This is a genomic window from Streptomyces sp. NPDC055749 (genome assembly GCF_053617235.1).
The window spans coordinates 55199-111278 of sequence record NZ_JBSHFH010000023.1; the positions used below are offsets into that span (position 1 = coordinate 55199).

General features: G+C 70.9%; 54 protein-coding genes (2 of these 54 cut by a window edge). 33 read left to right on the forward strand and 21 right to left on the reverse strand.

The genetic code is table 11. The features are described from left to right. The 4 genes in view from ACWGO0_RS19175 to ACWGO0_RS19190 are tightly spaced (each overlapping or abutting the next) and all read right to left on the reverse strand, a layout consistent with a single transcriptional unit that may run on beyond the window. On the reverse strand, window positions 1-70 hold the start of the coding sequence (locus ACWGO0_RS19175) for a GTP-binding protein (RefSeq protein WP_453535899.1). Its footprint begins 563 nt before the window's first position; only the first 70 of its 633 coding nucleotides appear in the window; its start codon is at window positions 68-70; its stop codon lies off the left edge, out of view. Next, window positions 51-422 (reverse strand): DUF742 domain-containing protein, encoded by a 372-nt coding sequence (locus ACWGO0_RS19180; RefSeq protein ID WP_453535902.1) that lies wholly within the window; start codon window positions 420-422, stop codon window positions 51-53. Before ACWGO0_RS19180 ends, ACWGO0_RS19175 begins: the two co-directional genes overlap by 20 nt. Next, window positions 419-865 (reverse strand): roadblock/LC7 domain-containing protein, encoded by a 447-nt coding sequence (locus ACWGO0_RS19185; RefSeq protein ID WP_453535905.1) that lies wholly within the window; start codon window positions 863-865, stop codon window positions 419-421. The genes ACWGO0_RS19180 and ACWGO0_RS19185 overlap by 4 nt, the downstream gene beginning before the upstream one ends. Then, the gene (locus tag ACWGO0_RS19190) at window positions 862-2298 is read right to left on the reverse strand and encodes a sensor histidine kinase (protein ID WP_453535908.1); all 1437 of its coding nucleotides are present in this window, start codon (window positions 2296-2298) and stop codon (window positions 862-864) included. The genes ACWGO0_RS19185 and ACWGO0_RS19190 overlap by 4 nt, the downstream gene beginning before the upstream one ends. 269 nt (window positions 2299-2567) lie before the next feature. Here ACWGO0_RS19190 and ACWGO0_RS19195 point away from each other — a divergent pair, with 269 nt between their 5' ends. Next, a complete protein-coding gene (locus ACWGO0_RS19195) occupies window positions 2568-4289 on the forward strand; it encodes an LCP family protein (protein WP_453535911.1) in 1722 nt (573 codons plus the stop codon). A 16-nt stretch (window positions 4290-4305) separates the two neighbouring features. Here ACWGO0_RS19195 and ACWGO0_RS19200 read toward each other — a convergent pair whose 3' ends face one another. After that, window positions 4306-5211 carry a LysR family transcriptional regulator gene (locus ACWGO0_RS19200; protein ID WP_453535914.1) on the reverse strand — a complete coding sequence of 302 codons (906 nt, stop codon included), beginning with the start codon at window positions 5209-5211 and terminating at the stop codon, window positions 4306-4308. A 188-nt stretch (window positions 5212-5399) separates the two neighbouring features. On the opposite strand from ACWGO0_RS19200, the gene ACWGO0_RS19205 reads away from it, so the two are divergent. Beyond that, window positions 5400-6374, forward strand: a complete 975-nt coding sequence (locus tag ACWGO0_RS19205) for an EamA family transporter (RefSeq protein WP_453535917.1) — start codon at window positions 5400-5402, stop codon at window positions 6372-6374. An 81-nt stretch (window positions 6375-6455) separates the two neighbouring features. Then, a complete protein-coding gene (locus tag ACWGO0_RS19210; protein ID WP_453535920.1) occupies window positions 6456-6608 on the forward strand; it encodes a hypothetical protein in 153 nt (50 codons plus the stop codon). 15 nt (window positions 6609-6623) lie between these two features. On the opposite strand, the gene ACWGO0_RS19215 is transcribed toward ACWGO0_RS19210, so the two are convergent. The 4 genes from ACWGO0_RS19215 to ACWGO0_RS19230 form a co-directional block, all read right to left on the reverse strand. After that, window positions 6624-7058 (reverse strand): type II toxin-antitoxin system VapC family toxin, encoded by a 435-nt coding sequence (locus ACWGO0_RS19215; RefSeq protein ID WP_453535923.1) that lies wholly within the window; start codon window positions 7056-7058, stop codon window positions 6624-6626. Then, window positions 7055-7297 carry a ribbon-helix-helix domain-containing protein gene (locus ACWGO0_RS19220; protein ID WP_453535925.1) on the reverse strand — a complete coding sequence of 81 codons (243 nt, stop codon included), beginning with the start codon at window positions 7295-7297 and terminating at the stop codon, window positions 7055-7057. Before ACWGO0_RS19220 ends, ACWGO0_RS19215 begins: the two co-directional genes overlap by 4 nt. Window positions 7298-7359: 62 nt before the next feature. Continuing rightward, window positions 7360-7773 carry a hypothetical protein gene (locus ACWGO0_RS19225; RefSeq protein WP_453535928.1) on the reverse strand — a complete coding sequence of 138 codons (414 nt, stop codon included), beginning with the start codon at window positions 7771-7773 and terminating at the stop codon, window positions 7360-7362. A gap of 248 nt (window positions 7774-8021) precedes the next feature. After that, complete coding sequence (locus tag ACWGO0_RS19230; RefSeq protein ID WP_453535930.1) at window positions 8022-8732, reverse strand: NUDIX domain-containing protein; 711 nt, start codon at window positions 8730-8732, stop codon at window positions 8022-8024. Window positions 8733-8860: 128 nt separating this feature from the next. On the opposite strand from ACWGO0_RS19230, the gene ACWGO0_RS19235 reads away from it, so the two are divergent. From ACWGO0_RS19235 to ACWGO0_RS19270, 8 genes are all read left to right on the forward strand, one after another. Then, on the forward strand, window positions 8861-9661 hold the full coding sequence (locus tag ACWGO0_RS19235; RefSeq protein WP_453535933.1) for a TIGR03084 family metal-binding protein: 801 nt from the start codon (window positions 8861-8863) through the stop codon (window positions 9659-9661). Then, window positions 9661-11385: an acyclic terpene utilization AtuA family protein gene (locus ACWGO0_RS19240; protein ID WP_453535935.1), complete on the forward strand. Its 1725-nt coding sequence runs from the start codon at window positions 9661-9663 to the stop codon at window positions 11383-11385. The genes ACWGO0_RS19235 and ACWGO0_RS19240 overlap by 1 nt, the downstream gene beginning before the upstream one ends. After that, complete coding sequence (locus ACWGO0_RS19245) at window positions 11382-12989, forward strand: acyl-CoA carboxylase subunit beta (RefSeq protein ID WP_453535938.1); 1608 nt, start codon at window positions 11382-11384, stop codon at window positions 12987-12989. Before ACWGO0_RS19240 ends, ACWGO0_RS19245 begins: the two co-directional genes overlap by 4 nt. A gap of 8 nt (window positions 12990-12997) precedes the next feature. After that, window positions 12998-14932 carry an acetyl/propionyl/methylcrotonyl-CoA carboxylase subunit alpha gene (locus ACWGO0_RS19250; RefSeq protein WP_453535941.1) on the forward strand — a complete coding sequence of 645 codons (1935 nt, stop codon included), beginning with the start codon at window positions 12998-13000 and terminating at the stop codon, window positions 14930-14932. Next, window positions 14929-16101, forward strand: coding sequence for an acyl-CoA dehydrogenase family protein (locus tag ACWGO0_RS19255; RefSeq protein ID WP_453535944.1), 1173 nt, complete (start codon window positions 14929-14931; stop codon window positions 16099-16101). Before ACWGO0_RS19250 ends, ACWGO0_RS19255 begins: the two co-directional genes overlap by 4 nt. 93 nt (window positions 16102-16194) lie before the next feature. Continuing rightward, entirely contained in the window at window positions 16195-17778 is a 1584-nt protein-coding gene (locus tag ACWGO0_RS19260; protein ID WP_453535947.1) for a 4-coumarate--CoA ligase family protein, read from the forward strand. Further along, complete coding sequence (locus ACWGO0_RS19265; protein WP_453535950.1) at window positions 17775-18509, forward strand: enoyl-CoA hydratase family protein; 735 nt, start codon at window positions 17775-17777, stop codon at window positions 18507-18509. Before ACWGO0_RS19260 ends, ACWGO0_RS19265 begins: the two co-directional genes overlap by 4 nt. Next, window positions 18497-19099, forward strand: a complete 603-nt coding sequence (locus tag ACWGO0_RS19270; protein WP_453535953.1) for a TetR/AcrR family transcriptional regulator — start codon at window positions 18497-18499, stop codon at window positions 19097-19099. The genes ACWGO0_RS19265 and ACWGO0_RS19270 overlap by 13 nt, the downstream gene beginning before the upstream one ends. A gap of 15 nt (window positions 19100-19114) precedes the next feature. Here ACWGO0_RS19270 and ACWGO0_RS19275 read toward each other — a convergent pair whose 3' ends face one another. Continuing rightward, entirely contained in the window at window positions 19115-20224 is a 1110-nt protein-coding gene (locus tag ACWGO0_RS19275) for a citrate synthase 2 (RefSeq protein ID WP_453535956.1), read from the reverse strand. Window positions 20225-20512: 288 nt separating this feature from the next. Here ACWGO0_RS19275 and pdxH point away from each other — a divergent pair, with 288 nt between their 5' ends. Next, window positions 20513-21148 carry a pyridoxamine 5'-phosphate oxidase gene (gene pdxH / locus ACWGO0_RS19280; RefSeq protein WP_453536066.1) on the forward strand — a complete coding sequence of 212 codons (636 nt, stop codon included), beginning with the start codon at window positions 20513-20515 and terminating at the stop codon, window positions 21146-21148. 354 nt (window positions 21149-21502) lie between these two features. Then, window positions 21503-22894: a PAS domain S-box protein gene (locus ACWGO0_RS19285; protein WP_453535959.1), complete on the forward strand. Its 1392-nt coding sequence runs from the start codon at window positions 21503-21505 to the stop codon at window positions 22892-22894. Between the two features lie 32 nt (window positions 22895-22926). Here the strand turns inward: ACWGO0_RS19285 and ACWGO0_RS19290 are convergent, their stop codons facing one another. Next, complete coding sequence (locus tag ACWGO0_RS19290) at window positions 22927-23682, reverse strand: SIS domain-containing protein (RefSeq protein ID WP_453535962.1); 756 nt, start codon at window positions 23680-23682, stop codon at window positions 22927-22929. A 198-nt stretch (window positions 23683-23880) separates the two neighbouring features. On the opposite strand from ACWGO0_RS19290, the gene ACWGO0_RS19295 reads away from it, so the two are divergent. Both ACWGO0_RS19295 and ACWGO0_RS19300 read left to right on the forward strand, forming a co-directional pair. Continuing rightward, a complete protein-coding gene (locus ACWGO0_RS19295; protein ID WP_453535965.1) occupies window positions 23881-24573 on the forward strand; it encodes a metal-dependent transcriptional regulator in 693 nt (230 codons plus the stop codon). A 606-nt stretch (window positions 24574-25179) separates the two neighbouring features. After that, a complete protein-coding gene (locus ACWGO0_RS19300; RefSeq protein ID WP_453535968.1) occupies window positions 25180-26073 on the forward strand; it encodes an alpha/beta fold hydrolase in 894 nt (297 codons plus the stop codon). Between the two features lie 99 nt (window positions 26074-26172). On the opposite strand, the gene ACWGO0_RS19305 is transcribed toward ACWGO0_RS19300, so the two are convergent. The 3 genes from ACWGO0_RS19305 to ACWGO0_RS19315 are packed head-to-tail and all read right to left on the reverse strand — an operon-like array spanning window position 26173 to window position 29386. Continuing rightward, window positions 26173-27816, reverse strand: coding sequence for a transporter (locus ACWGO0_RS19305; protein ID WP_453535970.1), 1644 nt, complete (start codon window positions 27814-27816; stop codon window positions 26173-26175). Next, complete coding sequence (locus ACWGO0_RS19310; RefSeq protein WP_453535973.1) at window positions 27813-28661, reverse strand: ABC transporter ATP-binding protein; 849 nt, start codon at window positions 28659-28661, stop codon at window positions 27813-27815. Before ACWGO0_RS19310 ends, ACWGO0_RS19305 begins: the two co-directional genes overlap by 4 nt. 38 nt (window positions 28662-28699) lie before the next feature. Further along, window positions 28700-29386 carry a bifunctional DNA primase/polymerase gene (locus ACWGO0_RS19315; RefSeq protein WP_453535976.1) on the reverse strand — a complete coding sequence of 229 codons (687 nt, stop codon included), beginning with the start codon at window positions 29384-29386 and terminating at the stop codon, window positions 28700-28702. Window positions 29387-29653: 267 nt separating this feature from the next. Here ACWGO0_RS19315 and ACWGO0_RS19320 point away from each other — a divergent pair, with 267 nt between their 5' ends. Further along, a complete protein-coding gene (locus ACWGO0_RS19320; RefSeq protein ID WP_453535978.1) occupies window positions 29654-31036 on the forward strand; it encodes a transcriptional regulator in 1383 nt (460 codons plus the stop codon). A gap of 114 nt (window positions 31037-31150) precedes the next feature. Next, window positions 31151-32794, forward strand: a complete 1644-nt coding sequence (locus tag ACWGO0_RS19325) for a hypothetical protein (protein ID WP_453535981.1) — start codon at window positions 31151-31153, stop codon at window positions 32792-32794. Between the two features lie 93 nt (window positions 32795-32887). On the opposite strand, the gene ACWGO0_RS19330 is transcribed toward ACWGO0_RS19325, so the two are convergent. Further along, window positions 32888-34162: an ABC transporter substrate-binding protein gene (locus ACWGO0_RS19330; RefSeq protein ID WP_453535984.1), complete on the reverse strand. Its 1275-nt coding sequence runs from the start codon at window positions 34160-34162 to the stop codon at window positions 32888-32890. A 174-nt stretch (window positions 34163-34336) separates the two neighbouring features. Here ACWGO0_RS19330 and ACWGO0_RS19335 point away from each other — a divergent pair, with 174 nt between their 5' ends. Next, on the forward strand, window positions 34337-34783 hold the full coding sequence (locus tag ACWGO0_RS19335) for an SCO4402 family protein (protein WP_453536068.1): 447 nt from the start codon (window positions 34337-34339) through the stop codon (window positions 34781-34783). Between the two features lie 28 nt (window positions 34784-34811). Continuing rightward, a complete protein-coding gene (gene purU, locus ACWGO0_RS19340) occupies window positions 34812-35714 on the forward strand; it encodes a formyltetrahydrofolate deformylase (protein WP_453535987.1) in 903 nt (300 codons plus the stop codon). 8 nt (window positions 35715-35722) lie between these two features. Here the strand turns inward: purU and ACWGO0_RS19345 are convergent, their stop codons facing one another. Then, window positions 35723-37084, reverse strand: a complete 1362-nt coding sequence (locus tag ACWGO0_RS19345) for a zf-HC2 domain-containing protein (protein ID WP_453535990.1) — start codon at window positions 37082-37084, stop codon at window positions 35723-35725. Continuing rightward, window positions 37081-37680, reverse strand: coding sequence for an RNA polymerase sigma factor (locus ACWGO0_RS19350; protein WP_453535993.1), 600 nt, complete (start codon window positions 37678-37680; stop codon window positions 37081-37083). Before ACWGO0_RS19350 ends, ACWGO0_RS19345 begins: the two co-directional genes overlap by 4 nt. A 220-nt stretch (window positions 37681-37900) precedes the next feature. Here ACWGO0_RS19350 and ACWGO0_RS19355 point away from each other — a divergent pair, with 220 nt between their 5' ends. The 8 genes from ACWGO0_RS19355 (at window position 37901) to ACWGO0_RS19390 (ending at window position 44498) form a co-directional block, all read left to right on the forward strand. Continuing rightward, window positions 37901-38275 carry an STAS domain-containing protein gene (locus ACWGO0_RS19355; RefSeq protein ID WP_453535999.1) on the forward strand — a complete coding sequence of 125 codons (375 nt, stop codon included), beginning with the start codon at window positions 37901-37903 and terminating at the stop codon, window positions 38273-38275. 82 nt (window positions 38276-38357) lie between these two features. Next, window positions 38358-38879, forward strand: coding sequence for an EF-hand domain-containing protein (locus ACWGO0_RS19360; protein WP_453536001.1), 522 nt, complete (start codon window positions 38358-38360; stop codon window positions 38877-38879). A 275-nt stretch (window positions 38880-39154) separates the two neighbouring features. After that, complete coding sequence (locus ACWGO0_RS19365) at window positions 39155-39706, forward strand: RNA polymerase sigma factor (RefSeq protein ID WP_453536003.1); 552 nt, start codon at window positions 39155-39157, stop codon at window positions 39704-39706. A 48-nt stretch (window positions 39707-39754) separates the two neighbouring features. Then, on the forward strand, window positions 39755-40621 hold the full coding sequence (locus ACWGO0_RS19370) for a zf-HC2 domain-containing protein (RefSeq protein ID WP_453536006.1): 867 nt from the start codon (window positions 39755-39757) through the stop codon (window positions 40619-40621). A 62-nt stretch (window positions 40622-40683) separates the two neighbouring features. Beyond that, on the forward strand, window positions 40684-41535 hold the full coding sequence (locus tag ACWGO0_RS19375) for an ATP-binding cassette domain-containing protein (RefSeq protein WP_453536009.1): 852 nt from the start codon (window positions 40684-40686) through the stop codon (window positions 41533-41535). Further along, entirely contained in the window at window positions 41532-43157 is a 1626-nt protein-coding gene (locus tag ACWGO0_RS19380) for an ABC transporter permease (RefSeq protein ID WP_453536012.1), read from the forward strand. Before ACWGO0_RS19375 ends, ACWGO0_RS19380 begins: the two co-directional genes overlap by 4 nt. Then, entirely contained in the window at window positions 43157-43867 is a 711-nt protein-coding gene (locus tag ACWGO0_RS19385; protein WP_453536015.1) for a hypothetical protein, read from the forward strand. The genes ACWGO0_RS19380 and ACWGO0_RS19385 overlap by 1 nt, the downstream gene beginning before the upstream one ends. 328 nt (window positions 43868-44195) lie before the next feature. Then, window positions 44196-44498 carry a hypothetical protein gene (locus ACWGO0_RS19390; protein ID WP_453536018.1) on the forward strand — a complete coding sequence of 101 codons (303 nt, stop codon included), beginning with the start codon at window positions 44196-44198 and terminating at the stop codon, window positions 44496-44498. A gap of 106 nt (window positions 44499-44604) precedes the next feature. Here ACWGO0_RS19390 and ACWGO0_RS19395 read toward each other — a convergent pair whose 3' ends face one another. Together ACWGO0_RS19395 and ACWGO0_RS19400 are read right to left on the reverse strand one after the other, a co-directional pair. After that, window positions 44605-46164: a class I adenylate-forming enzyme family protein gene (locus ACWGO0_RS19395; protein ID WP_453536021.1), complete on the reverse strand. Its 1560-nt coding sequence runs from the start codon at window positions 46162-46164 to the stop codon at window positions 44605-44607. A gap of 108 nt (window positions 46165-46272) precedes the next feature. After that, on the reverse strand, window positions 46273-48300 hold the full coding sequence (locus ACWGO0_RS19400) for a zinc ribbon domain-containing protein (protein ID WP_453536024.1): 2028 nt from the start codon (window positions 48298-48300) through the stop codon (window positions 46273-46275). Between the two features lie 259 nt (window positions 48301-48559). Here ACWGO0_RS19400 and ACWGO0_RS19405 point away from each other — a divergent pair, with 259 nt between their 5' ends. The 4 genes from ACWGO0_RS19405 to ACWGO0_RS19420 all read left to right on the forward strand — a co-directional run bounded on the left by ACWGO0_RS19405 (window position 48560) and on the right by ACWGO0_RS19420 (window position 52912). After that, entirely contained in the window at window positions 48560-49753 is a 1194-nt protein-coding gene (locus ACWGO0_RS19405) for an amidohydrolase family protein (protein WP_453536027.1), read from the forward strand. Further along, window positions 49750-50907, forward strand: a complete 1158-nt coding sequence (locus tag ACWGO0_RS19410; protein ID WP_453536030.1) for an acyl-CoA dehydrogenase — start codon at window positions 49750-49752, stop codon at window positions 50905-50907. The genes ACWGO0_RS19405 and ACWGO0_RS19410 overlap by 4 nt, the downstream gene beginning before the upstream one ends. Window positions 50908-50913: 6 nt before the next feature. Next, window positions 50914-51894, forward strand: a complete 981-nt coding sequence (locus ACWGO0_RS19415; protein WP_453536033.1) for an acyl-CoA dehydrogenase family protein — start codon at window positions 50914-50916, stop codon at window positions 51892-51894. A gap of 469 nt (window positions 51895-52363) precedes the next feature. Next, a complete protein-coding gene (locus ACWGO0_RS19420) occupies window positions 52364-52912 on the forward strand; it encodes an ATP-binding protein (RefSeq protein ID WP_453536036.1) in 549 nt (182 codons plus the stop codon). Here the strand turns inward: ACWGO0_RS19420 and ACWGO0_RS19425 are convergent. Beyond that, entirely contained in the window at window positions 52831-53757 is a 927-nt protein-coding gene (locus tag ACWGO0_RS19425; protein ID WP_453536039.1) for a cyclase family protein, read from the reverse strand. The genes ACWGO0_RS19420 and ACWGO0_RS19425 overlap by 82 nt on opposite strands. 84 nt (window positions 53758-53841) lie before the next feature. Between ACWGO0_RS19425 and ACWGO0_RS19430 the strand changes: the two genes are divergently transcribed. Together ACWGO0_RS19430 and ACWGO0_RS19435 are read left to right on the forward strand one after the other, a co-directional pair. Next, the gene (locus ACWGO0_RS19430) at window positions 53842-54756 is read left to right on the forward strand and encodes an SDR family oxidoreductase (RefSeq protein WP_328905203.1); all 915 of its coding nucleotides are present in this window, start codon (window positions 53842-53844) and stop codon (window positions 54754-54756) included. Window positions 54757-54837: 81 nt separating this feature from the next. Then, window positions 54838-55887, forward strand: coding sequence for a Zn-dependent alcohol dehydrogenase (locus tag ACWGO0_RS19435; protein WP_453536042.1), 1050 nt, complete (start codon window positions 54838-54840; stop codon window positions 55885-55887). 15 nt (window positions 55888-55902) lie between these two features. On the opposite strand, the gene ACWGO0_RS19440 is transcribed toward ACWGO0_RS19435, so the two are convergent. Beyond that, window positions 55903-56080, reverse strand: partial view of a GlxA family transcriptional regulator gene (locus ACWGO0_RS19440; protein WP_453536045.1) — the 3' portion only. It continues 818 nt past the right edge of the window; only the last 178 of its 996 coding nucleotides appear in the window; its start codon lies beyond the right edge, outside the window — the gene reads right to left on this strand; the stop codon is at window positions 55903-55905.

Below are 56080 nucleotides of genomic sequence, written 5' to 3' on the forward strand. Positions count from 1 at the left end.
CAATGACGATCTTCAGTCCGTTGTCGGCCGTGGCCTGCAGGGCGGCACGGTCAGAGGTTGCGGAGTCCAACGAGCACCTGTTCCAGGATGTCGGGGTCGGGGAGCCGGTCCGCGACACGGGCAGTACGGGGGTGCCGGGCGCTGATCCGGCCGGTGTCGAGCAGATCGCACAGCATGATGCGCACGATGCTGACGGGCAGGTCCAGGCTCGCGGCGATCTCGACGACGGCGGACGGCCGCTCGCACATCCGCAGGATCGCGACGTGCTCCGACTGCATGCCGGCGGACGGCTCGCACTCGGAGACGACGAGCGTCACCAGGTCGAAGGCGGCCGAATCGGACCGGCTGCGGCCCCCGGTGAGGGTGTAGAGCCGGTCCGGGTCGTCGTCGCGGCCCGGGCGGCGACGGGGCGCCGCCGTCATACGTCCGCGGTTTCCGCGGCCTGCGCTCCGGCCGCCGTTTCCGCGTGGGTTCGGGGCGGGGCGACGAGGTGCTCGCCGAGCTGCTCGACGAGCTCGCTCATGTTGTGGCCGACGAGGCCGACGTCGGAGTCCTCCGACGCGACGACCGCGAGATGGGCACCCGCGCCCGCCTCCACGATGAACAGCACCCCGCCGTAGAACTCGGCCATCGCGGACCGTACGCCGCCGGTGCCGTCACCGAACTCGATGGACGCGCCGTGCGACAGGCTCTGGATGCCGGCGGAGATCGCGGCGAGCTGGTCGGCCTGGTCGACGGAGAGCTCCGGGGTGCGGCACAGCTTGAGGCCGTCCCGGGACAGGACGAGGGCGTGCCGGGTGCCGGGAGTGCGTTCGAGCAGCCCCTCCAGCAGCCAGTTGAGCTTCTCGTCGGTGGTCGCGGTCATCGGGTGTTGCCTTCCGGGTGCGGGGAGTTGGCTCGTACCGCCTTGCTGAAGGTGCTGAAGCGGGCTGCCTGGACCTTCGGGTCGGTGGTACGGGGCCGGGAGGTGTCGGCGTCGTCCGAACCGACGGTGCCGGTACGGGACTCGGCGGCGGCGAGGGTGCGTCCGCGGCGGCGCTTGGGGAGGCCGCTCTCGCCGAACCGGGGGAGTGCGCCCGCCGTTTCCGACGCGGAGGCGTGCTCCTCGCGGGGCTCGGGCAGCTCGGCTTCCGGTGCGGCTTCCGTGTCAGGAGCGGGTACGGGTACGGGTACGGGAGCCGGGATCTCCGGGGCCGCGGCCGGGGCCGCCGCACGGGAGATGAGTTCGTGCGGCAGCATCATCAGCGCGCCCGTACCGCCGCGCGCGGAGGGCCGGAACGAGACGGTGAGGCCGTGCTTACGGGCCAGCCGGCCGACGACGGCGAGGCCGAGGCGGGTGCCGGAGATGCCGGTGAGGTCCTGGTTCTCGGACGACACGGCACGCTCGGCGCGGCGCAGCTGCACATCGCTCATCACCAGGCCGCTGTCCTCGACGGTGATGACGATGCCCGCCGGTACCTCTTCGACGTACACATGCACTTCGGCGGTGGGCGGCGAGAAGTTCGCCGCGTTGTCGAGGAGTTCGGCGAGCGCGTGCATGATGCCCTCGGCCGCGTGCCCGGCGATCGCGACGTCACTGGTGGAGTGCAGCCGTACGCGCTGGTAGCTGCCGATACGGCCCATCGCGCCGCGCAGGATCGACTCCATCACGATCGGCTTCGCCCAGCGGCGGCCGGAGCGTGCGCCGGTCAGTACGGCGATGGAGTCGGCCAGCCGGCCCGCCTGGGCGGTGCGGTGGTCCAGGTGCAGGAGATCGCCGAGTACGTCCTCCGCGGTGTGCCGGTGCTCCATCTCGCGGAGGTCGGCCAGCATGCTCGTGGCCAGGGCCTGCATCCGGCCCGCGGCGTTGGCGCAGGCGGCCACGGCCGCGGAGCGCTCGGTCTCGCTGCGGGTGGCGCGGGTGGTCAGCTGCTTCACCTCGGCGGTGAGGCGGTCGGACTCCGCGGCGGCCTCGGAGGTGACCCGGGACGTCTCGGCCGCCGCCTGGGCGTTGACCCGGGCGGTCTCGGCGGTGAAGCGCTGCGCCTCGGCGGCGGAGGACGAGACGAGCCGTGAGGTCTCGGCGGTGAACCGCTGGGCGTCGGCGGCCCGCAGCGTGCGCAGGCCGCGTGCGGTGAGCAGGGAGTGGACGGCGACGGTCACGGCGGCGGTGAGCAGTACGGCGGCGGAGCCCGCCCCCCAGGCCAGCGGGGTCCGTACCGTTGCGGGAGCGACGGCGACGGCCCACAGGGACAGAGAACCGGTTACGGCTGCCGAGACCAGCAGGGCGAGTGCGGTCGGCCGGAATATAGGGCGCAATCGGAGTCCTTGGGGGCGGACGGTACGGGTCGGGGCAATCAGGGCGCTTCATTTCATGAAGGGCGGAACGTTATAACTGGAGCTGACTATTCCTGATCAAGTCTCGGCAACTATAGGAGAATTGACGACTTGTTTGGGGATTCTCTGTGGTCATTTCTGTTTGATTTCCCGGTGGGGCCCACCAGTGGCGGGGGTCGGACGCCGGACGCCGGACCGCCCGAGAAGCCGGGCGGATAGGCTGAGTGGCCCGATGGAGGAAGCAGGGAACCGTGGACGCGCAAGGCCGTGGTCGGGGCGAGGCTGTCGACCCCGCTGACCAGTGGGTACTCAACCCGGACACCGGCGATTACGAACTGCGACTGACTCCGTCCGCAGGGCAACCGTCCGCGCCCCCCGTACCCGGCCGCTCCGCGCGTCGCCGCTCCGGAAGCGGCGAACGCGGCGCGGCATCCGGCGAACGCGGCAAAGCGCCCGGCGAACGCGGCACCGTGCCCAGCCAGCGAGGACGCTCCTCCCGGCAGCCCGCCGCACAGCAGACCGGGCGCCGCAGGCCCAAGCAGAAGGCCAAGAAGAAGAAGGCCCTGATCTGGACCGGCGGGGTCATGGCGTTCCTGCTGGTCGCCGTCGGCACCGGCGCCTACCTCGTGTACCAGCACTTCAACGGCAACATCACCGCCGTAGCCGACGACGGCGCCGGTACCGGGGGCTTCAGCAAGGACCGCGCGATCAACGTCCTCGTGATCGGCACGGACAAGCGCACCGGCGCGGGCAACGAGGGGTACGGCGACGCGGGCAGCGTCGGTCACGCCGACACCACGATCCTGCTGCACGTCTCCAAGGACCGTACGAACGCCACCGCGCTGAGCATTCCGCGCGACCTGATCATCAACATCCCGGACTGCCCGACCAAGCAGAGCGACGGCTCGATGAAGGACATCCCGGCAACACCGGGCAAGCGGTTCAACGAGAGCCTTGGTCAGTACGAACGTACGCCGAGCTGCACCATGCGCACCATCACCGAGCTGACGGGCATCAAGGCCGACCACTTCATGGTGGCGGACTTCAACGCGGTGAAGACGCTGACCAACGCGGTCGACGGTGTCGACGTCTGCCTGGCCAAGGACATCGACGACGACAAGTCCCACCTCAAGCTGCCCAAGGGCGAGCACACGCTCGACGGCGAACAGGCCCTGGCCTTCCTGCGCACCCGTAAGTCCGTCGGTTTCGGCGGTGACCTGAGCCGTATCGAGCTCCAGCAGCAGTTCCTCGGCTCGCTGATGCGGAAGCTCAAGTCCAACGAGACGCTCACCAGCCCCACGAAGATGTTCAAGCTCGCCGAGGCCGCGACCAAGGCGCTGACGGTCGACGACAAGATCAGCGACATCAATCAACTCCGCAAGCTCGGCATGGAGTTGAGCTCCGTCGACATGAAGAACATCACGTTCACGACGGTGCCGGTCATCGACAATCCTGCGGAGAAGGTCAAGGCCACCGTCGTCCTGGACGAGGCGAAGGCTCCGCAGCTCTTCTCGATGATCCGCGAGGACATCTCCCTCACCGAGGTGAAGAAGCAGAAGAAGGCCCAGGCGGCGGCCAAGCTCAAGGGCCCCCGGGCCGCGTCGGCGGACGTACGGGTCGATGTCTTCAACGGCGGCGCCCCGGCCGGTTCCGCGCAGGACGCCATCGACTGGCTGCAGAACTCGGAGGGCGTGCTCAAGTCGAGCAACATGGCCAACGCACCCGAGAAGGTCACGAAGACCCAGCTCGTCTACGCGCCCAACCAGGCGGACCAGGCCCGTCAGCTCGCGGACCTGATGGGCCTGTCGTCCTCGGCCCTGAAGCCGACGACCGAGGCGGCGGGCGAGACGGACCCGATGCAGCTGACCCTCGGCCCGGACTTCAAGGAAGCCGGCACCCCGCTGACCCCGCCGACGAAGACCCCGGAGGGCATTCAGCGGGTGGAGGCCGACAAGTCGGTCTGCGCGAAGTAGCCCTGCGGGGTTTCTTCTACGTCTCTTTCCGCGTTCCGCCGACGATCTCCCTGGCCAGGGCTGCGAGCTCCGGCAGTGCCGGGTGCCCGGGTGCGTCCCGCCGGGCGAGGAGGACCGGGACGGGCGGGGCGTCGTCGAGCGGCCGGTAGGCGACTCCGGCGTGCGGGTGCATGGCGGCCGTGGACACGGCGGAGACCCCGGAGGCGCGGCCCGCCGCGATGGCGGTCAGCCAGTCGTCGGTGTTCGCGACGGTGAGCGTGGTGGTGGGCCGGTCGTGCGGCGGCCAGAGGTCGAGGGTGGTGATGCCGGAGACGGTGTTCAGGACCACGGGGCCGTCCGACAGATCGGAGAGGGTCAGCGAGGTGCGGGCGGCGAGCGGCCCGTCCGCGGTCACGGCCGCGACCCGGTCCTCGGTGAACAGCACCTCGGTGACAAGGCCAGGGGTGTCGACCGGCCCCCGCAGCAGCGCCGCGTCGACCTCGCCACGCGTCAGGCCCGCCGTGCGGTCGTCGATCCGCAGCAGTTCGAGGGGGGTCCTCGGGTGGCGTTCGTGCCAGGCCCTGAGCAGCGGTGTCGTGTACGGGCCGAACGCGGACCAGGCGTGTCCGATCCGCAGCGGCCAGTGGCGCAGCCGGTCCGGGTCGACCGCCTCGTCGAAGGCGGCGACCGCGGCGGCGGCCTTGTCGCGGAAGGCGGCGCCCTCGGCGGTGAGGGCGAGGTGGTGGGTGGAGCGGTCGACGAGCCGGACGCCCAGATGTTTCTCCAGGGCCGCGAGGGTGCGGGAGACGGCGGGCTGGGTGAGGTTGAGGCGGGCGGCGGCGCGGGTGACGTTGCCCTCGTCCGCGACGGCGAGGAAGGCGCGCAGGTGCCGCAGTTCGATGGAGCGGCCGGTGGCGGGTCCGGTGACGGGTCCTGTGCTCATGCGTGCGGAGCATAACCGGAGCGCAAGAGGCATTTCACGCGAACCGCCCGCGTCTCTACGGTGGAGGGACGAGCCGCACGCATCAAGTGCAGTATCTTGGATCAATCAGTACATTGAAGTGCACTGAACTCAAGTGAACTCAACTGACTGACTCAAACGAAACCTCTCTCCCGGAAGGCCGGACCCAGGTGGACGTCCCGAGCAGTGCCGCACAACCGGCCGCAGCAGCGGTCTCCGTACCCGAGGCGGTTTCCGCGCTTCCCGGGCCCGAGGCCGGCAAGCAGCGCCGCCCCGGCGGCCGGGGAGCGGCGCTCGGTCCGGTGGCGCTGGTGGTCGCGGGCGGTCTCTCGGTCCAGTTCGGAGCGGCGATCGCGGCCCTGCTGATGCCGAGGGCCGGCGCCCTCGGCGTCGTCACCCTCCGGCTCGTCGCCGCGGCCGTGGTGCTCCTGATCGTGTGCCGCCCCAAGCTGCGCGGCCACTCGCGGGCCGACTGGGGCACGGTCCTCGCGTTCGGCGCCGCGATGGGCGGCATGAACATCCTCTTCTACCAGTCGATCGAACGGATCCCGCTGGGCGTCGCGGTCACCCTGGAGGTGCTGGGCCCGCTCGCCCTCTCGGTGATCGTCTCCCGCCGACTGGTCAATCTCATCTGGGCGGGCCTCGCCATGGCCGGTGTCTTCCTGCTCGGCGGCGGAGGCGTCGGCAGCCTGGACCCGCTCGGCGCGGCGTACGCACTCGCGGCGGGCGCCATGTGGGCGGCGTACATCGTGTTCAGCGCCCGCACCGGCCGCCGCTTCCCCCAGGCCGACGGCCTGGCCCTGGCCATGGTCGTGGCCGCGGCCTTTTCCCTCCCCCTGGGCATCCTGGACGCGGGCTCGAAACTCCTGGTCCCGTCCACGATCGCCCTGGGCGCCGCGGTGGCCCTGCTGAGCTCGGTCCTCCCGTACACCCTCGAACTCATCGCCCTGCGCCGCCTCCCCGCCTCCACCTTCGCGGTCCTGATGAGCCTGGAACCGGCCATCGCCGCCGCCGCCGGCTTCCTGATCCTCGACCAGGCGCTCTCCACCACGGACGCCCTGGCCATAGCCCTGGTGATCGGCGCGAGCATGGGCGCGGTACGCAGCCAGGTGAACGCCGCACGCCGCCCCGCATCGGACCTCTGAACCGGCCGCTTCCCCGGACGTCGCCGCCGCGCCGGGGCGGCTTCCGGGAGGCAGGATGGGAGGGGGCGAAGGAGGTCGGCCATGAAATCCACTGAGCCCGAGGGTCTCTACTCCCACACCCCGTCGCAGGCCGAGGGCGAGCGCGACGAAACCAACGAGCGCAACAGCCCCGAGGTCCACAAGGAGGTCCCGAGGACGGAACCGTCGCAGGCCGAGGGTGAGCGCGAGGGCTAGCCCGCAGGCTTCGGCTCAGCTGTCCACGGGCAGGATGCGGAACGCGGTGAGGCCGGGCGTCAGAGGTGTGATGGCCCGGAAGTCCCGCTGGTCGAGCGTGAAGATGCGGTTGGTCTTGTACCGGTCCGCGAGAACCACACCCACCGCATCGGCGAGGTCCAGCCGCAGTGCCTCGTACTTCTGGCGCACTTCGTGAGCTGCGCCGAGGTCGGCGGGCCGCAGTTCGGCCAGTCTGTACTGGCCGTCCACCATGCGGGAGTTCAGCGCCTCCATGACCTGCATGGCCGCCGGGAACCCGAGGTCTCGGTGCACCAGGTGGTCCAGCTCGGTGATAACCAGCGGGGAGATGGCGAGAGTCTCGTTCTCGAGAATCTCCGCGGCTCCGGAGTGCTCCCGCTGCGCGGAATCGAAGGCGGCGTAGAGGGCGGAAGTGTCGGCAACGATGATCAACGGCGCGCAGCCCGCTCTTTGATGTGCTCGTAGACCGTGTCGTCCATGGCCTCGGGGCTGAGTTGGCGCCCGCTGTCGAAGACCGGAAGCTTCCGGCTCCGCTTGGGCCGTTCGGCGTCGTCGAGCAGGAGGGCGATGCCCCGCCTGATGAGTTCGGCCTTGCTGATCCCGGTGGCCGACGACTGGGCATCGAGTCGTACTTCCAGGTCTTCCGGGAGGTACACCGTCGTCTTTATCACGCCTCCAAGATACCACCTGCCATACGTAGGGCACCTGAGATGAGGGGCACGCTAGATCTGCCCTAAGTGGGGTTGACGGTGTCGAAATACAGCCGGTCATCGGCCGCGTCGAGGAAGAACCGCCCACTGGTGAGCTCGCCCGGATCGGGCCCCAGTACGTGGGTGTCGTACGCCGTGCTGCTCATCCACCGGGCCTGCTCGGGGACGAACTCTCTCAGCGGCTGCGGTACGGCGCCCGGCGTGGCGGGGGCGAAGGCGTATGCGGGATCGCGCAGAATCTTGGCGATGCTCCCTGCCGGAAGACGGACGATGCCAACGGCGCGGTAGCGCGGGTCGGGGCTGGGCGGGCCCAACCGCCCGGACCCCACGCCATCCCGGTCGTAAAGGAGCCATCGCGGCTCCGACAGTCGGCCCGCCTCACCGAATACGTCCTGCAACGGTGCTACATCGGTACGCACCCGCTTGTGGTCCGGCACCGACTCCGGCGTATCACTGATCGCGTACACGCCCCCGCATACCGCCGCGGTAGCTCCCACTGCGAAACCCAGTGAGAGCCAGGCCCGCCGACTCACTCCGAACGACCGCTTCATGAGCCCCCGCTCTCCGATGCGACCTCCCTTGGCCGGGACGCCGCCGCCGAGCGTATCCGCAGGGTGTCCTCACCGGTCGGCCACGGGAAGCCTGCGCTCATCGGTACGCCTCCGACCTTCGAAGCACGCTCCCGTCACCACGTGCACGGCCGGTCCAGCTCGTGGATGGAGTCCGCCAGTTCCGCCGGGCGGGTGGGCCAGCTCGTGTGGTGCCAGTGGGCGATCCGCCAGGAGAGCCGGCGGGGCCACAGGGGGGTGGTGGGGAGGTCTCGGACCGGGACCCACTCGGGGCGGCCCCCGTAGTTGTCCAGGGTTTCGGCGGGGCCGACCTCGCCTTCGGCGGCCATCAGGAAATAGTGGCCCCGGCCGCGCTCGCGCCAGGTCCTGGCCACCTCGCGGACCGGGGTGCCGCTCAGGGCGGTCTCCTCCATCAGCTCGCGTACCGCCGCCGCCTCCACGGTCTCGCCGTCCTCGACCCCGCCGCCCGGGATCTCGTAATGCGTGCCGCCGTCCTCGCACCTGATCAGCAGCATGCGGTCGTCCCGGATGACGACGCAGCCCGCGCGGATGCGGCGGGGCGGGGTGGTCGTCGGGTCGTGGTGGGGTGCCGTGCCCTGCGGTGGGCGGCCCTTGGACCAGGTGCGCAGGACCTGTTCCGCCGTGCCGAGCGGGTGGATACGGGCGTGCAGGGCCTCGGTCCAGGGGAGCGCGGCGCGCGGTCCGGGGGAGGGCGCGGTGCCGGTGCGGGGGAACGCGTAGAAGGGGCCTGTCTCGTCCCGGTGCTCTTCGAGGATCAGCTTGTCGCCGTCGAAGTGCACGTCCAGCGTGTGTGGTTGGTCTGTCATCTCAGGATTGTTCCGCACGTGCCGCACCTCGGGGGAGCGGGAGCGGAAAATAATGCAAGCATGCTTGCTTGCTTATCCGCTCGCTGACATGCTCCTGGGCACACCGCCACGCCCCGAGGGAGTGCACCGTGTCCGATGCCGCAGCCGTTTCCGTACTCGACGATCTGCGCGAGGAGAGCGCCGAACTCGACGCGCTGGTCGCCGAGTTGAGCGGGGAGGCGTGGGCCGGGCCCACGCCCGCAGAGCGGTGGACCGTCGCCCATCAGGTCGCGCATCTCATCTGGACCGATGAGGCCGTGCTGCTCGCCGTCACCGACCCCGACGCCTTCGCGGGGGAAGTCGCCAAGGCCGTGGCCGACCCCGACTCCTTCGTCGACCGGGGCGCCGAGGATCTGGTGGCCGCGCTGACGCCGGAGGAGCTGCTGACGCGGTGGCGGGAGGGGCGGTCGCGGCTCCAGGAGGCGCTGAGGTCGGCACCGGCCGGTGCCCGTTTCCCCTGGTACGGGCCGCCCATGGGGGTGGCGTCCATGGCGACCGGCCGGCTCATGGAGACCTGGGCGCACGGTCAGGACGTCGCCGACGCCCTCGGCGTCACCAGGCCGCCGACCGACAGGCTGCGGCACATCGCCCGGATCGGGGTGCGGGCCCGCGACTACGCCTTTCTCGTACGGGGGATGAAGGTGCCCGGGGAGGAGTTCCGGGTGGAACTCATGGCTGGTGACGGTGAGTTGATCGGCTTCGGGTCGGAGGGGGCGGCGCAGCGGGTCACCGGGCCGCTGCTCGACTTCTGTCTTCTTGTCACCCAGCGCGCGCACCGCGACGACCTCGCGGTCCGGGCCGTCGGGGCGGACGCCGACCAGTGGCTGGACATCGCGCAGGCGTTCGCGGGACCTGCGGGGCCGGGGCGCCCGGCGAGGGAGGGCCGCTGATGCGGCCCCTGCGGATCGGGAATGCCTCCGGGTTCTACGGTGACCGCTTCGACGCCGTACGCGACATGCTCACCGACGGCCCCCTCGACGTCCTGACCGGCGACTATCTCGCCGAGCTGACCATGCTGATCCTCGGGCGGAGCCGACTCAAGGACCCGGGGCGCGGGTACGCCACCACCTTCCTGCGGCAGTTGGAGGAAGGGCTCGGGCTCGCGCACGAGCGGGGGGTGAAGATCGTTGCCAATGCCGGGGGGCTCAACCCGGCCGGACTGGCCGACGCCGTACGGGAGTTGGCCGACAAGGTGGGCGTGCCCGTGCGCGTCGCCCACGTCGAGGGCGACAGCCTCCCCGTACCGGACGGGTTCCTCGCCGCCAACGCCTACCTCGGCGGTGCCGGGATCGCCGCGTGTCTGCGCGCCGGGGCCGATGTCGTCGTCACCGGGCGGGTCACCGACGCCGCCCTCGTCACCGGGCCCGCCGCCGCCCACTTCGGCTGGGGCCCCGAGGACCACGACGCGCTCGCCGGGGCCGTCGTCGCCGGGCACGTGCTGGAGTGCGGGACCCAGGCGACCGGCGGGAACTACGCGTTCTTCGGCGACCATGACGTTCGCAGGCCCGGGTTCCCGCTCGCCGAGATCGATGAGGACGGGTCCTGCGTCATCACCAAGCACGACGGTACGGGGGGTGTCGTCGACGTCGGCACGGTGACCGCGCAGCTGCTGTACGAGACCAACGGGGCGCGGTACGCGGGCCCCGATGTGACCGCCCGGCTCGACACCGTACGGCTGACGCAGGACGGCCCGGACCGGGTGCGGATCTCCGGGGTGCGGGGCGAGGCCCCGCCGCCCACCCTCAAGGCCGGGCTCGTCCGGCTCGGCGGGTGGCGCAACGAGGTCGTCTTCGTCCTCACCGGCCTCGATATCGAGGCCAAGGCGCGGCTGGTGAGGGAGCAGTTCGAGGACGCGTTCGGGCGGTCCGGCGCGCGGCCCGCCGAGGTGCGGTGGGAGCTGGCCCGTACCGACCACGCCGACGCCGGCAGCGAGGAGACGGCCAGTGCCCTCCTCCGGCTCGTCGTCCGCGACCAGGACGCGGAGGTGGTCGGCCGTGCCGTCTCCGGCGCGGCCGTCGAGCTGGCCCTCGGCAGCTACCCCGGCTTCCACGTCACCGCCCCGCCCGGGAAGGGCGCGCCCTACGGGGTGTTCGAGGCCGCCTTCGTACCGGCGGGCGACGTGGAACATGTCGCCGTCCTGCCGGACGGGGGGCGGGTACGGGTGGCCGAGCCCGTCGAGACGCGGGTCCTTGCCAATGTTGCGGAGCCTGCGTTGCCTTCATCGCTCCCCGCGGGGCCGACACGACGCGTCCCGCTCGGCCGGATCGCCGGTGCCCGCAGCGGCGACAAGGGCGGCGACGCCAATGTGGGGGTGTGGGTGCGCGGCGACGACGAGTGGCGCTGGCTGGTCCACGAGCTGACCGTCGAGCGCTTCAAGGAGCTGCTGCCGGAGACCGGGCCGCTCACCGTCGTACGCCATGTCCTGCCGGGGCTGCGTGCCCTGAACTTCGTCGTCCAGGGGCTGCTCGGCGAGGGCGTCGCCGCGCAGGCCCGCTTCGACCCGCAGGCCAAGGCGGTGGGGGAGTGGCTGCGGTCGCGGTGCCTGCCCGTACCCGTATCGCTGCTGGACGCCCTGCCGGAAAGCACGTCGGACACCACGGAGGTGAACGCATGACCGTCCTGCCCACCGCGCTCGACACCGCAGGTCCCGAGTACGCCGCGAACCGCGAAGCCATGCTCGCGAAGCTCGCCGAGCTCGACACCGAGCACGCCAAGGCGCTCGCGGGCGGCGGCGAGAAGTACGTGGCCCGGCACCGTAAGCGCGGAAAGCTCCTCGCCCGGGAGCGCATCGAGCTGCTGGTCGACCCGGACAGCCCGTTCCTGGAGCTGTCGCCGCTCGCCGCCTGGGGGAGTGCCTCCCCCGAGTACACAGTGGGTGCCTCGCTCGTCACCGGGATCGGGGTGGTGGAGGGCGTGGAGTGCCTGATCACCGCCAACGATCCGACCGTACGCGGCGGGGCCTCCAACCCCTGGACGCTGAAGAAGGCCCTGCGGGCGAACGAGATCGCGTTCGCCAACCGGCTGCCCTGCATCAGCCTCGTCGAGTCGGGGGGTGCGGATCTGCCCTCGCAGAAGGAGATTTTCATCCCGGGCGGGGCGCTCTTCCGTGACATCACCCGGCTGTCGGCCGCGGGCATCCCGACCGTCGCCGTCGTCTTCGGGAACTCGACGGCCGGTGGGGCGTACGTCCCCGGCATGTCCGACCACACCGTGATGATCAAGGAACGGTCGAAGGTCTTCCTCGGCGGTCCGCCGCTGGTGAAGATGGCGACCGGCGAGGAGAGCGACGACGAATCGCTCGGCGGCGCCGAGATGCATGCCAGGACCTCCGGTCTCGCCGACCACTTCGCCGTCGACGAGCAGGACGCGATCCGGCAGGCCCGGCGCGTCGTCGCCCGGCTCAACTGGCGCAAGGCACACGGCGATCCGGGGCCGGCCGAGCCGCCCAAGTACGACGAGGACGAGCTGCTCGGCATCGTGCCGGGGGATCTGAAGGTCCCCTTCGACCCGCGCGAGGTCATCGCCCGGCTGGTCGACGGCTCGGACTTCGACGCGTTCAAGCCGCTGTACGGAAGCAGCCTGGTGACCGGGTGGGCGCGGCTGCACGGCTATCCCGTCGGGATCCTCGCCAACGCGCAGGGTGTGCTGTTCAGCGAGGAGTCGCAGAAGGCCGCCCAGTTCATCCAGCTCGCCAACCAGCGCGACATCCCGCTGCTCTTCCTGCACAACACCACCGGCTACATGGTCGGCAAGGAGTACGAGCAGGGCGGCATCATCAAGCACGGGGCGATGATGATCAACGCGGTGTCGAACTCCAAGGTGCCGCATCTGTCCGTGCTCATGGGCGCCTCCTACGGCGCGGGGCACTATGGCATGTGCGGGCGCGCCTACGACCCCCGTTTCCTGTTCGCCTGGCCGAGCAGCAAATCCGCCGTCATGGGGCCGCAGCAGCTGGCCGGGGTGCTGTCGATCGTCGCCCGCGCGTCGGCCGCCGCGAAGGGGCTGCCCTACGACGACGAGGCCGACGCCGGGCTGCGCGCCATGGTGGAGCAGCAGATCGAGTCGGAGTCCCTGCCGATGTTCCTGTCCGGGCGCCTGTACGACGACGGGGTCATCGACCCGCGCGACACCAGGACCGTCCTCGGGATGTGCCTGTCCGCGATCCATACCGCACCGGTCGAGGGCGCCCGCGGCGGCTTCGGCATCTTCCGGATGTGAGGACGAACATGATCAGCTCCCTCCTCGTCGCCAACCGGGGCGAGATCGCATGCCGGATCTTCCGCACCTGCCGTGAGCTGGGCATCTCCACCGTCGCCGTGTACTCGGACGCGGACGCCGGAGCCCTCCACGTACGGGAGGCGGACACCGCCGTACGTCTGCCGGGGGCCGCGGCTTCCGATACGTATCTGCGCGGCGATCTCGTCGTCGCAGCCGCGCTCGCGGCGGGCGCCGACGCCGTCCATCCCGGGTACGGGTTTCTCTCCGAGAACGCCGGGTTCGCCGCCGCCGTGCAGGACGCGGGGCTCGTCTGGGTGGGGCCGCCGGTCAAGGCCATCGAGCTGATGGCGTCCAAGACCCGCGCCAAGGAGCTGATGGCAGCCGCCGGTGTGCCGCTCCTCGCACCCGTGGACACGGCCTGCGCCACCGACGACGATCTGCCGTTGCTGCTCAAGGCGGCGGCGGGCGGGGGTGGGCGCGGGATGCGGATCGTACGGGAAATGGGCGAACTGCGCGGTGAGTTGGAGGCCGCTTCCGCGGAGGCCGTCTCCGCGTTCGGGGACGGTGAGGTGTTCGCCGAGCCGTACGTCGAACGCGGCCGGCACGTCGAGGTCCAGGTCATGGCCGACGGGCACGGGGCCGTGTGGGCGCTCGGCACCCGTGACTGCTCCCTCCAGCGTCGTCACCAGAAGGTGATCGAGGAGGCCCCCGCGCCCGGACTCGACGACGCGCTCAGGGACCGGCTGCGCGACGCCGCCGTCGCCGCCGCGCGGGCCGTCGGGTACGTCGGGGCGGGCACCGTCGAGTTCCTCGTATCGGCCGAGGGCCGCCCGTACTTCCTGGAGATGAACACCCGCCTCCAGGTCGAACACCCCGTGACGGAAGCCGTGTTCGGGCTCGACCTCGTCGCCCTGCAACTGCGGACCGCCGAGGGCGAACCGCTGCCGGCCGACGGGCCCCCGCAGCCGCGCGGCCACGCCGTCGAGGCCCGGCTCTACGCCGAGGACCCGGCGCGTGACTGGCAGCCGCAGACCGGACCACTGCTCACGCTGGAGGTGCCCGAAGAACCCGGGCTGCGCCTCGACACCGGGTACACCGGCGGCGACACGGTCGGCGTGCACTACGACCCCATGCTCGCCAAGGTCGTCGCCCACGCGCCCACCCGCGCCGAAGCCGTACGCCACCTGGCCCGCGCCCTGGAACGCGCCCGCATCCACGGCCCCGCCACCAACCGCGACCTGCTCGTACGCTCCCTGCGCCACCCGGACTTCGCCGCCGCCCGCCTCGACACCGGCTTCTACGACCGCCACCTGGACGAGCTCACACACCGGCCGGAAGGCCGCGAGCTCGCCGCACTCGCCGCCGCCCTCGCGGACGCCGCGTCCCACCGGCCGGGCCCCGCCCGGTTCGGCGCCTGGCGCAACGTCGCCTCGCAGCCCCAGACCAAGCGCTACCGCTCCGAACCCGACGGCGCCGAGACGGACGCCGCCTACCGGACCACCCGTAACGGTCCCGTCCCCGTCGCCGACGTCCACATCGTCGCCGCGCACCCCACCCGGGTCACCCTCGAAACCGGCGGCGTCACCCGGCACTTCACCGTCACCGCCCACGAGGACCGGGTGTACGTCGACACCGCCACCGGCTCGCACACCTTCACCGCGCTGCCCCGCTTCACCGACCCCGCCGAACGCACCGAACCCGGCTCCCTGCTCGCCCCCATGCCCGGCACCGTCGTCCGCCTCGCGGACGGACTCGCGCCCGGCGCGGCCGTCGAGGCCGGGCAGCCGCTGATCTGGCTGGAGGCGATGAAGATGGAGCACCGCATCCTCGCCCCCGCCTCCGGCACCCTCACCGCACTCCACGCCGCACCCGGCCGTCAGGTCGAGGTCGGCGCCCTGCTCGCCGTCGTCACCGATCCCGCAGCACCGGAGGAGAACGTATGAGCACCGCCATCGAAACCGAAGAGCACCAGGCCCTGCGCGCCGCGGTCGCCGCCCTCGGCAAGCGCTACGGCCGCGACTACATGACCTCACTCGTCCGCGAGGGGGAACACCCCCGCGAACTGTGGGCCGAGGCCGCCAAGCTCGGCTACCTCGGGGTGAACCTTCCCGAGGAGTACGGCGGCGGGGGCGGCGGCATGGCCGAACTGTCCATCGTGCTGGAGGAGTTGGGAGCAGCCGGTTCGCCGCTGCTGATGATGATCGTCTCCCCGGCCATCTGCGGAACCGTCATCGCGCGCTTCGGCACCGAAGCCCAGAAGCAGCGGTGGCTCCCCGGGCTCGCCGACGGCAGCATCACCATGGCCTTCGGCATCACCGAACCCGACGCCGGGTCCAACTCCCACCGCATCACCACCACCGCCCGCAAGGACGGCTCAGGACCTGACGCCGAGTGGGTGATGACCGGGCGCAAGGTCTTCGTCTCCGGCGTCGACATAGCCGAGGCGACCCTCATCGTCGGCCGCACCGAGGACGCACGCTCCGGCAAGCTCAAGCCCTGCCTCTTCATCGTGCCGCGCGACGCCCCCGGCTTCCAGCGCTCGCAGATCGACATGGAACTCCAGGCCCCGGAGAAGCAGTTCGAGCTGGTGCTGGACGACGTACGGCTGCCCGCCGACGCCCTTGTGGGCGACGAGGACGCGGGGCTGCTCCAGCTCTTCGCCGGTCTGAACCCCGAGCGCATCATGACCGCCGCGTTCGCCCTCGGCATGGGCACGTACGCGATCGCCCGCGCCGTGGAGTACGCCCGCACCCGGCAGGTGTGGAAGGACCCCATCGGCGCCCACCAGGCCATCGCCCACCCGCTCGCCCAGTCCCACATCGAACTGGAACTGGCCAGGCTGATGATGCAGAAGGCCGCACGGCTCTACGACGAGGGCGACGACATGGGCGCGGGCGAGGCCGCGAACATGGCGAAGTACGCCGCCGCCGAAGCCTGTGTGAGGGCCGTCGACCAGGCCGTCCACACCCTCGGCGGCAACGGCCTCACCCGCGAGTACGGCCTCGCCTCGCTCGTCACGGCGGCCCGCGTCGCCCGGATCGCGCCCGTCAGCCGGGAGATGATCCTCAACTTCGTCTCGCACCAGTCGCTGGGACTGCCCAAGTCGTACTGATCGCAGGGTGCCGGGGTCTCCCCAAGCCGTACCGGCAGGGGAGATTCTGGCTCTCCACACCCGCACCGCCACCACCGGTCGAAGGGGACTGTCATGGTGTTCAGCAGCGAGTACGCAGACGTTCCGGCCCTCAATGTGCCCATCCACGAAGCCGTTCTCGGACAGGCCGCCGCATTCGGCGACACCGTCGCCCTGGTCGACGGGACGAACGGCCTCACGGTCACGTACGCCCAGCTCGACACGTTCCACCGCCGCATCGCGGCGGCCCTCGCCGAAGCCGGGCTGCGCAAGGGTGACGTCCTCGCCCTGCACAGCCCCAACACCATCGCCTACCCGGCCGTCTTCTACGGGGCGACCAGAGCCGGGGCCGCCGTCACCACCGTCCACCCGCTCGCCACCGCCGAGGAGTTCGCCAAACAGCTCGGCGACTCCGGGGCGCGCTGGATCGTCACCGTGTCCCCGCTCCTGGATGTCGCGCGCGAGGCCGCAGCGCTCGCCGGAACCGTCCGGGAGATCTTCGTCTGCGACCAGGCCGAAGGACACACATCCGTCCTCGACATGCTCGGCTCCACCGCCCCGGAACCACAGATCACCATCGACCCCGCCGAGGACATCGCCGCCCTCCCGTACTCCTCCGGCACCACCGGCGCCCCCAAGGGCGTCATGCTCACCCACCGCTCCATCGGCACCAACCTGGAACAGCTGCGCCCCTTCATCCCGATGGCCCCCGGCGACACCATCCTGGCCGTGCTCCCCTTCTTCCACATCTACGGCCTCACGGCTCTGATGAACGCCCCGCTGCGCTGCGGCGCCACCGTCGTCGTGCTGCCGCGCTTCGACCTCGCCCAGTTCCTCGGCGCGATCGAGAAGCACCGCATCAGCGGGCTGTACGTGGCTCCGCCGATCGTCCTGGCCCTCGCCAAGCACCCGTCCGTCGGGCAGTACGACCTGTCGTCGCTGGAGTACATCGTCAGCGCAGCCGCACCCCTGGACGCCGGCACGGCCACCGCCTGCTCCGCCCGCCTCGGCCTGCCGCCCGTCCGGCAGGCGTACGGCATGACCGAGCTCTCGCCCGGCACCCACGTCGTCCCGCTGTCCGCCGACAACCCGCCGCCCGGGGCCGTCGGGAAGCTGCTCCCCAACACCGAGATGCGGATCGTGGCCCTGGACGACCCGGGCAAGGACGCCGGCACCGGCACCGACGGCGAAGTCCTCATCCGCGGACCGCAGGTGATGAAGGGCTACCTCGGCCGCCCCGAAGCCACCGCCGACATGATCGACAGCGACGGCTGGGTGCACACCGGGGACATCGGGCGCGTCGACGACGAGGGCTGGCTGTTCGTCGTCGACCGCGTGAAGGAACTCATCAAGTACAAGGGCTACCAGGTCGCCCCCGCCGAACTGGAGGCGCTGCTCCTGGGCCACGAACAGATCGCCGACGCCGCGGTCATAGGGGTCTACGACGCCGAAGGCAACGAGGTACCCAAGGCGTACGTGGTGCGCCGGCCCGGCGGCGAGGAGCTGACTGAGGAGGCCGTGATGGCGTACGTCGCCGAGCGCGTCTCCCCGTACAAGAAGGTCCGGCGGGCCGAGTTCATCGACGCCGTACCGCGCGCGGCCTCCGGGAAGATCCTGCGGCGCGAACTGCGCGACCGCGAGAAGGAGAAGAACACGTGACCCTCGCCCCACCGACCCACGCCGAGGGCATCACCACCCTCACCCTCGACTCGCCGGCGAACCGCAACGCGCTCTCCGCGCGGCTCGTCGGCGAGCTCGGCGAAGCCCTGGACGCGTGCGCGGCCGACGACACCGTACGGGCGGTCGTCCTCACCCACACCGGCAACACGTTCTGCGCCGGTGCGGACCTGAAGGGACCGGCCGACCCGGCGGCGTTCGTCGCGCTCATGCGCCGGATCGTGGCCCTGCCCAAACCGGTCGTGGCCCGGGTCACCGGGCATGTCAGGGCCGGTGGCCTCGGGCTGCTGGGCGCCTGCGACATCTCGGTGGCCGGGCCGGACGCGAGCTTCGCGCTCACCGAGTCCCGGCTCGGCCTCGCCCCCGCCGTGATCTCGCTGCCGCTGCTGGCCCGCATGGACCCGTCCGCCGCCGCCCGCTACTTCCTCACCGGCGAGCGCTTCGACGCCACGGAAGCCGCCCGCACCGGCCTGATCACCCTGGCCGGGGAGGACGTGGACAAGGCGCTCGAACCCGTACTGGACGGACTGCGCAGGGCCTCACCGCAAGGGCTGCGGGCATCCAAGGAGCTGGTCACGGCTACTGTGCTGAAGAATTTCGACCAGTACGCCGAAGACCTCATCGCGCGCTCGGCAGCCCTCTTCACCTCGGCCGAGGCACGGGAGGGGATGACGGCCTTCCTCGAACGACGGGACCCCGCATGGGTGTTGTGACACTACAGAGGACACCGATGCCGAAGACACCGAAGCAGGACCGGAGCCGCGCCACGCGCCTGCGCCTCCTCGAAGCCGCGGTGGCCTGCCTCGCCGAACACGGCTGGGCGGGCTCCACGGTCTCCGTCGTCGCCGAACGCGCCGGGGTGTCGCGCGGCGCGGCCCAGCACCACTTCCCGACCCGCGAGGACCTGTTCACCGCGGCCGTCGAGTACGTCGCCGAGGAACGCTCCGCGGCCCTGCGCGCCCTGCCCGTCCAGGGCCGCACGGAGGTCGTCGCCGCCCTCGTCGACCTCTACACCGGACCGCTCTTCCGCGCCGCGCTCCAGCTCTGGGTAGCCGCGTCCAACGAGGAGCAGCTCCGCCCCCGTGTCACCGAGCTCGAAGCCCGCGTCGGCCGCGAGACCCACCGCATCGCCGTCGGACTCCTCGGGGCCGACGAGGAGAGGCCGGGTGTACGCGAGACGGTCCAGGGACTCCTGGACATGGCCCGCGGCCTCGGCCTCGCCAACCTGCTGACGGACGACACAGCACGCCGCCGCAGGGTCGTCACCCAGTGGGCGGCCCTGCTGGACGGCGTGCTGGACTGATCCCTGGACCGACCGTCAGTTGCCCAGGTCCGCGATCTGGTCGTACCCGCCGATCTCACGGGGGTCACGCGTCCCCGGACCGATGTACGTGGCCGACGGGCGAACCAGCCGGCCCGTGCGCTTCTGCTCCAGGATGTGCGCCGACCAGCCCGCCGTACGGGCACAGGTGAACATCGACGTGAACATGTGCGCCGGAACCTCCGCGAAGTCCAGCACGATCGCCGCCCAGAACTCCACGTTCGTCGCCAGCACCCGGTCCGGGCGCCGCGAGTGCAGCTCCTCCAGCGCGGCCTTCTCCAGTGCCTCGGCGACCTCGAAGCGCGGCGCGGCCAGCTCCCTCGCCGTACGCCGCAGGACGCGCGCCCGCGGGTCCTCCGCCCGGTAGACCCGGTGGCCGAAGCCCATCAGCCGCTCACCCTTGTCCAGGGCCTGCTTCACGTACGCCGACGCGTCGCCGGTCCGCTCGATCTCCTCGATCATGCCGAGGACCCGGGACGGGGCACCGCCGTGCAGCGGACCCGACATCGCGCCCACCGCGCCGGACAGCGCCGCCGCCACGTCGGCGCCGGTGGAGGCGATGACGCGGGCGGTGAAGGTGGAGGCGTTCATGCCGTGCTCGGCGGCCGAGGTCCAGTAGGCGTCGACGGCCTTGACGTGCTTGGGGTCCGGCTCGCCGCGCCAGCGGATCATGAAGCGCTCGACGACGGACTGCGCCTTGTCGATCTCGCTCTGCGGGACCATCGCGTGCCCCTGGCCGCGCGCCGACTGGGCGACGTACGACAGGGCCATCACCGCGGCCCGCGCCAGATCGTCGCGCGCGGTCTGCTCGTCGATGTCCAGCAGCGGTTTGAGGCCCCACACGGGTGCGAGCATCGCCAGCGCGGACTGCACGTCCACCCGGATGTCACCGGAGTGGACGGGGATCGGGAACGGCTCGGCGGGCGGAAGACCGGGGTTGAACGCCCCGTCGACCAGCAGGCCCCAGACATTGCCGAAGGAGACATGCCCGACGAGGTCCTCGATGTCGACTCCGCGGTAGCGGAGCGAGCCGCCTTCCTTGTCCGGTTCGGCGATCTCCGTTTCGAACGCGACGACTCCCTCGAGTCCGGGTACGAAAGCGGACATGGGGCGGCTCCCTCAGTTCGGCGGCTGGTTCGGCGGCTGGCTCAGCGGCTGGTTACGGGACTTCGGCGGTACGAAGGCCACAGACCCTGCCCCAAGATATTGGCGGGTTCCCACGACGCGGGGAAGCGTGACATCCGGCACAGGGCCCCATTTCCCCGGTGGACGGTTACGGCACCTCCCCGCCGGGCACACTCGGCCCTGCGGCAGGATGGCCCCGTGCCCACCCCAGACTCCTCACCCTCCTCCGCTCGCAACCCTCGTCACGATTGCACCACCGATCCGGCCGTGATGCGCGAGCACTACCGTTCCGAGGACTTCACCGAGAAGGACCTCGCCGCCGACCCGATGGACCAGTTCGCCCACTGGTTCAGCCAGGTCGCAGCGGGCGGTGTGCTCCACGAGCCGAACGCGATGGTGGTCTCCACGGCCTCGCCCGAGGGCCGCCCGTCCTCCCGCACCGTGCTGCTCAAGCACTACGACGACCGGGGCTTCGTCTTCTTCACCAACTACGACTCCCGCAAGGGCCGTGAACTGGCCGCCAACCCGTATGTCTCGCTGCTCTTCCCCTGGCACCCGATGGCCCGCCAGGTCGTCGTCACCGGCAGTGCGGCCCGCGTGAGCCGCGAGGAGACGGTCACCTACTTCCGCACCCGCCCGCACGGCTCCCAGCTGGGCGCCTGGGCGAGCGAGCAGTCGACGGTGATCGGCTCACGCCAGGAGCTCGTCGAACGCTACGAGGAGCTGGCCGCCCGCTACCCGGAGGGCGAGAAGGTCCCGGCGCCCCCGCACTGGGGCGGCTTCCGCGTCGTACCGGACACGATCGAGTTCTGGCAGGGCCACGCGAACCGGCTCCACGACCGCCTGCGCTACGTGCGCTCCGCCGAGGACCCGGCGGCCTGGCGCGTGGAACGCCTCTGCCCGTAGGACGCTGTAAACGCAGGAACCCGCAGGCTCTGGTCCCTCCTTGCGGAGGAGCCGGCCGGACTTACCGGCGAGCCTGCGGGTCGGTGACTGCTTGGTTTTCGGCAGACAGCCTGCCGAGGTGCACAGTGTGCGACGACGGGCTGTCAGCCCGCAGCCACCTCACGAATCCGATAAGACTGCACTTTTCGGATCACCTCCTTTCAACGTGTACCCACACCGTAGGAACGTCTCCGGCTCCGCACAACCGAATTAACAGAGCTTCTCAACTTCCCGATTTCCGGGAAGTTCCGGGAAGAGGGTGTGCCCTGGGTCACGTTCGAGTTGAATGGAGTCACGTGCTACAGGGGGTACGGGATGAGCGCTTCCAGCAGCAGCGGGACCACGGACGCCCTCGGGGCCGACGGCACCCCGGAGCCGGAACCGGAGCCCGGGTCGGAGCTGCTCGCGGCCCTGCTCGACGGCATGGACGCCGCGCTCTGCGCCTTCGACGCGGACGGCACGATCACCCACTGGAACCGCGAGGCCGAACGCATCCTCGGCTGGACCGCCGACGAGGCGGTGGGGCGCAGCGGCTTCGCCGGCTGGGCGGTGCGCAGCGCGGACGCGGGGGACGTGCAGGAGCGGCTGATGGCCGCCATGGGCGCCCCGGGCCGGCAGGTCCACGAGTTCGCGCTGCTGCGCAAGGACGGTGGGCGGGTTCTCGTACGTACACAGTCCGCCGGGGTGCGGGGCGCCGACGGGAAGCCCGCCGGGGTGTACTGCGCGTTCAGTGAGGTGCACGCGCAGATCGATCTGGAGCGGGCGATCGCGCTCAGCGAGGCGCTGTTCGAGGACGCGTCGTGGGGCGTGGTCCTCGTCGACGTCGACCTGCGCCCGACCGTCGTCAACGCCCATGCGGCCCGCGCCCTCGGCGGAGGCCGTACGGCGCTGCTGGGCCGCCCGCTGGGTGAGCTGATCGTGCAGGGCGTGGAGGACCTGGAGGGTTCGCTGCACCACGTTCTGGCCGAGGGGCCGCCGCCCGCGCCCGCCGAGCTGTGGGTGACGCTGCGGACGGCCGAGGGCGACCGGCGGCGCTGCTGGCGCAGTGGCTTCCTGCGCCTCGCCTCACCGCTCGCGGAGGAACCCGTTCCGCTGGGCGTCGGCTGGCTGTTCCAGGACATCACGGCGGCGAAACTGGCCGAGCAGGAGGCGGACCGGCTGCGGTTCCGGTCGAACCAGCTGCACAGGGCCGCGGGCTCGGCGGCCGAGTGCGAGGACCCCATGGAGGCGGCGACCGCCACGCTGGACTACGCCCTGGCCGGATTCGCCGACCACGTGGTGGTGGACCTGCTGCCGGCGGACGCGGACGACCCCCGCCCGGTACGCGCGCTCGCGACGCCCGCCGAAGGCCCGGGCCCCTGCCTGCCGGTCTCCGGCGGCTCGGTCCCTGTGCGGTACGCGACGGGGCACCCGGCCCTTCAGTCGTTGGACCGCACGGGTTCGGTACGGGCGAGCGCGGGAGCCGGCACGAGCGCGGCGGCCGAGGCGTGGGCGGTGGAACGCCAGTGGCCCAGGGACTCCGTCCACGCGCTGTGCGCGGTGCTCCGCAGCCGGGGCCGGACGCTGGGCGTGGTCACTTTCCTGCGCGCGTCGAACCGCACCGCTTTCGAGCGTACGGACGCGACGTACGCGGAGACGGTGGCCGCGAGGGTGGCGTCGGCGGTGGACCTGGCCCGGCTGTCGGCCGAGGGTCCTTCGGGCGGCTGAGGGGCCCTGCCCGGCACCCGCCCCGGCAGCGGTCAGTGGCGGTAGAAGATCCGGTCCGCGTACTCCGTCATCACACGCCCGTTCCACTCGTGCCCGCCGTCGACGTTCCCCGACCGAAGCAGCGGCGGCTCGATCCCGCGCGCCACCAGGCCCTCCGCCGCAGCCGCCATCATCGCCTGCATCACCGCGCTGGTGACCACCGTCGAAGCGGGCGCGAAAGGCGCCTCGACGCCCACCGCCGTCAGCTCCGCGTCGCCGATCGGGATCTTGCTGTCGAGGACGATGTCGCAGTGGTCGCGCAGGAATCCGCCCGAAGCGTGCCGGGACCTGGTCCCCTCCGCGTACGCCACCGACGTGACCCCGATGACCGTCAGCCCGAGCGCGCGCGCGTTCTGGGCCATCTCCACCGGCAGTGCGTTGCGCCCGGAGAGCGAGATGATCACGAGGAGGTCGCCCGAGCGCGCGGGGCTGGAGTCCAGCACCGCTCCGGCCAGCCCGTCCACCCGCTCCAGCGCGGAGCCCAGCGTGGCCGGCATGACATCGACACCCAGCGCGCCGGGCACGGCGAGCAGGTTCATCAGGGCGAGCCCGCCCGCCCGGTACACGACGTCCTGTGCGGGAAGCGAGGAGTGCCCGGCGCCGAATGCGAAGAGCCGGCCGCCCGCGGCGACCGTGTCGGCGATCGCGGCGCCGGCGGCGGCGATGTTCTCGGACTCCTCGTCGCGTACGCGCTCCAGCAGGCCGATCGCTGCGTCGAAGAACTGTCCGGCCAGCTTGCTCTCGCTCATCGAGGAGGGCCCTTTCAGCGGGAGGGAATGTCCGTGCCGCCGATCACGTTGCGGTCTGGACCAGTGGACTGTCAATACCGCGCGGGGCCGCGCGCCGCACGCTCTTCGGTCGGCGCGGCACGGTTGTCAGCGGTATGCGTCAGAATTGGTGCAGGGCCATCGCACGACGACTTCATGTCACAGCATCGAGGGGCACGTATGTCCGGACTGATCGACACCACGGAGATGTATCTCCGCACCATCCTCGAGCTCGAAGAGGAAGGCGTGGTCCCCATGCGCGCCCGGATCGCGGAACGGCTGGACCAGAGCGGTCCGACGGTCAGCCAGACCGTGGCGCGCATGGAGCGCGACGGACTGGTCCAGGTCGCGGGCGACCGCCACCTGGAGCTGACCGACGAGGGGCGCCGCCTCGCGACCCGCGTCATGCGCAAGCACCGGCTCGCCGAGTGTCTGCTCGTCGACGTGATCGGCCTGGAGTGGGAGCAGGTCCACGCGGAGGCGTGCCGCTGGGAGCACGTGATGAGCGAGGCCGTGGAGCGCAGGGTGCTGGAGCTGCTGCGGCACCCCACGGAGTCTCCGTACGGGAATCCGATCCCGGGCCTGGAGGAGCTGGGCGAGAAGGCCGAGGCCGATCCGTTCCTCGACGAGAACATGGTGAGCCTGGCGGAGCTCGACCCGGGCACCGACGGGAAGACCGTGGTGGTGCGCCGGATCGGTGAGCCGATCCAGACCGACGCCCAGCTGATGTACACGCTGCGGCGCGCGGGCGTGCAGCCCGGCTCGGTGGTCAGCGTGACGGCGTCGCCCGGCGGCGTGCTGGTCGGTTCGAGCGGTGAGGCGGCCGAGCTGGACGCCGAGGTCGCCTCGCACGTCTTCGTCGCGAAGCGCTGACCAGGCAGGGTAAGCAGCTGGAGCTGATCAGGCGGTAAGCGGGGCGCCGAGCGCGCCCCGAAGCGGTGGCGTGGCGGTGCGGTGACGGTTCTCCGGAGGTTCGGTGACCGGACCGTAACGCCCGCTTTCTGTTTTCCGTCCGGAATTGCAGCGCCCGGACGAATCGCGTGCCAGGCTGTGGCCAGGCATATGACCTGAGAGTGTCGGCCGGATCGGATCCGGGCCGCGCGGTCGGGGAGGGAGCAGGGAATGCGCCCGTCGTACTGGCATGTGCACCGGAAGGTGGCTGCCGAAGCCGTCGTGCGCGGCGTCGGAAGGATTCGCTCCGGAACAGGGGCGGGCCCCGGCGCTCAATGGCGCCGGGGCCCGTCCTCCCCTTCGCTGACCTGGAGCCCCGAGCTCTCGAGGTCAGCCCCGACGGACCGTTTTCCCCGAGCGGCCCGCCCCCCGGAGCAAATCTCCCCAAGGCGGACGAAGCCAATCCTTGAGGGCCGTCACTCGAACGAGGGGTGTTGTGTGCCGGAACCCTGTTTTCGAATAAGAGTTCGATAGCCTGGTGTGACGCGACCACGCGGTGATCGGGAACCAGAAGGGGGTGCCAGGGCTATGGTGCGGCGCATCGATGTGACCGGATACGACGGGGTACGTCTCGCGGCGTGGGAGTTCGCCGATCCGCCCAAGGAAAGCGCGGAGGCGGCGAGAGCGCCCGGGATCTTAATGCTCCACGGGCTGATGGGCAGGGCCGCGCACTGGGCCTCCACGGCCCGCTGGCTCGCCGAGCGCCACCGCGCGTTCGGGCTCGATCAGCGCGGGCACGGCCGCAGCGAGAAGCCGGCCGAAGGCCCGTACACCCGCGAGGCTTATGTCGCGGACGCCGAGGCCACGATCGAGCAGCTCGGTCTCGCCCCGGTCACCCTCATCGGACACTCGATGGGCGCCCTCACCGCCTGGCAGCTCGCCGCGAAGCGCCCCGATCTCGTCCGGGCCCTGGTCATCTGCGACATGCGGGCCTCCGCGCTCGGCGCCGCCTCCCAGCGGGAGTGGCAGGACTGGTTCAACGCCTGGCCCGTGCCCTTCGCGACACTCTCCGACGTACGCAAGTGGTTCGGCGAGGACGACCCCTGGGTGGAGCGGCCCAACCCCGCCCGCGGCGAGTTCTTCGCCGAGGTGATGGCGGAGCGGGCCGACGGCTGGCGCCCCGTCTTCTCCCGCCGACAGATGCTGGAGTCCCGGGCGACCTGGGTCTTCGACGCGCACTGGGAGGAGCTGGCCCAGGTCAGGTGCCCCGCCCTGGTCCTGCGCGGCATCGAGGGCGAACTGGGCAGGGCGGAGGCCCAGGAAATGGTCCGCGTCCTGCCGCGCGGGCAGTACGCGGAGGTCGCGGACGCCGGCCATCTCGTCCACTACGACCGCCCGGAGGACTGGCGGGCCGCCGTGGAACCTTTCCTGGAGCAGCTCGCCGAGGACTCCCGCGAAGACCGCGAACCCGTCTCGCCGTAACCCCCGCCGCCGCAGGCGGCCCCCGCCGAACTCCCCTCCGCCGAACCCCTCCGCCGAACCCCTCCGCCGAGGCCCCGAGCCTCCTGGCCCGCCGACCGGTCAGCCCTTGCTGACCGCGGCCAGGATCTCCGGGAGCCGGCGTGCCGTGCGGGGCGCGGCCAGCCGCACCCCGGCCCAGGCGACGAACGCCCCGTACACCGTGCCGACCGGCAGCAGCAGCCACAACCAGCCCCGCGGACCGGCCACATGCAGGGTGATCGTCAGGGCGATCACCGGTGCGCAGAGCACCGCCGACGACACCATCCCGCCGAGAATCGACATCCAGGCGAGCCCGGCCTGCCCGGGAGCCACGTTCTTGAACGCGCCGTCCTGAGGGATCGAGTACGGGTACATCGCGGACGCCAGCGCACCGGTCGCCAGCATCGCGCCCAGCAGGGCGAAGGACAGCCCCATCGCCTCGGGCAGCGCGCCCCAGTCGCCGAGCACCGCAGCCGTCAGCGCCGTCACCAGGACCGTGTACGGCAGCGTGATCAGCAGCAACGCCATGGCCCGCGCCCGGAGTTCGGCATAGGCGTCCCGGGTCGACGAGATCGTCAGGGACACCATCCAGAAGGCGGAGGTGTCCTGGCCGAACTGGTTGTACATCTGGATGCCGAGCATCCAGGACGCGAAGCACGCGAAGTAGACGGATCCGGTGCCCTGCACGGCGTTGAGCAGCGGCACGATCAGGCCGACGGCCAGCGCGGTCACCCAGGCGGCCTTTGTCTTCGGGTCCCGTGCGATGTACCGCAGGCTGCGTTCCATCACCGTCCCCGTGCGCCCCTCCGGCAGCAGCGCGAAGAGTCCCGAGCGGCCCGTCCCCGACTTCGTCCGGGTCGGCTCGGCCGCCGCGAGCGTGGAGCCGTCGGGCGCCGTCATCAGCTTCGTCAGGCTCCGCTGCCACAGCCACACCAGCGCGCCCACCGACAGCACGGAGATCAGGAGTTGCAGGGCGGCCCGTCCGTACGCGCCCTCCGACACGGAGTGCACCGCGCCGATCGCGGAGGCGGGCGGCAGCCAGCCCACGACGTCCGCGGCCGGTTCCAGCGAGGAGAGCCCACCGGCCTGGTTGAGCCGCTGTATCCCGAAGTTGACGAACTGGATGCCCACCGCGATCACCAGACCGCTGAGGACCGCCAGGTCGCGGCCCTTGCGGGAGGTCAGCAGCCGGACATTGGCCGTGGCCACGGACCGCGCCAGCGCCACACAGACGAGGAGCGTCAGCGGGACGGCGATCACCCCGGTCGCCACGGCCGCCGCCCCGTGCGCCACGGCGAGGACCGAGCCGAGGGCCAGGCAGAGCGTGAACAGCGGCCCGATGCCGACCAGCGACGCCACCAGCAGCGCGCCGATCAGCGGACGGGGCCGCAGCGGCAGCATCACCAGACGGCTCGGGTCGAGCGTCTCGTCGCCGCTCGGGAAGAACAGCGGCAGCACGGCCCAGCCGAGCGCCAGCACCCCGGTCAGCAGCACCACCAGTGCGTCCGCGTGCGCGTTGCCGCGCAGGGCGACCAGCCCGATCACCTGGCCGACGGCCAGCAGCATCGAGAACACGATGGAGGTGATGTACGCGGCCTTGCGGCCGGACGACTGGCGCAGCCCGTTGCGCAGCAGCGTCAGTTTGAGCCGTACGAAGACGGAGACGATCCCCTCGCTCCGGCCGGCCGGAACGGTGGTCCCCACAGGGGCGTCGAGCACGGTCATCGGGCGCCGCCCAGCCAGTCCAGGGAGTCTCCGGTGTCGCGGCCGCCCGCGCCGACCAGTTCGAGGAAGGCGTTCTGCAGGGAGGGCGCGTCGCCCCGTACCTCGGCGAGTGTGCCCTGGGCACGGATCCGGCCCGCCACCATGACGGCCACCCAGTCGCACAGCGACTCGACGAGCTCCATCACATGGCTGGAGAAGACGACGGTCGCGCCGGACCGGGTGTACCGCTCCAGAACCCCGCGGATCGTCTGCGCGGACACCGGGTCGACGCCCTCGAACGGCTCGTCGAGGAAGAGCACTTCCGGGTTGTGCAGCAGCGCGGCGGCGAGCCCGATCTTCTTCCGCATACCGGTCGAATAGTCCACGACGAGCTTGTGCTGCGCGCCCGCCAGGTCCAGTACGTCGAGCAGCTGGGTGGCCCGGCTGTCGACCTCGGCCCCCGGCAGCCCGCGCAGTCTCCCGGTGTACGCGAGGAGTTCGCGCCCCGAAAGCCTCTCGAAGAGGCGAAGCCCCTCCGGGAGCACCCCGATCCGTGACTTCACCTCGACCGGGTCCAGCCACACGTCGTGTCCGCCGACCTCGATCTTCCCCATGTCGGGCCGGAGCAGTCCCGTCACCATCGAGAGCGTGGTGGTCTTCCCCGCCCCGTTGGGACCCACGAGTCCGATGAACTTGCCCGCGGGCAGCTCCAGATCGATCCCCGCGACGGCGATCTGTTCCCCGAACCGCTTCCACAGTCCGGAGACGCGGACGGCGGGCGGCGCCGTCCGCGCACCGCCCGCCTCAACTGCTGCGTCTTCCTGGACCGTTCCGTCTGTCTCGAATGCTTCTGCCTGGTCAGGCATGGCACTGCCTTTCGATATCCCCGATTGTGGGGACCACCCTACGAAAGGCGCGCCTTGGCGTCGGCCGCCTCGCGCGCACAGGCGTAGGCGAGCGGGCTGATCAGCTCCTCCGCGTCCGGCAGCCACCGGTTGGCGGGAGTGGGGCGCCTGGCCCACTGCACCGCGCCCCGCCCGCCGACCCGGGTCGGCGGACCGGCCACGTAATGACCGTCGCCGCGGCTCACGAGATCGATGGCGTCGGCGTTCCAGCCGAGGTTCCGTACGAGGTCGGCCGCCTTCGCGGCGGCGCCCGGCAGCACGAAGAACAGCATGCGGCGGTCGGGGGTGCAGGTGACGGGACCGAGCGTCAGGGACATGCGCTCCATCCGGGCCAGTGCCAGGAAGCCGGCGGTCTCCGGGACGTCGATCGCGTCGAAGGTCCGCCCGGTCGGCAGGAGGATCGAGGACGTCGGCTGTTTGGACCACATCCGGCGGGCAGCGGCCGAGCTGCCTGTCGCCTGGCCCGCCCAGTCCGGCCGGGTGGGGTGGGCTCCGGCCGAGACGCAGCCGGTGTCGCCGCACGAGCAGCGTTCGACCCCCTCGACGGCTTCGAGCCAGGTGCCCGGGAACACGTCCCAGTGCCGCTCTTCCGCATAACGCACCGCGGCGTCGAGCAGCTGCTCACCTCGCTGTTGGGGGACCTGGGCGGTTTCCGTGACTCCGATGGGCTCTTCCACGAACAACACAACTCCCGCCGCCACCTGGGGTTACGGGCGTGGCGAACACGGTCACGGTGCATCGATCCTGCATATGGGGCGCATCGAGGCATGGGCGGGGGCGCGCGTGCGGCCACGCATCGATGTGCGGGTAGCCACATACAGGACTGTGCGATGACCCGTGCCGAGAAACCGTGACGGCTCGTACCGAATACCGATGAATATGCGCATTTCTTGTATATCCGCCGGGCAGTGATCCATTCACCGACACCGATCACTGCGGTCTCAGGGGGAAACATGGCAGCCAGACCTCTCGTCGCCCGCCAGCCGAACGAACGGCTCCAGACACTCATTCAGGAAGCCGCCTGCTCCAACGCGGGCCTCGCCCGCCGCGTCAACATGGTCGGAGCCGAGCGCGGCCTCGATCTCCGCTACGACAAGACGTCCGTCGCCCGGTGGCTGCGCGGGCAGCAACCACGCGGCAGAGCACCGGGAATCATCGCCGAGGCGCTCGGCCGCAAGCTCGGCCGTACGGTCACGATCGACGAGATCGGCATGGCCAACGGCAAGAACCTCGCCTCGGGCGTCGGCCTCCAGTTCGCACCGACCGTGCTCGGCGCGATCGAGCAGGTCTGCGAGTTGTGGCGCAGCGACGTGGGGCGGCGCGACCTGCTCGCCGGATCGGCGGTCGCCGCCTCCGCCCTGGTCGAACCCAGCCGCGACTGGCTGATCACGGGCGCCGACCCACAGGTGGCACGCGCCGCCGGCGCCCGCGTCGGCATGCCCGACGTGGAGGCGGTACGGGCGATGACGGCCGCGCTCGTCGACCTGGACCACAGGTTCGGCAGCGGACATGTGCGGCCGGTCCTGGTGCACTACCTCAACAGCGTGGTGTCCGGGCTGCTTTCGGGGGCGTACCGCGAATCGGTCGGCCGGGAGCTGTTCGGGGCGGTGGCGCGGCTCACCGAGCTCGCCGGGTACATGGCGGTCGACACCGGTCAGCCGGGGCTCGCCCAGCGGTACTACATCCAGGCGCTGCGGCTGTCCCAGGCCGCGGGCGACCGGGCGTACGGCGGCTATGTGCTGGCCGCCTCGATGAGCCATCTCGCCGCACAGCTCGGCAACCCGAGAGAGATCGCGCAGCTCGCGCGGGCCGCGCAGGAGGGGGCCCGGGGGCGGGTGACGCCGCGGGCCGAGGCGATGTTCCACGCGGCGGAGGCGCGCGGGCACGCCCTGCTGGGCGACGCCCGTACCTGCCAGGCGGTGGCGGGCCGCGCGCTGACGGCGCTGGAGCACGCGGAGGCGGACAGCGGGGACGACCCACCGTGGATCGCCCACTTCGACGCGGGCTATCTCGCGGACGAGCTGGCGCACTGCCACCGCGATCTGGGACAGGGCGAGGCTGCTGCGCGCCGGGCGAAGGAGGCCCTGAACGCGCTGCCGGAGACCAAGGCCAGGCGCAGAGGCATCGGCCTTGTGCTGCTGGCGAGCGCGCAGGTGCAGATGAGAGAGGTGGAGCAGGCGTGCCACACGGGGAACCGGGCGGTGGAGCTGCTGGCCACGGTGCGGTCCAGCCGGGGCGCGGAGTATCTCGATGACCTCCAGCAGCGGCTCGTGCCGTACGGGGACGAGCCCGCGGTCCGTGAATTCGGCGCCCGCCTGGAGCTCCAGGCGGCCTGAGGGGCGCCGCTCCCATGTGAAGGGGTGGTGAGCGGCATCACGCGCTTGGCGGAGTGCGGCAACCACCCGATAGCGTGAGCCGACGATTCCGTAGGTTTACACGTAGGAGTCCCGGTGACGCAGAGCGGACAGGGCGACGACCAGCAGTCCCCTGCTGTACGGCCCGCGCACGAAGGTGTCGTGCTGCCCGCGGAGGGTGGTACCCCCTGGACCGTGGGTCCGCCCGCGCCAGGGCCGGCCGACCAGGCCGTACCCGCGGGAGGGCAGCCGTGGGGTTCGCCCTGGGGGCCCCAGGACAGCCGGCCGCAGCTCCCGGACGCCCCGGCGCCCCCGCCGCAGCTGCCGCCGGCCGGCCAGGACGGGCACCTGCCGCCCGCGCAGCCGTACGCGGGCGGGCCCGGGCCGTACGGGAACGGGCCGTCGCAGCCGCAGCCCCAGCCGGGGGAGTACCCCTCGCAGTCGGGGCCGTACCAGCAGCAGGGCCAGTACCAGCAGCCGGGACCGTACGAGCCGCAGCAGGGCGACGGCCGGTACCAGGCCCAGCAGCAGCCCGGCGCCGGCTACCAGCCGCAGCAGCAGCCCGGCGGTGGCTACCAGGCCCAGCACCAGCCCCAGCACCAGCCCCAGTCCCACCCCCAGCAGCAGCCCCAGCCGTTCGCGCAGCCGCTGCCGCCGGAGGCGGTGCCTGGCCTCGCGCACGGCGGTGGCAGCGGCGGGGACGCGGATGCCACGCAGTTCATCGCGCCCGTGCCCGGCGGTTCCGGTCCCGGAGGGCTGCCGCCCGAGCGCCCGGCCGAGTCCACCCAGTTCCTGGGGCAGGCGGCGCCGGGCGGTGATGCCGACGCGACCCAGTTCATACCCCCGGTGCCCGGTGGCGCCCCCTACGGGATCAGGCCCGGTACGCCGGGTGAGCGCCCGCCGCCCGCCGAGTTCGACAACCTGTTCCGCAGCGAGTCGCCCGCGGGCGCGACGCAGCAGATGCCCCGCTTCGATCCCTCGCAGCAGCACCAGCAGCCGGGCCAGCAGCCGGGCCAGTACCAGCAGCCGCCGCAGCACCAGCAGCCCATGCCCCCGCACGGGCCGCAGGGCTACCAGGGGCCTCCGGAGCAGGACCACGGACCGCAGCGCAAGAGACCGACGCACGTCACCCTGATCGCGGCGGTCGTCGTCGGCTGTGCCGTCATCGGACTCGGCGCGGGCGCCCTGATGAGCGGCGGCGACGAGAAGCCGGACGACAAGCAGCCGGTGGCCTCCCAGAGTTCACCCGCCACGCAGCCCAGTGCCGAGCCGGCGGCCGACCCCGCCGAGCCGCAGGCGCAGGCGCTCGACAAGCTGCTCGCCGACAGCAACAACAGCAGGGCCGCCGTGATCAGCGCGGTCGAGAAGATCAAGTCGTGCCAGGCCCTGGACCAGGCCAACAGCGACCTGAAGGGAGCGGCTCAGCAGCGCCGTGACCTGGTGACCCGGCTCAAGGACCTCTCGATCGACAAGCTGCCGCAGCACGCCGAGCTGTCGGCCTCGCTCACGAGGGCCTGGCAGGCGTCCGCTTCGGCCGACGACCACTACGCCGCCTGGGCCGTGCAGGCCAAGAACAACAAGAAGATCTGCAAGGGCGGCACCGCGAAGGGGACCAACGAGACGGTTCAGGCCACTGTGCGGAGCGGCGAGGCCACCACGGCCAAGCGGCAGGCGTCCGGACTGTGGAACTCCATCGCGACGAAGTACGGGCTGACGAAGCGCACCCCGCAGGAGCTCTGACGCCGCAGGAGCTCTGACGCTCCGGCGTTCCTGCGCGAACGGCCCGGCCCCGGATGTCCGGAGCCGGGCCGTTCGCACGGGTACCCGCGTCGGTCAGCTGATGCTGCGGGCGTCCGACAGGGTCTCCGAGACGTCCACGAAGCCCTTCCGCTCGGCGACGAGGCGACCGTTGCGTACCACCTGGAACGTCACCTGGCCGTTGACGATGCGCGGGTACGCCGTGGTGCCGAGCATGTCCTTGTAGCGCCAGCGCAGCACCGGAGTGAGCCCGCCGGTGTCCACCTTGGTGCCCCGGTTGAGACTGGCCGCGACCTTTCCGGCCGTGATCCGCGGCTCGTCGATCTCCTCGATGATCGCCTTCAGCACCGTGTACGCGATCCAGGTGGTCTGCACACCGGTGTCCTCGGGGTCGACCCGGTTGTCGGCGAACGCGTACGTGCGGATCACCCGGCGCATCTCGGCCCAGCGGGAGTCGCCCGGTTCCGGGTACCAGCCGGTGACGTACGCACCCTCGAACGGGCTGTTCCGCCCGCCCGTGCGGTCGATGAGCGGCTGGCCGACGCTGCCGAGCACGGACGAGACACGTACCCGGCTGCCTTCCGGTTCGAGCCGGCGGAAGGAGTCGAAGAACGTTTCCGTGCGGTCGCCGAGCACCGCCGTCACACAGCCGTCGCCCGTCTTCTCCAGTGCCGTGGCGGCCTGGGAGTCGTACGAAGTGGCATCCTCCGGCGCCAGGATGTCGACGGACTTGGGCTTGCGGGACTCGGCGAGGCTGGTGTCCAGGAGCGGGGGCATGCCGTCGCCGCCGATCGAGTCGGGCCGTACGAGGGAGACCCGCTCGCACCCTGCCGCCAGCTGCTTGCCGTTGCCCGCCAGGAGCGCCGACTGGCCGCCGTTGACCGGGTAGGAGTTGTAGCTCGTGAACTCCTCGGTGGAGGCCCCGTAGCCGCCGATGTACGGGATTCCGGCGGCCTCCAGAGGGGCCATGAACGCCTGTCCGTGCCGGCTGTACGAGCCGACCACGGCCGCCGCGTCCTGCTTGACCGCCTCCCGGGCGCACTTGCCCGCGCCGAGCAGGGTGTCGCCCTCGTCGCAGGTGATCACGCGCAGTTCGTGCCCGTCGATGCCGCCCTGCTCGTTGACCCAGCGGGCGTACGTCGTCGCCATGGCCGAGACGCCCGCCATCTTCTCCGCGGAGCCGTCGGAGGAGCGTTCGGGCGCCCAGGTCATCACGGTCACGGGCTCCGGGGAGCCCCCCGAGATCCCCGGGATCACTCCACAGCCGGTGGTGAGCAGGGCCCCGGCCGTGGCCGTGACAGTGAGGAGTCGGAAGGGGCGGAGTGGGGTGAGGCGTCGCCGTCCGGTCATGGGCATGAACATTTCCGGGTCCGGGGTAACGCCGCTGTGTGCTTCGGGCAACGCTCGGTGACGTCCAGGTGAATTACGGGGGGCCGTACGCACACGACGAAAGGGAACGTACGATCGACCACCGTGCAGCAAGGTTCGGAGAACACTTCCCGTCGCGGCCGTCGCTCCTCCACCATGGGCGGCATGCCGCTCAATGACATGCCATGGTGGCGCTGGCGCACCAATGTGCGCTCGGCGCTGCACATGCTCTCCGACCCCGTCTTCCACCAAGAGTGCTGGCTGGCCGGCCGGGAAGGGTACGGGGACGTCACCGACGCCGTGTACCGCCTGGTCGAGGACACCTGGCTCGACAACTGGTCCGCCGAGAAGTACGTCGGCACGATCTTCCGCGACTCCGGCGAGGCCGCCCTCGTGGACGTCGCCGCGCTCCGGGTGCTGCGGATCATGCACCAGGTCGGCGCCGACGCCCCCGTATCCGCCTATCTGGAGCACCACGGCTGGCCGGAGGCCGTACGCGCGGCCCGCGAAGCCCATGTGATGCTCGCCACGAACGACGGCGAGGACCCGGACACTCCGCCGCGCTCGCTGGACGTGCTCCGCATCATGACCAGATCGGCCTGAGAGCGGGCGGGTGTGGCACCCTACGGGCATGACCGCGCCGCAGCCTGCCGATTCCGCCCTCGCCACTGCCTCGGACGCCGAGTCCGAGCAGTACGTCCTCACGCTCTCCAGCCCTGACAAAAAGGGCATCGTGCACGCCGTGTCGAGCTATCTCTTCATGACCGGCTGCAATATCGAGGACAGCCAGCAGTTCGGGGACCACGACACCGGTCTGTTCTTCATGCGCGTCCACTTCACCGCTGACGCCCCGGTGACCCAGGAGAAGCTGCGGGCCAGCTTCGCCGCGATCGGCGACTCGTTCCGGATGGACTGGCAGATCCACCGCTCCTCGGAACGGATGCGGATCGTCCTCATGGTCAGCAAATTCGGGCACTGCCTCAACGACCTGCTGTTCCGTTCCAGCAGCGGTGCGCTGCCGGTCGAGATCGCGGCCGTCGTCTCCAACCACGAGGACTTCGCCGAGCTCGTCGCCTCGTACGGCGTGCCCTTCCGGTACATCCCGGTGACCAGGGAGACCAAGGCGGACGCGGAGGCGCAGCTGCTGGAGCTGGTCCGTGCGGAGGGCGTCGAGCTGGTCGTCCTGGCCCGCTACATGCAGGTGCTCTCCGACGATCTCTGCAAGCAGCTCAGCGGCCGGATCATCAACATCCATCACTCGTTCCTGCCGAGCTTCAAGGGCGCGAAACCGTACCACCAGGCGCATGCGCGCGGTGTGAAGCTGATCGGCGCGACCGCGCACTACGTGACGGCCGACCTCGACGAGGGGCCGATCATCGAGCAGGAGGTCGAGCGGGTCGGTCACGGCGTCACGCCGGATCAACTGGTCGCCGTGGGCCGCGATGTGGAGTGCCAGGCGCTGGCGCGCGCGGTGAAGTGGCACGCGGAACGCCGCATTCTGCTGAACGGCCGCCGCACGGTGGTCTTCGCGTAACGAGGGTCTTACAGGCGGCTCAGCGCAGCCGCGGCGAAGAGCACGTCGCGGATCGCCTCACGGTCCCCCTCCTGGCCCGCCGCCGCTTCCACCGGTGAGATGTGGCCCGCGACGAGCTGGCAGAACTCCACGCCGTCGAGTGCCACCTGCGCGACCGTGTGGTCGGGGGAACCGACCGCGGCCGGGGAGTCCAGCGCGATGTACCAGTCGCCGCCGCCCAGACCCTCGACCTCCAGGTGGAGCGAGCGGCCCGGGGCGCCGGCCGTGACGAGATGGCGGGCCGGTCCCGCCAGACCCGCGCGGCGGCGCTCGGCGAGAGCGGCCGGCAGCATCCGGGCGGCCAGGTCGATCATCCGGTGCAGATGCGCCGGGGACGGGGCCTCATACGGATAGTCCACGGCCGCCGCGATGTCGCCGCCGTGCACCCAGCACTCGAAGGCCCGGTCGAGCATGGAGTCCTGGAGCGGGAGGGCGAAGTCCCCGTACGAGACGGAGAGCTCCGCGACGCCGCGGCCGGCGAAGGACACGGTCCGGATCAGCGTGTGGCTCTGCTCGCGCCAGGGCTCGCGGACGGACCGGGTCAGCGGCCGGTAAGCGGCTGCCCAATATGTTTCGGTCCGCTCCGCGGGCGGCTGGGGCCGGTCACCGCTGCCGAGCGGGTCGTCGAGCCCGAGGGCCGTGGAGACGAGGCCGTCGACGGTCATCAGATGCCCGATGACCCCGGCGACCGTCGTCTTGCGGTTGACGGGCCGCTCGCCCTCGAACCAGCGCAGCCGGACCGGCGCGTGCCACTCCGAATCGCCGATGTCGCCCAGGAGGGCGTCGAGCCGGGCGGTCTCCGCGTCGTACGGAGCGGCCCAGACCGGCACCGGGATCTTGGCCGGGCGGCGGCCCAGGCAGCCTTCGATGACCCGGGAGCGGAGCAGCGGGTCGAGGTCCAGGCTGCGGTCCGTGTGCAGGAGTCCCACCGCGTCGCGCAGCCGCAGGGCCTCGTCGGCGCAGGGGGCGCACCCGGTGAGGTGCTCCTCGACGGCCTCGGTCTCCTCGGCGGAACAGGCGGTCAGGGCCCAGGCGCCCAGCAGGGCCTTGAGGACCTTGTGGGAGAGGACCGGGGCGGGTGGTGGTGCCACGGGGTATTCCGGTTCCGGTGTCCGAGCTGGTGTGCGCTCTTCGGGCTGGGATTCGGGGCGGGAAGTGGGTGCGGCGGGCGGCTCGGCCGGGGAGGCCACGGCCGGTGAGGGTACGGATTCGAGGTCGAAGTCGTCCGCGGCGGCCCGGGGGCCGGGAATGCGCCGGGCGCCGCGCACCTCCTCGTTCCGCTCGTCGTCCTCGCGGCCGCCGTCGTGGCCGTCGCCTTCGTGGCCGCTCACAGGGACCGCCCGTATCCGGGTGGCGACGACCCTTCCAGCGGGCGGGCGTTCGCGGTGGAGAGCAGCTGGAGGCCGAGCCGCAGCCGCCGCCTGGCCTCGTCCTCGGTGACTCCGAGGTCGGCGGCGGTCTGGCGGTAGTCCCGGCGCTGGATGTACGCGAGCTCCAGGGCGGCACGCAGGGGCGCGGGCATGGACGCCACGATGTAGTCGGCGCGGGCCGCCGCGGTCGCCCTGCGGACCCGCTCCTCCAGGTCCTCCGGACCCGGCGCCCCGTCCTCGAGGTCCTCGGCGGTCCCGTCGTAAGGGGAGGGCTTCGCGGCACGCAGGCGCTGGACGGACTGGCGGTGGGTGAGCCGGGCCACCCAGGACCTCATGGAGCCCTGCTTCGGGTCGTACGCGTCCGGGTTCTCCCAGACGTAGCCGAAGACCTCGCGCGTCACCAGATCCGCGGCGTCCTCGTCGTCCAGCATCCGGTGGGCCTGGCTGTGTACGAGTGAGGCGAAGCGGTCGTAGAGCTCGCCGAGCGCCGCCGCCTCGCCACGTGCGAGCCGCTGCTGCATCCTGCGGTCCCAGCGGGGTGGTGCGTCCTTTGCCATGAGTCCCCCAGCCCTGTACCCCTCGTCCCCTCGAATGTAGTCGCGCTCACCGTCCGGGACGTGCCTTTGCACCAAGTAAGCCAAGTACGCCCCCGGGACCGCCACGGATGATAGGGAATCCTTGGACGCTCGGCGTTTCGTGGCGGTGGAGCTGGGCAGCCGCGATAAGGAACGGAAACTTCCGGATCGCCGGGCTCCCCTGAACGAGAGGTCCAGTCGCGTGACGTTGAAGGTGGACGAAACCGAGCAGGGTGCGTGGACCGTCCTGCGGATATGCGGCGAACTCGATCTCGTGAGCTCACCCGTCGTACGCCAGTCCGTCCACGGGGCGGTGGCCGAGGGGCAGCACGATGTGGTGCTCGATCTCACCGGTGTGTTCTTCTGCGACTCCAGCGGCGTCGGCGTGCTGATCGCCTCCCGCCGCCTGATGAAGTCCTGCGGAGGCCGGCTGCGGCTGGTCCTCCCGGCCCGCGGCGCCGAGGACGGCTCCCACGTCAACAAGGTGCTCGGGGCCCTGGGGGTACGCCGGCTCTTCGAGGTCTACGCCGACGCGGCGTCGGCCATAGTGGACGAAGCCCATCCGCTGTCGGCCTGACACTCCGATTCCAGACCATGTTGTAACACCGGCAGCGTCCGTTAGTGACACGTCACGCCCCTGGGCGTCGTACGCTCGCCGCATGGACAGCGCAGAGTACGAGCGCAAGATCGCGCACCGTTTCGCCGCCTTCGACCAGGACGGCAACGGCTATATCGATCGCGCCGATTTCAACGCCGCCGCGGCCCGGCTGCTCAACGAGTTCGGTACGACCGCCCGCTGCGACAAGGGGCAGTCGCTCTACACCGGGGCGGAAGCCTTCTGGCAGGGCATGGCGGGCATCGCGGACGTGGACGGGGACCAGCGGGTCACCCGTGAGGAGTTCGTCGGTGGGGCGGTGAAGCGGCTGCGTGACAACCCCGAGCGCTTCGCGGAGATCGCCCGCCCCTTCCTGCGTGCGGCGATCGCCGTCGCGGACAACGAGAACGACGGTGCGGCCTCACTCGCCGCGGTCGAGCGGGCGCTGCGCGTGCTGGGCGCCGACGCGGAGACCGCGAGCCTTGCCGCGCAGCAGCTGGACACCGACCACGACGGGCGGGTGTCGGAGGCGGAGGCGGTCGCCGCGTTCGCGGCGTACTTCACGGTGATCCTGCCGGACGTGTAGTCGTTGCCGTCCACCGGCCCCGGGGCAGCCGCGCGTAGGTGCCCCGGGGCCCGTGACCGCGGTGGGGGTCGTGCATGGACCACCCATCGGTTGTCGAGGTGGCGAACTACGTGCTCTCCGGCTGCTGTTCCAGTGGCTGGGCAAGGCTTTCACCGGATGACGACCGGGCCTCGGGCACCGCACCCGACGAATCCCCGCAGGGCGCCCGGACTTCGTTCTGACGATCATGAACCACTCGGGCTGTCCGGTCCGATGTAGGGATTGTGAGCGGATCAATGGCGGCCTACGAGAGCGACGACGCGGAGCTGCTGCGTGCCGTCGCCGGTGGCGACCGCCGGGCATTCGAGGTGTTCTACTCCCGCTACGCACCCTGGCTGATCTCCCGTCTGCAGCGCCGTTGCCCGGACCGGGCGTTGGTCGAGGACGTGGTGCAGGAGACCTTCGTCGCCGTATGGCGTGGTGCGGACGGATTCCGGGTCGGCAGCAGTGGCGACGCGGCGGGTTGGCTGTGGCGTATCGGTTCGCGGCGCCTGATCGACGCGACGCGCAGTCACGGGGCACGGCAGAGCCTGTTCCGGCGGCTCACCCGGATACGGGGCCGCGGCGACGAGCCGTCAGCAGAGGATCAGGTACTCCAGGACGTGCGCCACGGTGACCTCGCGGACGCGTTGCGCCGGTTGCCTCCCGAGCTCGCGGCCGTACTCCACGCCACGGTCGTCGACGGCCTCACGGTCAAGGAAGCGGCAACCTGTCTCGGAATTCCCGTGGGGACCGTCAAGACCCGTGCCATGAGGGCCCGCCGTCTCCTGCAACAGCAGTTGATGTAGGTGGGACGGCAGCTCCTGCGTTCCGGACGCCTGAGGAGAGTGAGATCTATGGAGAGGCACGGCTCGACCCCCGGTGCTGCGAGCCACCCATCGGCGGAGGAAGTCCGGGCGTACGCCTGCGGAGGACTGGCTCCGCCGCGGGCGGCGGCCGTCGACACGCATCTGGCGGAATGCCCGTCCTGCCGCCACGAGTTGAGCGGCGCTGTTCCGCACGGCCTGCTCGATGATCTGTGGGACCGCCTGGACGCGGCCATCGACGAACCCCGCAGGGGGCTGATGGAGCGGGTCCTGCTCCGCCTGCGCGTGGCCGATCACGATGCGCGGCTCATCGCCGCGACACCTGCGCTGCGCCGTACCTGGGTCGTCGGTGCCGTCACGGTGCTGCTGCTCGCGGTGCTGGCGGCGCACGTGCTGACACCGACGGTTGCTCCGCTCACCCTGCTGGTGGTGGCTCCGGTACTGCCCGCCGTGGGCATGGCGCTCTCCTGGGGTCCGCGCTTCGACCCGGCCCACGAGTTCGCGCTCGTGACTCCGACCAGTGGATTCCGTATCGCGATGTTGCGGATGGTCGCGGTACTGGCGGCCAGCACCGTGCTCGGCGGATTCGCCACCCTGGCTCTGCCACGGCTGGGCCTCGCGGCCCTCGGGTGGCTGGTGCCGTCCCTGGCGCTCACCCTCGCGACTCTCGTCCTGGCGTCCCGGGTCGATCCCGTCCGCGCGGCAGCGGTGTGCGCGAGCGCCTGGCTCCTCGTCCTCGCCGCGACATCCGACCCCGACACAGGCGGAGCGTGGCTGCTCAGCGCTCCCGGACAGGCCACGGCGGCGGCCGGCCTGGTGTGCGCCGCCGTGATGCTGGCGACCCAGCGCTCGCGCTTCGAATTCCTCTCGTCCCGGGCGCCCCGCCCGATGTGGTGAAACGGACCACCCCTATCCAGGAAGGACACGGCGTGACCACTCCGATCGATCAACGTTCGACCGTGACAGTGCAGGATCTGGCTGTCAGCTACCGCGGTCACAGAGCCCTCTCCGGAGTCTCCTTCTCCCTCGGCGGAGGAGTGACCGGACTGCTCGGACCGAACGGGGCGGGCAAGACGACCCTGCTGCGTACGCTGGCCACGGCGCTGGCCCCCGGGCTGGGGACGGTCACCGTGCTCGGCATGGATCCACGTACTCCGGAGGCGAGGAACGCGGTCCGCCGGAGGCTGGGATATCTGCCCCAGCACCCCGGTCTCCACCCGACCTTCACGCCCTTCGAGTTCGTGGACTACATCGCCATCCTCAAGGAGATGACACATCGCCGGGAACGGCACGACGAGGTGCGGCGGGTGCTGGAGCAGGTCGGCCTCTCCGCCGTGCGCGGCAAGCGCATCAAGGCACTCTCCGGCGGCATGAAGCAGCGAGTGGCCCTGGCCGCGGCCATCGTGGGCGATCCCGAGCTGCTCATCCTGGACGAACCCACGGTCGGGCTCGATCCCGAACAGCGGATGCGTTTCCGGGAACTGATCGCCGATCTGGGCGAAGGCCGTAGCGTGCTGCTCTCCACCCACCAGACCGAGGACGTCTCCGCGCTGTGCGGTCACGTCGTCGTGCTGGACAGCGGTGAGGTGAAGTTCACCGGGCCTCCGACCACGCTCGCCGCCAAGGCGCGGGGACGTGTCTGGAGCAGCGGTGAGCGTGATCCGCGAGCCGCGGCAGCGTGGCGAACGGGGCTGGGTACGTATCGGAACATCGGCACCCCTCCTGCCGGGGCGGAGCTGCTGGAGCCCTCGCTCGAAGACGGTTACCTCCTGCTCCTCGACGCGGCGGTCCTGCCCGGAGGTGCCGTATGAACACGTCCGCTCCCGTACCCGTCGCCCCTGTCCGCCAGGTCTCGGACAGTGCCGGAAGCCCCACCGGAAGCAGGGGCCGCACCACCGCGGCGGTCCTGGCGCTCGCGCGGGCCGAATCCGTCAGGATGCTGCGCCATCCCGCCGTCCTTGCCGCTGTCGCGGGCATCGTCCTTCCGTGGATCTACCGGGCGGCCACCGGGGACGCGGGCAACCGGTTTCCGGTTCTCCAGGTCGAATCACGACTTGTCCAACTGCCCATGCTCCTCCTCGCCGTGGGAACGGCACTGGCCGTGAACCTCGCCTGTCTGCGCTCCAGCCGCCAGGGAGTCGACGCGCTGTACGAGATCCTGGTGCTGCCCAGGTGGGGGCGTGCCACGGCTCATCTGCTCTCGACCGTGCCACTCGCTCTCCTGGCGGCTGCTCTGTCCGGTGCCCGCATGGCGTATCTGGGGACCCGCACCGGTGCGGCAGGGAGCGTTCAGGTGTGGGAACTGCTTGCTGTACCTGCTCTTGTGCTGTTGGGCGGGGCAGTTGGCGTACTGACGGCGCAGGTGACGAAGTCCGTGGTGGCGGCGCCGCTGGTCGTCGCGGTGCTGGGCATCCTCACCCTCGCCGCGCTGGTCAACAACACCTCGCCCAGCCGCTGGCTCAGTCCGGTGGCCTACGAGAACGAGTTCGCGGCTCCGCTGCCGTCGGATCTGATCTGGCGCCCCGCGGAGTGGCACCTGCTGTGGCTGCTGGCGCTGACCGCGATCCTCGTGGTGGCCGCGCTTCTGCTCGCGGGTGCCCGGTCGAGGCTGCTGGGCACGGGCGCCGCGCTGGTCGCCCTGGCCGTTGCCGCCGGGGTGATGCAGATGCGGGCGATGCCCGTTGAAGTGAACGAGAAGCTGACCCGTGCCACGGAACGCCCTGCGGCATCGCAGGAGTGCCGGACGGTGGGGAAGGTCGGCTACTGCGCTTTCCCCGAGTTCGGCGGACGCGTCACCCAATGGTCGGAGGTGGTCCGCGGAGAGCTGCGCCATGTTCCCGCCGCGGTGGCCTCCTCGCCGTACGCGGTACGGCAGCGCATCTTCCCCGCCGGCAACGGGACCGGCGCCGCGGTGGTGCCTCCGGAGGGCAGTTGGGCCGCGGACGACAAGGAAGCGGGTACCCCTGGCGCGGTGACGGTGGGGACCGACTGGGCGCAGGGCGGCCACGGGACGGACATCGCGAACAACGAGGTCATCACCTTCGCCGGTGTCTTCGCCCACCGGCTCGTCACCGGCGGGCGCCTGGAGGAGGGGAAGGCGACCCCCGTCTGCGGCGCGCGCGCCGTCGTGACCCTCTGGCTCGCCGCGCAGGCGACGGAAGGCACTGAAGGCGCCTTCTTCTCTCTCGTCGACCGTACGTACGGCGGAGGGGTCCAGCTGTCGATCCTCGGTTCCGCGTCGGGCCTGATGTTCGATGCTCCCGAACAGGACGTGGCCGTGGAGCTGTTGGACCGGCCTGCCGGCGAGGTCGGCACCCTGGTGCGCGAGGGGTGGGCGGAGCTCACCGCCGAAGGCACGAGCGTCGAGCGCGCAGCCGAACTGTTCGGTGTGACCGCTCCGAAGATCAACCCCGCTGAGCGGGGACTGTGCTGATGCGGTGGGTCCTGCTGCGCCGGCTGGCTCCACCCGTTCTGCGTGCCACCCGGCTGCTCCCGTCGCTGACCGGCGCCGCACTGGGCGGAGCGATCGTGGCGGCGCCGGTCGTGGCCGGGGTGGAGCTGGAGGCGCACTACGTCGTACTTCTGCTGCGCTGTTCCATGGTGATCACGGTGATCGGCGTGGCCTTCGTGCTGGACGACCCGACGGCCCGCACCACCGAGGTCCTCCCCGTTCACAGGGCATGGATTTCGTCACTCCGGTGCCTGACGGCCCTGGCGGCGCTGGGAGCCGCCTGGGCCGTCCAGGTCGCCATCGCACCACTGGCGGTCCCCACCGCGGCGCGCAGCGCCCTCCCTCTGGCCTCGCTCACCCTGGAACCGCTCACCCTGGCGGTGTGGGCCCTGGCTCTGGCGGCCCTCGGAACCCGGCTCACGGCTGAGGGCAGCGGCGGAATCCTTGCGGCCCCGGGGCTCATCCTGTCGGTGATCGCGGCGATGCTGCTGCCGGAGAAGGCGGCACTCTTCGCGCAGCCGCAGTCGGAGGGCTGGGACCAGTCCCGCTGGATCTGGGGAGCCGTGCTCGGCGCGGCGGCGCTCGGACTGTGTCTGCTCCTGCGGGAGTCCCGGAGCACGCTCCGCCTGTGGCCGGCCGGCCGCGGGCGGACGAACGAGCAGAGGCCGACCGCGTTCGCGGAATCTTCCTGATCACCGCCTGTCGGTCTCTGTGCGACATCGAGAAGAAGGGGACCCTCCCATTCCGGGAGGGTCCCCTTCCGTATTCATTGGAAATGGATTTCCGTATTCCGACGAGCACTCTGGATGCATTTCCATCGGCGTTATTTGATCACGATTTCTACGGGCGCTATCCGGCCTATTTTGGCTGAATCATGGGTGCAGATCACCGCAGAATCGGACGCATCGTGCACGTGGCTCAAGTGAACATTTCCAGCCCTTGTCGATCGATCTTAACCGCTCGTATTGTTCCTGCCGTCACCACTCCATGGCGGAGTGAATTTCAGCAGGGAGAGGCTCTATGCGCATCAACCGTAAGACCCTGTCCAGACCGGCGACCGTCGTCGCGAGTGTCGGTCTGTTGCTCGGCGGCGTCAACGTGCCGACCGCGAGTGCTGCCGTGCCCAGTTGCGTCGCGAAGTCCGTCTCGTACGGCACATTCACGGAGACTGCCAAGGCGACCAACAACTGCGCCGGCAGCCAGTCGTTCTACTTCCTGTGGGACTTCCACCAGGACGGCGGCTGTTCCACCCTGCGCTCCGGCTACTGGCGCTCGGAGACGGTCGCGATCTCAGCACGTTTCGCCGGCCTCGCCTCCTGCTGAACCAGGGGAAGTTCCCAGCGTGAAAACGGGTTCTGTCCCGCGTGAGTAGAAGTCACGCGGGACAGAACTCCGCAATAGGAATCCTAGCGACCTGACCGACGTACGGCTAGAACTGTTCGGGGCAGGAGAACTGTTCCCGCAGCTTGTACTTCAGCACCTTGCGCAGGGCCTCGTTACGGGGCAGCGCCTCCAGCACTTCCAGCTGCTCCGGCAGCTTGTGCACCGACAGGCCCTGCGCGCGCAGATGGCCGGTGATCTCCGCCAGGGTCAGCGGCGGGGCTCCGGTGGGCTGCTCGACGACCGCGCAGACGCGTTCCCCGCGCTCCGGGTCCGGGAGGCCGATCACCGCCGCGTCGCCCACTCCGGGGTGGGTGTGCAGGAGGTCTTCTATCTCCTTGGCGGAGATGTTCTCTCCCTTGCGGATGATGATGTCCTTGATCCTGCCGGTCAGGGTGAGGTGTCCGCTTTCCTGTAGGTGGCCGATGTCGCCCGTGATCAGGAAGCCCTCCGGGTCGAAGACCGTTGGGGCGGTCGCCGGGTTCAGGTAGCCCCGGCAGACGGCCTCGCCGCGCAGGCGTACCTCGCCGTCCGTGCCGTGGGGGAGTGGTTTGCCCTCCTCGTCGGTGATCCGTATCTCCATGCCGGCGGGCGGCCGGCCCTCCGTCGCGGCGAGGTTCTCCGCCGTGTCGTCCGGGGTGCCCATGGTGATCATGGGGACCTCGGTCATGCCGTAGCCGTGCGTCAGCTGCACACCCATCTCCCGTACGACCGCGTGGTACAGCTCCGGCGGCTTCGGTGCCCCGCCGCCCGCGAGCAGGCGCAGGGTGGGGACGAGGGGGCGGCCCGGGGCCTTGCGCTGTTCGGTCAGGAACATCGAGTAGAACGCGGTCGAGCCGCCGGCCACCGTCACCCCGTGGCGCCGGTATTCCGCCAGTGCGCCGGGCAGGGCGAACTGCTCGAAGAGCACGGCGGGGAAGCCGTACAGGAGGAGCATCACGGCGTAGTCGGGTCCGCCGATGTGGGCGAACGGGAACGCGATCGAGCCGATGTCGTGCGCCGTGAGGTGCAGTGCGTGCGCCAGGCAGGAGCCGCCCGCGATGAGGCTGCGGTCGGTGTGCAGCACCCCCTTGGGGTCGGAGGTCGTGCCCGAGGTCCAGTAGATCCAGCGCGGCCCCGTGCTGTCGGATGGCGGTGGCGGCAGGACGGCCGGATCGCCGTCAGGGAGCGTCTCGTACGCCTCGAAGATCAGCGGCGGGTGTTCCAGGTCGGCCGCCAGCCGGTGCGCCATCGCGGAGTGGTCGAAGCCGCGCCAGGTGCCCGGTACGGCGAAGAACGCGGCCTTCGACTCGCGCAGCGCGAACCCCACCTCGCGGTCCCGGTAGAAGGGGATCACCGGCGTCTGTACGGCTCCGATGCGGGTGAGCGCGAAGGAGAGCAGCACGGTCTCCAGACGGGTGGGCAGCTGCCAGGCGACGACGCTGCCGGGGCGTACCCCGAGTCCGTACAGCACGGCCGCGACGCGTTCGCACCGCTCCCGCAGCTCGCCGAAGGTCAGGGTGCGGTCCTCCTGGAGGAGCACGGGGCGGTCCGGGGTCAGGGCGGCCCTGCGTTCGATGAGCTCCCAGAAGGTGCGGGAGGCGCCCAGGGCGTGTGCGGTATCGGTCACGTCGTTCAAGGCGACCCTCCGAACTGATGGTAAGTCAGATGGTGCGGAGAGCGTAGAGCTCCGCGCCTTGTCGGTCCAGAGGTGCGGGGCTAAGACTTGATCCGTAATTCACCAGAGGGTGAGCTGCGGACTGCACGCGGTGCGGGGACCGGGCTTTCCGGCGTGGCCACGCAAGCGTGACTCATCCGGGGTTGCTCGGTTCCGCTGTCCGGCGGTTCGGGGAGCAGAGGTCTCACGGTGTTGCCGTGGGACTGCCACGCGACCCGGCCGCCGGGGCGGTTTCGGGCTCGGTGTGGTTGACTCCCGCAGCGCTTCTTCCAGCGCTTGTGCGTAGGTGATCTGGGCATGCCTCGACATGGTGGTGTCCAGGTACGCGGTCTTGGGGTCGTCCACGTCGGTGAAGCGGACGAACGCGGCCAGTGCGGCGGACACAAGGTCGCGCTTGCCGACGAGGCCGCAGACGCTGCACTTGTGCTCACGGTCGCGGAGGGTCTTGTTCACGCGCTCGCCGCACATGCAGTGCTGTGAGAGGGCCGTTGGCCAAGTAGAGGCCCGGACGAGCCGGCCCCCTGCGGCCTCGCACTCCACCTTGAGAGCGGCGATCAGCATTCCCGGCGTGGTCTGAGACAGACGCTTGCCCCACAACCGGTACCAGGTGCGGATGTCGCAATCCTCCACGACGAGTACCGGTCCATGGGCGGCGATGATCTCCCGTGCCACCCGGCGGGCGCGGTGGCGGCGGTGTTCTGCGATCGAGGCGGCGTGTTCGGCCTGGCGGGCGCGATGGGTACGGTAGTTGGCGGAGAGCCGGTCACGGCGGAACCTCTGCTTCGGCACCCCGTCGGAGCGGGCATGGCGGGCGCCGCCGGGCACGGTCACCGTTTTGGGCTTGAGCCCGTTCTCGACACGACGTTGGGCGCGCTGTGCCTGCTTCTTCGACAGCCCGTACTGTGCGACGTTCGTCGCCCGGCGGGAACGTTCCAGCGCTCTGGCGCGGCCCCGACGCTTCTTGGAGCCCTTCTCCAGCCGTATCCGCTCGGCGTCGGTCAGTGTGATCTCGGTGGACTCGGGCGTGCCGGTGGTGAGATCTGCTGGGAAGGAGACGACCGAGAGGTTGGAGACGTTGCCGTCCACACCGCCGATCCGGTCGAGCTGGGCAGCACGATGGCGCATCTCCCGTACGGCCGGGGCGGTGTAGCCGGGTCCGAGGATCATCACGTGCGCCTCGTACACCCAGCCGCCCGGCGCACTGGCCTTGCGGCGGCGTACGAGGTCCACCTTGTGCCAGCAGTCAGGGTTGCTCAGGAAGTGTTGCACCCGCTCCCACTGGCCCGGCTGTTGCGGGATGCGGACGGGCAGCACGAGGTCACCACGGTCGCCGTCGGGGCCCCCGGCGAACACCACAGCGAGCGGGCCGGTGTGGTCCCACCATGTCGCCTTGCGAGTCAGGGGTGTGCCCGCAGCGGTCAGTTTGCCGGTGGGCACGCGGCCCTCGGGGATGGTGGGCTTCGGAATGCGGCGGGGCTGCAGCATGGGGTGCTGGCCGTCGTCGGTGTAGGCCATGACGTGGCCGTGGAGGTTGCCGACAAGACGGAATGTCTCCCACTTGTTGGCGGTCGTATGCGACCGTGCCCGGCCCGGAATCCGGTTGAAGTCGTGCCAGTTGCCGACATTCGGACGGCCGAACCGGTGGCCGGTGGCGTCGGGAAACAGGTGACGCTGCACCCCGTTCCATACCTCATCGGCCATGTGCATCGCTAACGCCTTCGAGGCGTGGTGCTTGAGGTGCCCCGACGCTTCCAGGTGCTTGTAGGCGCGGCGTTCCAGGGCCTCACGGGACAGGCCGAGGCGCTGTCTTACTGCCTTTGCTCCCTGCTCGTTCCGCGCGTGGTACGCGGCCCAGTAGGCGTCGACCTTGGCGCTGGCGTCGCGCTGTATGGCGCGCTTGAGTGACCACATCGCCCCGTAAAGACCATCGAGCCGGGCGAGGTCGCCGGGGTCGGTGACGGCCAGTGGCAGCACCATCACTGACACCAGCCCGTCATTGGGCTTGGTCCACTTCGGCGTTTTGTTCTTCCCCCGGAACTTCCGTGGCTGGGCAGCCTGCACTGCCGTCACCTGGATCTTCCGCCGCACCACATCACCTCCGCGCCACCCGCTGCGACCGCTGTCCGATCATCTGACTCTCTTGCGTAACGCATACCACCCGAAAAGGTCACCCTGCATCCTGGTGTGCTCTCGAACGGCTGTGGATGTGCCTGAGTAACAACGGGGAACCCGAGTCAATCGATTCGCTTCTGGGTACTCTGAGTTCGAAACAAATCTGACGGTCCATCAGATATGGGCGTTCGGATCCACTGACGGAAGATCTCAAGCGTGCGCCGAAGGGGACACCATGACGGAACTGCCTCGGATCGTCAGCGTCGACGACCATGTGATCGAGCCGCCGCACCTCTTCTCGACCTGGCTGCCCGCCAGATACCGCGAGCGCGGGCCGCAGCCGCTCACCGCGGGCATCGGCGAGCTGGCGTACACGGGGGGCAAGTACGTCATCACGATGGACCCGGACGGGCCGCCCACCGACTGGTGGATCTACGAGGACCTGAAGTTCCCGTACAAGCGCAACATCGCGGCGGTCGGCTTCGACCGCGACGACATGACGCTGGAGGGCATCACCAGGGCGGAGATGCGGCCCGGCTGCTGGGACCCGGCCGAACGGCTCAAGGACATGGACCTCAACCATGTCGAGGCGAGCCTCTGCTTCCCGACCTTCCCGCGGTTCTGCGGCCAGACCTTCGCCGAGGCGCACGACAAGGAGGTCGCGCTCGCCTGCGTCCGCGCCTACAACGACTGGATGGTGGAGGAGTGGTGCGGTGACAGTGGCGGCCGGCTGATCCCGCTCTGCATCATCCCGCTGTGGGACATCGGCCTCGCGGTGGCGGAGATCAGGCGCAACGCCGCACGGGGTGTGAGAGCGGTGACGTTCTCCGAGATCCCCACCCATCTGGGGCTGCCCTCGATCCACAGCGGCTACTGGGACCCGTTCTTCGCGGTCTGCCAGGAGACCGGCACGGTCGTGAACATGCACATCGGGTCCAGCTCGCAGATGCCCGCGGCCTCCCCCGACGCCCCGCCCGCCGTACAGGCCGCTCTCTCCTTCAACAACGCGATGGCCTCGATGATGGACTTCCTGTTCAGTGGGGTGCTGGTGAAGTTCCCGACGCTGAAACTCGCCTACAGCGAGGGCCAGATGGGCTGGATCCCGTACGCGCTCGAACGCGCCGACGACGTGTGGGAGGAGCACCGCGCCTGGGGTGGGGTGCGCGACCTGATCCCCGAGCCGCCCTCCACGTACTACTACCGGCAGATCTTCTGCTGCTTCTTCCGCGACAAGCACGGCGTGGCGTCGATCGATGTCGTCGGGCGGGACAACGCCACCTTCGAGACCGACTACCCGCACGTCGACTCGACCTTCCCGCACACCAAGGAGGTCGCGCTCGACCACGTCAAGGGACTGGACGACGAGACCATCTACAAACTGATGCGCGGAAACGCCATCCGGATGCTGGGTCTGGACCTGGACCGGTGACCGATCTGTCGTACAGCGAGGAGGAGGACGAGTTCCGGGCGCGGCTGCGGGAGTGGCTCGCCGGGGCGCTCCCCGGGCTGCCGCCCAAGCCCTCGCCCGACGACTGGCCGGGGCGGCGGGCGTACGACACCACCTGGCAGCGGATGCTGTACGACGCCGGGTACGCGGGCCTGCACTGGCCGGTCGACGCGGGCGGGCAGGGTGCGACGCCGACCCGGCAGCTGATCTTCCTGGAGGAGACGGAGAAGGCGGGGGCGCCGTATGTGGGTGCGAACTTCGTCGGGCTGCTGCACGCCGGGCCCACCGTCGCCGCCGAGGGGACCGCTGAGCAGCGGGCCCGCTGGCTGCCGCCCGTCCTGCGCGGCGAGGAGATCTGGTGCCAGGGGTTCAGTGAGCCGGAAGCGGGCTCCGACCTGGCCGCGCTGCGGACCCGGGCCGTGCGCGACGGCGATCACTACGTCGTCAGCGGCCAGAAGATCTGGACCTCGCACGCGGAGGTCGCCGACTGGTGCGAACTGCTGGTGCGTACGGACCCGGAGGCGCCGAAGCACCGGGGGATCAGCTGGCTCGCGATGCCCATGGACGCGCCGGGCGTGACGGTACGGCCGTTGCGGACGCTCGCCGGATCGACGGAGTTCGCGGAGATGTTCCTCGACGAGGTGCGGGTGCCGGTCTCCCACCGCGTGGGGGAGGAGAACGACGGCTGGCGCGTGACGATGGTGACGCTGTCCTTCGAGCGCGGCACCGCCTTCGTCGGCGAGGTCGTCGCCTGCCGGCGCACGCTGGCGGCCCTGGCGGACGAGGCCAGGGCGACGGGGCGGTGGGACGACGCCGTACTGCGCCGGAGGCTCGGCCGGCTGAACGCCGAGTTCCGGGCCCTGTGGCGGCTCACCCAGTGGAACGTCAGCGAGGCGCAGCGCGGTGGCGGGGTGCCGGGGGTGGGTGGCTCGGTCTTCAAGCTGCGCTATTCGCAGGCGCGGCAGGAGCTGTACGAGGCGGCGGCCGAGGTACTGGGCGTGGACGCCTGCGATCTGGACCGGGAATGGGTGCTGGACCGGCTTTCCTCGCTGTCGTACACGATCGCCGCGGGCACCTCGCAGATCCAGCGGAACATCGTCGCCGAGCGGATACTCGGCCTGCCGAAGGGGCGGTGAGCGACTGTGGACTTCGCACTGTCGGAGGACCAGCGGGCCCTGCGCTCGGGGATGCGTGAGCTGCTCGGCGGGCGGTTCGGCAGGGAGCGGATGCGGGCGGCCGTGGAGAGCGGGGGCGGGGTCGACCGGGAGCTCTGGGCCGAGCTCGGCGCGGCCGGGTTCTTCGCGCTACGGCTGCCGGAGGCCGAGGGAGGGGTGGGTCTTGGGCTGCCCGAATCCGTACTGCTGTTCGAGGAGGCGGGGCGGGTGCTGCTGCCCGGGCCCCTCGTGGCCACGCACCTGGCCGCCGGAGCCGTGAAGGGCGCGGCGGAGGGGCGGGCCGTGGTCACGGTCGCGCACGGGGGCGGGGGTGGGTACGGGCGCGGGCCTGTGGTGGACCTCGGGGACGCGGACGGGCTGCTGGTGCTGGGGGACGGGGTGCGCCTGGTGGCGGGGGAGTCCCTGCGGGACGTCGTGCGTGCGGCGGTGCCCGTGCGGTCCCTGGACCCCCTCACTGCGCTGCACCGGCCGGCCGGACCCGTCGCCGGTGCGGAGCCGCTGCCGTCGCTGTCCCCGCACACACTGCGGTACGAAGGCGCCCTGCTCACCGCCGCCGAACAGCTCGGCAGTGCCGCCCGGACCACGGAAATGGCGGTTCAACACGCCCGTGGACGTGAACAGTTCGGTGCCGCGATCGGTTCCTTCCAGGCGGTCAAACATCTCTGCGCCCAGATGCTGGTCCGTGCCGAACTGGCCCGTGCCGCCGTGTACGCGGCAGCCGTGACCGGGGACCCGGTCGAGGCGGCCGGCGCCAAGCTCCTGGCCGACGATGCCGCCGTACGCAATGCCCGGGACTGCCTTCAGGTGCACGGCGGAATGGGCTTCACCTGGGAGGCGGACGTCCACCTGCATCTGAAGCGGGCCTGGCTGCGCTCCGGGAGGTGGCTGACGGCGGCGGAGGCGGAAGAGGCTCTGGCGGGCGATCTGGGTGCTGAGGACCGGGCGTAGGACGGCTTCGGCGGGTCCGGTCGATCATGACCAGGCTTTGGGGTGTGCTGTTACACAGTGCAGCCGGTCCGCGTCGATACCGGGTTGTGTCCTTTGCGTGATTCGTCACCGGCCGGAGTCGGCACCGCGCTCGGGTACGCTCCGTTGGATGCGAGTGGTTGTGGAACCGGGCGATCCGGGTGTTGCCTGTGCGGCGACTCCGGCTCGGGTGCGGTGCCCTGCTCGCGGTCCGAGGAGCTGTGCCGGGCCTGGCCGGGAAGCGATTCCCGGGGTGCCGGTGCGCTCCTGTTCGACTCCCCGCAATGCGCGTCGCACAGTATGCAGCACGCGTACTCCTTCGCGCTGGAATATGCCCGAAGCGCTTGTTGCGGTGACTGTACGTCAACCATGCTGTCTCGCAAGGGAATCACGTTCCGTGACCCTGAGGAGGCGCGAGGCGATGTGTCCGCCGGTTCGGATGGTGTGAGCGGTGCAGGTGCTTCAGGTTCAGCTGGAGGTCGGGCCGGATCCCGCGGAAGTGGGGCGGGCCCGCAGATGGGCGCGGTCGAGGCTGGTCGGCTCCGGAATCGGGGACGACGAGCCACTCGCGGAGACGCTCATTCTGCTGATCTCCGAGCTGGTCACCAACGCGGTCGTCCACACCGGCTGTCCGGCCGTGCTGCGGATGCTGTTCGGCTCGGCCGGAGCGGTCGGGACGGTCAGGGTCGAGGTCGCGGACGCCAGCGGCTGTCCGCCGCAGCCGCGGCACGCGGAGGGCGATGACACCAACGGGCGCGGCCTGGAGCTGGTGGACGGCCTCGCGGACCGCTGGGGCTGGCAGCCGGAAGGCGCCGGGAAGCAGATCTGGTGCGAGGTCGACAGCGACGGACCGCTGACGGCCCCGGCGGCCGTGGTCCCGGCGGTGCCCGTAGTGGTCCAGGGAGCGCTGTTCGGAGTTCAGAGGACGGCGACCGGGGCGACGGGAGTGCCGGTGGCGCCGGTGAACGGCTCGGGCATCGCACAGAGCAGGAACGCGTAGCGCTCGTCCTCCGCACAGGCTGTGGACAAGGCTTCGAGATTCCAGTTCTGCCCCTGGAGCATGCCCATCTCGACGAGATCGAGGGCGTGCACGGGCAGCCACAGATCCTCGATCTCCGGCGGGAAGATCTCGAAGGTCAGGGTGTCGTTGGCGACCGCGGCCACATCCCGTGCGTGGAACCACTCGGGCGTGCGCACCGAGAGGCCGGGTGACGGATAGGCGTACGCGTGCTTGTCGCCCGCCAGATAGACCTGGATCTGCCCCGTCCGTACGAGGACGATGTCACCGGCCCCGACCCGGACCCCCGCGAACTCCTCCGCCGCTTCCAGGTCCTCGGGTGTCACGGCGTGGTCGCCGGGCAGCCGGTCGACGCCGTGGGCGCGGGCCACGTCCAGCAGGACCCCGCGCGAGACGAGCGGCGGTGCGGAGGCGATCGAGCTGAACTGCGCGCCGCCGTGTGCGGTGACGGTGCCGGCCGGGCGCCCGTTGTAGATCTTTCCGCCGTGCGATGCGTGGGTGAGCGCGTCCCAGTGGGTGGCCGCCTGGAGGCCCATGGTCACGGCGTCGTCGCTGGTGGCGACGGTTCCCGGGCCGAAGAGCTCCTGGTTGATCTGGACCATCGTGTGGAGCGGGTTGACCCGCCCCGGGATCAGCCCGCTCTGTACGCCGTCCTGCTGGAGCGGGAGCGCGAGCGGGATCCGGCGGCCCGTGCGGACGGTGGCCGCGGCGTTCCGTACGACCTCGGCGGTGATCAGGTTGAGCGTCCCGATCTCGTCGTCGGCGCCCCAGCGGCCCCAGTTGTTGACGCGCTTGGCGATGGCGTGGAACTCGGCCGGCAAGGACATGGGGGCCTCCTGGGGCTTGTGCCGGGGCAGCGGACTACCCGTAAAATCTAACGGTCCGTCAGAAACCGCGGGAAGGGGCCGGGCATGGGGAACTTCTTGGCAGGCAAAGTGGTCGCCGTCACGGGCGCAGGCCGCGGCATCGGGCGGGCGGTCGCGCGCGCGGCCGCCGCCGATGGTGCGAGGGTCGTCGTCAACGACTACGGCGTCTCCGTCGAGGGCGGCGAACCGACGTCCGAGATCGCCGAATCCGTCGTCGAGGAGATCGAGGCGGCGGGCGGGGAAGCCGTCGCGGTCGCCGACGACATCTCCACGATGGCCGGCGGACAGCGGATCGTGGACACCGCGCTCGCGCGGTACGGGCGCATCGACGGGGTCGTGTGCGTGGCGGGGATCCTGCGGGAACGGATGCTGTTCAACATGTCCGAGGAGGAGTGGGACCCGGTGGTCGCCACGCACCTCAAGGGCACGTTCACCGTCTTCCGCGCCGCGTCCGCGGTGATGCGGAAGCAGGAGGGCGGCGGCACGCTGATCGGCTTCACCAGCGGCAACCACCAGGGGAGTGTCGCGCAGGCCAACTACAGCGCGGCGAAGGGCGGGATCATCTCGCTCGTACGGAGCGCGGCGCTCGGCCTGCACAAGTACGGGGTCACGGCGAACGCGGTCGCACCGGTCGCGCGTACCCGGATGTCCGCCAACGTCCCCATGGAACTCAAGGAGATCGGCGAGCCGGAGGACGTGGCCGCGCTCGTCGTCTACCTGCTGAGCGAACGGGCCCGCGCGGAGGGGATCACCGGGCAGGTGTACACCGTCGCGGGGCCGAAGATCGCGGTCTGGGCCCAGCCGAGGGAGCTGCGCGCGGGGTACGCGGAGGGGGCGTGGACGCCGGAGCGGATCGCGGACTTCCTGCCGGGGACGGTGGGGGTGGACCCGATGCCGATGCTCGTGCGGCTGGAGGAGATGGCGGCGGCGGCTGCCGCGGGAGCCCGCCCGAACACCTGACCCCGGCCCAGGGCCTGTCGGGCCACCCATCCAGCGGAACATCATCGCCGAGCGGCTGCTCGGCCTACCGAGGGAGCCCAGATGAGGGGCGTCGTATTCGACGGCACACGTACCGAGGTCGTCGACGATCTGGAGATACGGGACCCGGAACCCGGAGAGGCGCTGGTGGCCGTCGCCGCGGCGGGGCTGTGCCACAGCGACCTGTCGGTGATCGACGGGACGATTCCGTTCCCGCTGCCGGTGGTCCTGGGGCACGAGGGCGCGGGCGTGGTGGAGGCGGTCGGCGCGGGCGTCACCCATGTGGCGCCCGGCGATCATGTGGCGCTGTCGACCCTGGCGAACTGCGGGGCGTGCGCGCAGTGCGACCGGGGAAGGCCCACGATGTGCCGGAAGGCGATCGGCATGCCGGGCCGGCCGTTCTCCCGGGCCGGGAAGCAACTGTTCCAGTTCGCCTCCAACTCGGCCTTCGCGGAACGCACGCTGGTCCGCGCCGTCCAGGCGGTGAAGATCCCCGAGAGCCTTCCGCTGACATCGGCGGCCCTGATCGGCTGCGGGGTCCTGACCGGAGTCGGAGCCGTACTCAACCGGGCGAAGGTCGACCACGGCGAGACGGTCCTCGTGATCGGCACCGGCGGGATCGGCCTCAATGTCATCCAGGGCGCCCGGATCGCGGGCGCTTCGGCGATCGTCGCCGTCGATACCAATCCGGCGAAGGAGGCGGTGGCGCGGCAGTTCGGCGCGACGCACTTCCTGACCTCGACGGAGGGCGTGCGCGACATCCTGCCGACCGGCGCCGACCACGCCTTCGAGTGCGTGGGCCGTACGGAACTGATCCGGCAGGCGATCGACCTCCTGGACCGGCACGGCCAGGCGATCCTGCTGGGGGTCCCGGCGGCGACGGCGGAGGCGTCGTTCCAGGTCTCGTCGATGTATCTCGACAAGTCGATCCTGGGATGCCGGTACGGCTCCTCGCGCCCGCAGCGCGACATCGCGCTCTACGCGGACCTGTACCGCGAAGGCAGGCTGCTGCTCGACGAGCTGGTGACGGAGACGTACCCGGTGGAGGACTTCGCCAAGGCGGCGGACGACGCGCACCACGGGCGGGTGGCGCGCGGGGTGCTGGTGTTCTAGGGCATTTCGTCCGGATCAGGCCGGGCGTTCGCCGGCCGTCGCCCGGAACGTCCTGCGGTACACCGTCGGCGGCACACCCAGTGCCGCCTGCAGGTGCTGGCGCAGCGAGGTCGCGGTGCCGAAGCCGGCGTCCCGGGCCACTTGGTCGATGGACAGGTCCGTCGACTCCAGGAGGTGCCGGGCCCGCTCCGTC

Bases quoted from the DNA above. Each gene is read 5' to 3' on its own strand.
- ACWGO0_RS19180 (WP_453535902.1), bottom strand. From the start codon at position 422: ATGACGGCGGCGCCCCGTCGCCGCCCGGGCCGCGACGACGACCCGGAC.
- ACWGO0_RS19185 (WP_453535905.1), bottom strand. From the start codon at position 865: ATGACCGCGACCACCGACGAGAAGCTCAACTGGCTGCTGGAGGGGCTG.
- ACWGO0_RS19200 (WP_453535914.1), bottom strand. From the start codon at position 5,211: ATGAGCACAGGACCCGTCACCGGACCCGCCACCGGCCGCTCCATCGAA.
- ACWGO0_RS19210 (WP_453535920.1), top strand. From the start codon at position 6,456: ATGAAATCCACTGAGCCCGAGGGTCTCTACTCCCACACCCCGTCGCAG.
- ACWGO0_RS19230 (WP_453535930.1), bottom strand. From the start codon at position 8,732: ATGACAGACCAACCACACACGCTGGACGTGCACTTCGACGGCGACAAG.
- ACWGO0_RS19240 (WP_453535935.1), top strand. From the start codon at position 9,661: ATGCGGCCCCTGCGGATCGGGAATGCCTCCGGGTTCTACGGTGACCGC.
- ACWGO0_RS19245 (WP_453535938.1), top strand. From the start codon at position 11,382: ATGACCGTCCTGCCCACCGCGCTCGACACCGCAGGTCCCGAGTACGCC.
- ACWGO0_RS19250 (WP_453535941.1), top strand. From the start codon at position 12,998: ATGATCAGCTCCCTCCTCGTCGCCAACCGGGGCGAGATCGCATGCCGG.
- ACWGO0_RS19255 (WP_453535944.1), top strand. From the start codon at position 14,929: ATGAGCACCGCCATCGAAACCGAAGAGCACCAGGCCCTGCGCGCCGCG.
- ACWGO0_RS19260 (WP_453535947.1), top strand. From the start codon at position 16,195: ATGGTGTTCAGCAGCGAGTACGCAGACGTTCCGGCCCTCAATGTGCCC.
- ACWGO0_RS19270 (WP_453535953.1), top strand. From the start codon at position 18,497: ATGGGTGTTGTGACACTACAGAGGACACCGATGCCGAAGACACCGAAG.
- ACWGO0_RS19275 (WP_453535956.1), bottom strand. From the start codon at position 20,224: ATGTCCGCTTTCGTACCCGGACTCGAGGGAGTCGTCGCGTTCGAAACG.
- pdxH (WP_453536066.1), top strand. From the start codon at position 20,513: ATGCGCGAGCACTACCGTTCCGAGGACTTCACCGAGAAGGACCTCGCC.
- ACWGO0_RS19285 (WP_453535959.1), top strand. From the start codon at position 21,503: ATGAGCGCTTCCAGCAGCAGCGGGACCACGGACGCCCTCGGGGCCGAC.
- ACWGO0_RS19290 (WP_453535962.1), bottom strand. From the start codon at position 23,682: ATGAGCGAGAGCAAGCTGGCCGGACAGTTCTTCGACGCAGCGATCGGC.
- ACWGO0_RS19295 (WP_453535965.1), top strand. From the start codon at position 23,881: ATGTCCGGACTGATCGACACCACGGAGATGTATCTCCGCACCATCCTC.
- ACWGO0_RS19300 (WP_453535968.1), top strand. From the start codon at position 25,180: ATGGTGCGGCGCATCGATGTGACCGGATACGACGGGGTACGTCTCGCG.
- ACWGO0_RS19305 (WP_453535970.1), bottom strand. From the start codon at position 27,816: ATGACCGTGCTCGACGCCCCTGTGGGGACCACCGTTCCGGCCGGCCGG.
- ACWGO0_RS19310 (WP_453535973.1), bottom strand. From the start codon at position 28,661: ATGCCTGACCAGGCAGAAGCATTCGAGACAGACGGAACGGTCCAGGAA.
- ACWGO0_RS19320 (WP_453535978.1), top strand. From the start codon at position 29,654: ATGGCAGCCAGACCTCTCGTCGCCCGCCAGCCGAACGAACGGCTCCAG.
- ACWGO0_RS19330 (WP_453535984.1), bottom strand. From the start codon at position 34,162: ATGACCGGACGGCGACGCCTCACCCCACTCCGCCCCTTCCGACTCCTC.
- ACWGO0_RS19335 (WP_453536068.1), top strand. From the start codon at position 34,337: ATGGGCGGCATGCCGCTCAATGACATGCCATGGTGGCGCTGGCGCACC.
- purU (WP_453535987.1), top strand. From the start codon at position 34,812: ATGACCGCGCCGCAGCCTGCCGATTCCGCCCTCGCCACTGCCTCGGAC.
- ACWGO0_RS19350 (WP_453535993.1), bottom strand. From the start codon at position 37,680: ATGGCAAAGGACGCACCACCCCGCTGGGACCGCAGGATGCAGCAGCGG.
- ACWGO0_RS19360 (WP_453536001.1), top strand. From the start codon at position 38,358: ATGGACAGCGCAGAGTACGAGCGCAAGATCGCGCACCGTTTCGCCGCC.
- ACWGO0_RS19365 (WP_453536003.1), top strand. From the start codon at position 39,155: ATGGCGGCCTACGAGAGCGACGACGCGGAGCTGCTGCGTGCCGTCGCC.
- ACWGO0_RS19370 (WP_453536006.1), top strand. From the start codon at position 39,755: ATGGAGAGGCACGGCTCGACCCCCGGTGCTGCGAGCCACCCATCGGCG.
- ACWGO0_RS19380 (WP_453536012.1), top strand. From the start codon at position 41,532: ATGAACACGTCCGCTCCCGTACCCGTCGCCCCTGTCCGCCAGGTCTCG.
- ACWGO0_RS19385 (WP_453536015.1), top strand. From the start codon at position 43,157: ATGCGGTGGGTCCTGCTGCGCCGGCTGGCTCCACCCGTTCTGCGTGCC.
- ACWGO0_RS19390 (WP_453536018.1), top strand. From the start codon at position 44,196: ATGCGCATCAACCGTAAGACCCTGTCCAGACCGGCGACCGTCGTCGCG.
- ACWGO0_RS19405 (WP_453536027.1), top strand. From the start codon at position 48,560: ATGACGGAACTGCCTCGGATCGTCAGCGTCGACGACCATGTGATCGAG.
- ACWGO0_RS19425 (WP_453536039.1), bottom strand. From the start codon at position 53,757: ATGTCCTTGCCGGCCGAGTTCCACGCCATCGCCAAGCGCGTCAACAAC.
- ACWGO0_RS19430 (WP_328905203.1), top strand. From the start codon at position 53,842: ATGGGGAACTTCTTGGCAGGCAAAGTGGTCGCCGTCACGGGCGCAGGC.
- ACWGO0_RS19435 (WP_453536042.1), top strand. From the start codon at position 54,838: ATGAGGGGCGTCGTATTCGACGGCACACGTACCGAGGTCGTCGACGAT.